This window comes from Streptomyces sp. NPDC093801, assembly GCF_040701585.1.
Lineage (GTDB): Bacteria > Actinomycetota > Actinomycetes > Streptomycetales > Streptomycetaceae > Streptomyces.
Window position 1 is genome coordinate 5,064 of the sequence record NZ_JBFBDP010000019.1, and the last position, 57,671, is coordinate 62,734.

The window sequence follows — 57,671 nt, forward strand, 5'->3', positions numbered from 1 at the left end:
GAAACCACCCGCGGTGTTGCCGAGCGAGGTGAAGAAGCCGATCGAGCCGTCGGCGTGGTGGTAGACCATGACCGCGTCGGAGCGGCCGTCACCATTGGCGTCACCGGCGTGGAGTTCGATGGCGTTCCAGTCCCAGCCCGCGGCGGCGGGGACGGCAGCGCTGGAGGTGAAGGGCTGGATGTGCCCGGCGGCGTCGGCCAGGCCGGTGAACATCTTGATGGAGCCGTCGCCGAAGCGGTACATCATGCCGATGTCCGTGCGGCGGTCCCCGTTGAAGTCACCGGAGATCAGCTTCATCGACGCCCGGTCCCAGCTGTTCGGAGGCACCGTATAGCCGGCCGTGAAGTCCCCGAAACCACCCGCGGTGTTGCCGAGCGAGGTGAAGAAGCCGATCGAGCCGTCGGCGTGGTGGTAGACCATGACCGCGTCGGAGCGGCCGTCACCATTGAGGTCTCGCCGTGTGGCCGGGCGCACGGTGTCCTGGATCCACTGTGCGAGGTCGTCGGTGCGGGTGGAGAGGGCCCCTGTACGGGTCTCCGTGGCGGGGGTTCCGAGGCAGCCGCCCTGCCAGGAGCGGGAGGTGACGCCGACCAGTTCACCGGCCGTGTTGAGGAGCGGGCCGCCGGTGTCGCCCTTGCACAGCACGTCCGCTCCCTTGCCGGTGACGGCGAGGGTGGTGGGCGTGCTGGAGTTCACGGTGAAGGTGCCGGTGTGGAGCTTGTCGGGCACCCATTCCGTCTTCGTACGGCCGAAGCCGGCTGCGGTGAGCTCGGCGTTCGCGGCCGGTGCGGCGCCCGCCGGTGTGACCGGCCTGACGGTGGTGACGGCGTTGGCCAGCCGGACGAGGGCGGCGTCACGGTCCTCACGCGGGGCGATCTCGGTGACCTCGACGCTGTTGCCGTCGCCGAACGTGGCGGTGGCCTTCAGGGCCGGCTTGCCCGCCGGGACCGATGTGCCGGGGGTGGCGGCGAAGCAGCTCGCGGCGGTCAGGACCCAGAGGGGGTCGACCAGCGTGCCGGTGCAGGCACGCGAGTGCTCCTCGTCGCCGAGGTTGAGCCTGACCACGGCCGGGAACTGTCCGGTGGCGGCCTCGGGACCGGCCAGCGCCACGGCGGGGGTGTTGGTCGTCAGAGCCGCCGTCGCGCCGATGGCGGCGGCGAGCAGGCCGGAGATCCGCGCGGGGCGCGGACGGGAAAGAGACATGGGGGTTCCTTCGGTTGCACTGCGCGCCCACGGGCCGCCCCCCGTGACAGCGTCACGGAAGGCGGCCCGGGTGTCAGAGGGTGCCGGCGAGGGAGATGGAGCCGAGGGTTCCGGTGATGCCCGCGGTGGTGACCTGTGCGGTAGTACCCCAGGTGCGATCGGTGTGGCGCAGGGTGTGCACGATCCGGTTGTCGGTGGTCGTCACCGCCAGCTGGAGCTCGCCGTCCACCGCTCCGGCTGCGAGGGACTTGACGGTCAGGGTGCCGAGGTAGTCCTTGAGGTCGCCGAAGGACGCCCACGTGCCGTTGCCGTAGCGGATGGTGTGGTACTGGCGCGTGCCGTTGTCGGTGGCGATGACGAGGTGTGCGTCGTTGTCCGCTCCGGCCATGGCCACGGAGCTGATGGGGCCGGTGGCGCCGGCGGCGCCGGCCACGTCTCCCCAGCCGGTCCAATGCCCGGTGGTGGCGCGGATCGTGTGGAACGCCTTGCCACCGGTGACGGCCACGAGCTGCAGCTGGCCGCCGGCGCTGGCGGTGGCGACGGAGGTGACGGCGCCGATGGGGCCGACTGCGCCTGCCACGTCACCGAAGGGCGTCCAGTATCCGTCGGCGTTGCGCACGGTGTGGAACACCTTGCCGCCCGCGACGGCCACCACGTGGAGGTCGGTGCCGATGGACACGGTGGAGATTTGGGTGATGCCTGTCAGGTTGCTGGCCGCGGTGTTGACGTCGCCGAAGGTGCCCCAGGTGCCGTCCGCCTTGCGGACGGTGTGGTAGAGACGGCCGTTTCCGCCGAGCGCCACCACGTGGGTGTCGCCGTTGATGCCGGCGGCTGCGGCCGTGCGGACGCCGCCGATGTTCCCGGCCTTGGCCTGGACGTCGGTGAAGCCCGTCCAGGAGCCGTCGTTCAGCCGGATGCCCTGGTACAGGGTGGAGCCGGCCTGGACGAGGGCCTCGGCCTTCCAGCCGGGCGTGAGCGCGCGCACGCCCTGCACCCAGTCGTTGAGGTCGTCGATGCGCGCGGTGACGGCGCCGGTGCGGGTCTCGGTCGCCGGGGCGCCGAGGCAGCCGCCCTGCCAGGAGCGGGAGTTGATGCCGACCAGTTCACCGGCCGCGTTGAGGAGAGGGCCGCCGGTGTCACCCTTGCAGAGAACGTCCGTGCCCTTGCCGGTGATGGCGTACGTGGTGGCGTCGGCGGAGCCGAGCGTGAAGATGCCGGTGTGGAGCTTGTCGGGCACCCACTCGGTCCTCGTGCGGCCGAACCCGGCGGCGGTGAGCTCGCTCCCGGTGGCCGGGGCGGCGGTGGCGCGCTTGACACCGGTGACGCCGGCGGCGGGGGTCGCGAGGCGGGCCAGGACCAGGTCGCGGTCGGTACGGGGTATCAGGTCGACGATCCCGACGGGCGTGCCGCCGGCGAGGGTGGCGGTGCTTGCCAGGGCGGGCTTGCCGGCCGGGACCGGGGTGCCGGGGGTGGCAGCGAAGCAGCTGGCGGCCGTCGCGATCCACGACTGGTCGACCAGGATCCCCGTGCAGGCACGGGAGTGGGCCTCGTCGCCGATGTTCAGCCTCACCACGGAGGTGAGCTGTCCGGCGGCCGCTTCCGGGCCGGATACCGCGAGAGCAGGGGTCGAAGCGATCAGCCCGGACGACACCGCTGTGGCGGCAGCGAGCAGGCTGCTAATGCGGAGGGTGCGCGAACCTGAAAAGGACATGCGTGTTCCTTCGGTAGAGCAAGTGCAGGAAAATCCGACCGATATTCCGGGACCGGCTTTCGCCGGGGTTTACTTGCTCGTGCGGATTTCCAGGAGCATGAAGTCGCGACCCTGCTCGTCGGCACTCTCGCCGACCGGGGTCCAGGCATTCTTGTTCACGTCGAAACTCTTCTGCTCGGTGCCCGTGACCATGTCCACCTGAGCCGAGTAGCTGTTGCCCTTGACCGCGAAGACCGCGGGAATCTCCAGGGTCAGGTAGCCGGTGGAGCCGCTCACGCGGAAGCAGATTTTCTCGTTCGCGCGGGACCAGACCTCCATGAGGTCCGAGGCGCTGCTGCAATCGGCCAGCATGATGTGGCCGTCGCCTCGCTTGAGCGTGATGCCCCGCTCCGCGAGGATCTTGTCGGCGTTCGGGTAGCCGAAGTCCTCAATAGCGTATCCAGGGCCTTCGTCCGCGATGGCCTTCATCGTGGAGGCGTCCGCCGGGCTGTGGTCGGCGGCCCCCGCGGCGATGGCGATCCACGCCATGGCGCCCGCCGCCAAGGCGGCGCCGGCGGAACGGAGCATCGTCTTTCGTATCTTCATCGCTGTCCTAGTCGTCGGCTCGGGAGACCCGGAGCAATGGATCGACGCGAAGAAAGAAGGCCGCCGTACGGCACAGAAAAACGCCAGTCGCGTGAAATGGTGTGCGCACATCCCCCTGGCACTTCCCCCGCCCCCTTTCCATGTGGGCGGAAAGCAGCATTCCGCCCACAACCCCCCGTGCACCGCAGGGGCTATCCGCCTTCCGGCGAGAACTGTCCCGCCGGGCGGCCCTCCACATGTAAACACCTTGGTCGAATTCCCGTCCAATGGCGCTCGAGTGACGTGCGCCACACCGGGTAATTCAGTGGAGTCGGAGCCCATAATTCCGAACCGGTCGTTCCGCAATATCGGAACACACTATTCCGATGGCGGAGCATGGATACTTCCGGAGGGTTTACTTCCAGATTTCTCCCGCGCCGGATCGGTAGGCATGACCGACACCCTGCCGATCGAGATCACGAAACGCAAGGCAATACGTCAAGTCACCCACCACAGCCGCCTCCGTGGGAGCGCCGACGCTTGTCAATCTCAGCGGCCGCCCTCAGGTCGGCGTGTCCCGCTGCCGTCCAGGCGAACCAGGCGGCCCGCCCGCCCCTTCGGTGGCGGCCGCCGGTGGGTCGGCAGCGGGTATCCGGGACGGCGTCGGCCGCGGTTGAGCCGCCACCGAGCTGGTGAGGCCGCCCCCTCGCACGCCGGGTCGGGGTATGCTCCCGGGCCCACAACGCTCGGCGCATTCCACGTCGGATGCGGAGTCGAAGAGGGGTGCGCCGCGCCCTGGGACACTCCGTCAGCCGTCGCCGGCGGCGTTGTGGCGCGGTTCCCGGCAGCGCTGACGGCGTAGAGCGCCCGGCGGGCTGCCTCCGCTCCGTCGACGAATCACCCGCCGGGCGTGCCGGCATTTGCGTGTCCAGGCGCCGAGTTCTCCGAGTGCCCCCAGCAGTGCGGCGCTCGCGGCGCAGGCCAGGAGCGGAGCGGGCTGGTCGCGCGCCTGTCCGGTGCACCACAGGATGAGGGCGAGGCCGGCCCACCACCCGGTGAGGGAGGCGGCCGGGGCCCGGGTCCGACGTGTCATGGCACGGGAGGCTCCTTGGGGTATGTGCGGCCTCGTCAGGCGAAGGCGAAGTAGCGCAGCCACAGGTCGTGCGCGTGTTGCGGTGCGGCGACGGTCCCGAGCCCGGGGAACGGGCCCCGGCCGGGCTCCTCCGCGTCCTCGTCCGGCCTGGGACGGCGGAGGTGGCGGTACGCGGGTTCCGTGCCCCGCTGGGCGCACGTACCGCGGGGGTCGTCAGCTCTCGTTCGTGAGGCCGCGGTCGGGGGCGCTCATATCGCCCGTGGCCGGTGTTCCGCCGGCCAGGCCGTAGCGGAGGTAGACGGTGCCGTTCGGGCTGGCCACCGGGGGTGCGAGGAGCGTGACGTTGGTGGGGACCGCGCCCCCGTCGAAGACCTTCTTCCCGACACCGAGCACGATCGGGTGCACCCAGAGGTCGAGGCGGTCGAAGAGCTTCTCGCGCAGCAGGCTCTGTACGAGGTCCAGGCTTCCCACGACCTTCACGTGCTCGTGGCGATCACGGATCTCACGGACGGCGTCCGCCAGGTCCGGCCCCAGCTGGGTGGATGCGGCCCAGGGGAGGTCCGGCTTCCCCCGGGAGGCGACGTACTTCGGGACGCGGTTGAACAGGTCGGCGATCTCGTTGTCCGGGCCGCCCTTCTGGTGCGGCCAGTAGCCGGCGAAGATGTCGTAGGTCCGCCGGCCGAGCAGGAGGGCGTCCGTGCCCTCGTACGCGGCGGCGATCTGTGCCCCGGTGACCTCCTGGAGCAGGGGTGCCTGCCAGCCTCCGAACGGGAAACCCGCCGGGTCCTCGTCGGGGCCGCCGGGCGCCTGCCCGACCAGGTCGAGGGTCGCGAACAGTTCGATGTGGACAAGGCCCATGGTGTACTCCCCGGGAGTCTCGGAATCGGTTGTCCCCGTCGAAGGGATAGACCCTCGTGGGGCCGCGAACTCATCGCCACGCCGGAACCCGCTCGCGGCCCGGGTGGGCGGGCGGGTCCGCTCCCCTCGCGACTCGCGGCGGATGCGCTTCCTCCCATCCGCCCGATCGAGGAGCACGGGCACGATCGGTGCGCCGTGCCTTCCGGAGAGGGCACACCGGTGGGAGGGCGACTCGTCCTCGCCGCTCTCGCCGCGGCGCCGGCCGCCGTGCTGCCCGCCGCCACGCGCGACCCCACGGGCCCTCGCCCGGCCTGGAGCGGCCGCCCCGGAAGGGTCCAGGGGAACCGCCCATGAGCCGTTCGGGCCCGGTGTCCGTCGGATCACCGGCCGGTGAGGTCGTTGCCGAGGGCGTCGCGCAGGTCCTGCAGTTCGGTGACAAGGGCCTGGCCGGCCTGGTTGACGGGGGTGAGGCGGTCGATGACGGCGCGGCTGCGGACGGCGTCCTCCGCGTTGATGCGCTCCATGATCTGGGCCAGCGTCGACTTCAGGCGGGTCTGGTGTTGCGCGTGGTGGTGCTCGACCGCGTCGATCAGGAGCCGGCCCTGGCTCTGGGTGACCCTCTCGAAGGCGTTGCGGGCCTGCTTCACGTGTTCGTCGATCATGTCCTTGCGCTCCTGGCGCGCCCTTTGGACCTGGGACTCGCGGTCCTTGAGGAGGTCCGTGACCTTGGCGATGGCGATGGCCGTCAGGACGGCGGCGCCTGCGGGGACCGCGATGGTGGCGAGGCTGAGGCTGGTCGTGAGCCATACGGCCCCGGCCGCGAGCGGGCTGGCGACGCCCAGGGTGCTCGCCGCGGCCTGGACGACCCCGTAGGCCGTCAACGGCCGGCGGCCGTCCGTCTGCATCGGGAAGTAGCTCGTGTCCAGCGGTTCCGGCGCCACCAGCTGGGAGCCGGTGTCCACCCCCAGCTCCGCGCGCAGCAACTGCCGGCTGCTCACGTCGAACTCCCGCAGCTCGTGTTCCCAGGAGGTGGCCGGGCCGGCGGGCGAGGCCATCCACCGGCTGAACAGCTGGACCTGGAGGACATCGACCTCGTTGGCGTGCTCGGCGCTCAGGCTGCCGCGGTCGATCAGCGGGTCGAGCTGCTCGTGCAGTACGCCGGCCAGGCCGCTGAAGGGGCCGCGTGCCGTGCGGATCCTGCGCTGCAGCTCGCGTCCCAGTTCGGTGCGGATGCGCTCCAGAGAGCGCTCCCCGCCCGCGATCCGGCCTCGCAGATTCTTCTTTTGGGCCTCCAGGTCCTCCACGGCCAGTTGGTGGGTGTCGAGCATGTCGGCGAGCTGGCGCTGGCGGCGCCGGACGAGCCAGCGGGCCTCGTCGGCGACCTGGCCCAGGTGTGCGTGGCCCGCGCCGGACTCCATCAGGTTCCGGAGGTGGTCGCGCAGGGTCTCCATCCCGCTGAGCCGCCCCAGGGTGTCACCGTCCTCCCCCTGGGTCTTCTTGAACGTGCCCTCGGCCTCCCAGGCTGCGGAGACCGGCAGGAACCCTTCGCCGATGAACTGTCCGCCGGGCGAGCCGAAGTGCGTGCGCAGGTAGGCGTTGTTCGTGGCCAGCACGCTCTTCCAGGCCGCCTGGCCCTGTTCCCGCTGGGTCGCCAGGTCGATCCCGCTGAGGACCCAGAGCACCTTCTTGTTCGCGTTGCTCTGCATGTGGTGGGCGTAGAGGTCCCGGATGAGCTGGAGCTCGTTGGCGGTGAGGGCCGAGGTCGCATGGCTCACGTAGATGAAGCAGTCGGCCTTGGCCCACGCCTCCCGCATGATGATCTCGTGTTCCTCGATCGGGGACTCCGAGCCGGGCAGGTCGTAGAGTTTGACCGGCAGGCGGGCGTCGGCGAGGAGCACCTCGATCGATTCAACCCGCAGGTTGATGTGTTCGCGGCGCCTGTTGGTGATGTCGCCGTCCACCGCCCCGTAGGCGGAGACCACGGCGGGCGGCAGATCCGTGCCGATGTCCTCCACCCTGCCGCCGGTGAACCTCGCGCGCAGAAGTGCCCGGCCGGCGGCGGTCCCGGGGGGCTCGTCCCCGACGGGGACGACCGTGCACGGGCATGCGGTGGTCGGGCGCGCCGACGACGGAAGGACCCCGAGGAACTCCGCCGACGGCATCCCGTCCTCGTCGGTGATGGGGATGTACTCCAGGCCGCCCTGGAGGCCGCTGATCAGGAAGCTCTTGCCGGACGACTGCCGTCCGAGCAGGGCCACGTTGAGCATGGAGGACAGGGCGCGGGTGCGCAGGGCCTCCATACGGGCGGCGTCGTCGGCCAGACCTGCCTCGTCGGTGAGGAGGCCGCGCGGGCCGTCCTCGTCGCATAACCAGCGTTCGCAACGGCTCAGCAGGTGCTTGAGTTCGTCCCGGGCTTCCTCTACAGGCATCATGCGGTACTTCTACCGCAGGGCGCTGCCGCACATCATGGAAACGGGTCGATCCCGGGGCGGCTCGTCGGGCGGGGTGGGGCTGGGCGGGACTACTGCGGCTGCGTGGCCAGTTGGATGAGGTTGCCGCACGTGTCGTCGAGGACGGCGGTGGTGACCGGGCCCATCTCGACGGGCTCCTGGGTGAAGCGGACGCCGAGGGCGCGCAGGCGTTCGTACTCGGCGTGCACGTCGTCGACCGCGAATTGGGCGAGGGGGATGCCGTCCTGGACGAGGGCGTCGCGGTAGGGCTTGACGGCCGGGTGGCCGGCCGGCTCCAGCAGGAGTTCGGTGCCGGCGGGATCGTCGCGGGAGACGACGGTCAGCCACCTGTGGTTCTCCCCCAGCGGAACGTCGTGCTTCTTCACGAAGCCGAGGATCTCGGTGTAGAAGTGCAGGGCCTTGGCCTGGTCATCGACGAAGATGCTGGTCAGGTGGATCCTCATGGGGTTCCCTCGGGGATTCGTGCCGTTTGTCTGTTCGGTGGCGGCCATCGATCCGGGATCCGGCGCATGGCGCGGTGTTCAGGTCGTGGAACCCGCCGCGGCCGGCCCGCACAGGGGCTGTCCGGACTTGTGCGCGAGCTCGTCGAGGACGATGCGGCGCGTGGGGTCGCCCAGGGCTTCGAAGAGTTCGCCTGCCACCATCCCGCCATTGTCTCCGGTGCGGGACCGTCCCTTCGTGTGCCACGACGCGGTGGACACGAGCGTGTCGCAGAGCCGTCGTTCACTCAGAAGGCCTCGACCCAAGGTCGTACCGGCGGCAGCCCCCACAGGTCCAGTGCCCCGCTGACCAGGTCGGCGAGGAACTGGACCGCGCCTCCGGTGTAGTGCCACCAGCCGCCGCTGCGTGAGGCCACGGTGACGGTCCACTCGTCGGGACCAGACGCTGTGGTGTTCCAGAGGAAGTAGTCGCCCTCGTTCGACGTGGCCCAGGGCAGCAGGCCCCCGGGGGCGGGAAAGGGGTACAGGGGAGTGGACGTCTCTGCGTCCGCACACCACTCGGCGAGGACCTCAAGGTCTTCAGAGTCCTCTGCCCAGGCCCGCTCCTGCCCGGGGTTCGGGAAGCCGACGCAGAGGAAGTCCCCGAAGGCCAGGGACGGGTAGCTGTCGGCCAGCAGCTTGTAGTCGGAGGGCAGCACGGTGGACAGGCACGCCTCGACCGACGCCCAGTCGATGCCGGCCGGAGCCGTGCGCCGAAGGAGGGTGAGGCCGGCGACAGCCTGCTCCAGCCGAGGTTGGTGATCGGACTGCCTGCGGCTCTCCAGCCCTGCGGCGACAAGCCCGCCACCCGCTGCGTTCGTTCGGCGTCGGCCGCGCCCTTCCGGGCGGTGTCCCGCCGTCGCCGGCGTTCCCGGGCGCGCCGCTCGGCCGCCGCGTCGCGCGCCGGGGCCGGCCGTGGGCCCGACGGCTCTCATAACGTAGGGGCGGCTGTGGCCGAGGAGGGCAGCACGGCTTGCGGTCCGGCGGCTTCACCCTCGGATCCGACCGGTGGTTCCGGAGCGGTCGTCAGCCGGCCCGTGGTCACTGGCGGCCTGCGTCCTCGTCGGCCAGGAGAGCGTGGTGGATCTGTTCGATCTCCCGCACCATGCTCTCGCTGCTCCGCTCCCCCGCTGCCCCGGCGAGCCGTGTGGTCTCGCGGGCCGGGACGCAGATCACCCGGTGCTGCTCGTGCGAGAGCGCGCGCAGCTGCGCTGCGTCCAGTTCCCGGTGCGCGGTCCGCAGCTGCCCGCCCAGTCGCAGGAGCGCCTGGGCGTCCGCGGGCCGAACGCAGGCGCCGTAAGTCGCGTGCCGGTCCGGCATCGGTGTAGCGCGTCGTCCCCCCGTGGGCTGCGCACCGCCGCCGTACGGCCTCGACCGCCCGAGACGCGGGCCCGTACGGGGTGAGTCAGGACTTCGGGATGGCGGTGGGAAGGCCAGGGGGGAGCTTGCCCGGCTCGCTCTTCTGGTAGGTCTCGGTGCCGACTTCCTGCCAGGTGACCTTCAGTTCGGCCGCGCCCACGGAGGCGACCTGGCCCTTCGCGTGCAGTGCGCCCGCCGGGCACTTGAGATCGAAGGACTTGCCGTCGGTGGTGCCCTGGCAGGTCAGGCCGGAGGCGCCCTCGACGACCACTGCGGTCTTGCCCTTGATGGTCAGGACGACGGGCTTCGACGGGTTCGCCATCGAGATCCATCCACCCTCCACACTGCCGCCCTTGGCGTCGGTACCGGCACTGGCACTGGCACTGGCACTGGCACCGGAGCTGGAGGAGGCCGACGGAACGCTGGGCGTGGCGGCTGGCTTCGGGTCCTTCGAGGTGGCGGCCTTGTCGCTGCCGGAGTCGCTGCCGCAGGCCGTGAGGGCCAGGGCGGCCGCGATGCCGGCGATTGCGATGAAGCTGTGCCGCAGGTCCTTGTGCACGAGAAGTCCCCCAGTGGAGCATGAATTGATCGAAAGCGTGTGCCAAATTACCAAGAAGGGGGACACGGACGACGACTTCGGCGTCACCGATTCGTCACAGATACCGGGCGCCGTCGTTCAGGGTGCGCGGGCCTCGGTCGTACGGGCCTCCGCCAGGGTGGCGGACGAGGTGTCACCCGTAAGGCAAGCCCACACCGCCGGGGCCACGCTCATAGCGGTAAGGCTCGCGGCGCCGCATCGGTGGGCCCCGGAGTGCAGCCGTCACCAGCGCCGGCACGGCCGACAGTCACGAGTCGGCCCACTACCCGCCGGGCGGGCTGAACCAACCCGGCCACGTGCACCTCGCGCCCGCTGATCCCGGGCCCCCTGGCAATCGAGTGGCGCACCACGCGTGGGACGGCGCGCTGACCGGATAGTCGGCCACAGCCAGTTCGACCTCCTACCGGGCGCCTTCGATCACGACGTAACGACCTTGGGAGCGATATCAGCTCCCGGGTCTGCCTGGTGGTCTGGGCCACTGCGCGATCAGGGCGCCACTGAGGAGGAGTGATGCCAGTCAGGCGGATCGCGGTCGCCGCTGTCTTGATCGGCGCGTCTTGGTCGGGGAGTGGACCGCAGCGGCGGTGCCTGCCACGTCATCCCCGGCGGCTGGAGTAGGGGCGAGGGCTCGGGGCCGGGGTCATCGCTGTCGACGACTCCGGCGGCCGTGTGGTCGAAGTCGACGGGCCAGCGGGTGTGCTCGCTGGCCAGGGCGCCGGTCAGACGTGCTTCGACAAGGTTGGCGGTGCTCAAGTCGGTGCCGCGCAGGTCGGCCATGCGGAGGTCGGCGCGGTGGAAGACCGCGCCGTGGGCGTCGGCCTTGCGCAGGTTTGCCTCGCGCAGGTCGGTCTCGGTGAAGTCGGCGTCACGCAAGTCGGTTTCGACTAGCTTCGCGGCCCGCAGGTCGGCCAGAATGCAGCGAGCCCGGCGGAGAATCGCAGTCGTGAGGTCGGCGTGCCGCAGGTTGACCGAGACCAGGGACGCCTGGGTCAGATTGGCCTGGTACAGGCCCGCCGCTTCCATGCAGGCGCGGTCGAAGTTGACCTCGGGGAACCAGAGTCCGTCGCAGTCGGCCCGGCGCAAGTCGGTGATGCTGAGATTGACCCAGGACTGCTCCCGGTGCTGGCACAGCACGCCGAGCGCGGTCAGCGCCACCTGGGCGTCGGCGGCGCGAGTCTCCAAGGGGGCGATGTCGTTGATGGGCACGTCTGCCGCCGGTGATTCCGGCCCGGCGGGTGGCCAGGGCAGGTGTGTCCGCAGATACGCGGCCTGGATGGAGATGATGGCCTCCCGGTCGCGGGCGGACTGCTCCGCGATCCGCCACAGCGCGTGCAATCCACCGATGCGCACATCCAGCTTGTCGCTGCCGAGCTGGTCGACGGCCCGGCTGAATCGGTCGGTGACATAGCCCTCCTGGGTGGCGCGCAAACCGTCCTGGCTCACTCGCAGTTGCCGCCAGGTGGCGTACGCGCCGAAGAGCACGACCAGGCCGCCGACTACCTGTAGAAGCGTCGTACGGACATCGTTCACCGCCTTCAGCCGATCCTGCGCGGCGACGCTCGCCCCGGCGAGATCGTGGTCGACCACCACCCCCGGCAGTACTACGAACACCGTACCCAGAATGACCAACCCCGCCCCGGCCAGCAGACCTGCGGCTACACGACGCCTGAGCAGTCCGTCGTGCCACGCGCGCCGCCCGCGGTCCGGTTCCCCCATCTCCATGGGCATGGGAGCCTAGGCGCCGCTCAGAGGACGATCAAGAGTGCTGTGCCACCGCCCCGTGACATGAGAACGGCCTTACGGGTTGGATGAATTGTGAGGCTTGCCTGGGCCCGTGCGGCCTGTTCCCAACCTGCCCTGTCCGGCATCTCGCGCGCACACTTCGGCGAGTTGCTCCAAGAACTCGCGCCCCGGTGGCAGGCCGCGCGGGAGTCGGCGCTACACGAGCGGCGTGGCGGAGACCGAAGGCGGGCGGCCGGCGCCGGGCCCAGGCAGCGCCTGGTCTTCGGCGACCGGCTCTTGGTCACGCTGGTCCACCTGCGGCTCGGGATCCCGCACGCCGCGCTGGCCGAGTTGTACGCAGTGGACCGCTCCACCGTCTCCGGAGCGATCCGCGAGGTCCGGCCACTACTGACGACCCGCGGCTTCGCCATCCCGGACCGGCCGGGGGTGCGGCTGCGGACGCTGGAGGACCTGTTCGCCTACGCTGGCGCGGAGGGCGTTGACCTGCGCATCGACGGCACCGAAGTGCAGGTCCGCCGCCCCCGCGCCCACCGCCCCGGCCGCAAGGCGTTCGTCTCCGGCAAGAGGAAACAGAACACCATCAAGACCACCACCTTCAGTGACCCACAGGGTCGCACCCTGTTCAGCGGCGTAAGCCGGCCGGGCCGCATGCACGACCAGACCGCCGTGCGCACCGAGGGTATCGCCGAGCAGTTCCACCGGCACCCCAAGGTCAAGGCCGCGGTCGACGAGGGCTACCGGGGCTTGGCCAACGAGTTCCCAGCCAGGTCAGCGCCCCGCCGAAGAAGCCGAAGGACGACACACCGCTGGGCGAGCACCACGCCTGGCCCGAGCAGCGACGCCGCCAGTCCTCCGCGCGGATCTGCGTGGAGCACACCAACGCCGAGTACAAGCAGTGGCGGCCGCTGCAGCGGTTCACCGGCCGCCGCGAGACCTACGCCGAGACCCACCTCGCGATCGCCACCCTGGTCTCTGACCGCTCCGCTCGGCGGACAACCCGCCGCAAGGCGAGCACGGAACTGGTGCTCGCCCGTCAGGCCGCCTGCTGATCACCCACCAGCCAACCCGCCAGGGCAGCACGCCCCGAACTCAATCGCTCCCAAGGTTGCAAGGGTGGAGGCCGGCGGATCCGGCAGAGGCACGTCCCCGTCAGCGACGGGGGGCCTCATCTCCGGTTGGGATCCGCGGCTGTCCGGCGCTGTCTCACACCCAGGGCTTCCCACCCGACTGACCCTCGTGAACCGGACACCATCCGACTACGCCGAAGCCCTGGGCTTCAGGTGGCGGCGCGCGGCAAGCACGAAGTCTCCCAGCGACCTACGGTCTTCGCCGGAGTCATCCGTGCGCGACCAGCATGCGCCTCCCGGACATCACGCACACCAGACTCGTGACCTGCAACTCCACCGTGCACAGCACTCGATGACCCGAACGACGGTCCCCGGGCTACTTGCCGTGCAAGTGTGCGGTCAGGCGTGACAGCAGAGGCAGCGCCGCCTCGAGCGTCTTTCGTTCATCGGAACTGAGGACATCGTCGATCGCGGTGCCGAGCCGGTCCGCACGCCTTCGGCGCTCCTGCGCCAGACGGCCACTTCCCGTCGGCGTGAGGTGGAGCAACACCTTGCGCCCGTCGCTGGGGTGCGCCTCGGCATGCACAAGGCCTTGAGCCAGGAGTTCCTTGACCGTCTTGGCAGCCGACTGATGACTGACTCCCCGTTGTTGTGCGATATCGGCGGTGGTCAGCGGGCCGCCACGGTCCAGGTAGCCCAGGACGGCGGCCTCGCCGGGCGGCATCTCGTCAACCGTGCGCACCGTGCGTACGAACCGTCCGATGGTCAGGCGAAGTTCTTCAGCCAGTTGGTTCTCGTCCACGATGCCAGCTTACCCACACTCATCAACCGAACTGTACACCTTAGCTCCATTGTTCGCTTTGGCGCCACAGGAGCGACCGCCGCCCCTCGCCGCAGCGAGGGGCGGGGGCGCCAGAGCCAAGTGGCAGCCGACACCCCGCCCACAGCGTGATATTTACAATCATGCTGTACAGTTTAGTTGTAGATATTCGGTGGCTCGGAAAGGACCCGCTGTGAAGCTCACCAAGCACGCCCACGCCTGCGTCACGCTGGAGAAGGACGGCACCCGCCTGGTCATCGACCCCGGCACCCTCACCCCGGACGCGGCAGAGGCCGTCAGCCGGGCTCACGCCGTCCTGATCACCCACGAACACTTCGACCACTTCGACGAAGAGCTCGTCGCCGCCGCTCTCGAAGCCCAGCCCGGGCTGCAGGTCTACGGCACAGCCGCGGTCGCAGCCACTCTCGGCAGCCGCGACGGCCGCGTCCACGCCGTCGCCGCGGGCGACACCTTCAGCGTCGGTTCCCTCACCGCCACCGTCCACGGCCACCGCCACGCGCCGATCCACGCCGACATCCCGTGCCCCGACAACGTCGGCTACCTCCTCGACGACGGAGCCGTCTACCATCCCGGCGACGCCTACTTCGCGCCCGACGCTCCCGTACGCACCCTGCTGCTGCCGACCAGCGGTCCATGGACAAAGCTCGGCGAAGCCGCCGACTACGTCCGCACCGTCAAGCCCGAGCGCATCATCCAGATCCACGAACTCATGCTCAGCGACCTCGGCCAGCACTCCACCGCCCATCTCCTCGGCGAGAACGGCCTGACCGGCACTCCGATCGACCGCCTCGAGCCCGGCGCCACCGTCCAGCTGTGAAGCAGCGTCCGTACGGCAACGGGAGCGGCCGCAAGGTGGCGACCGCACAGCGGCGGCGGGACGGCGCCGGCAGGACCGGGTCCCGGCCTGGGGCGGTGATGGCGGGTCGGAGCAGGGCGGAGGCCCGGGCAACGAGCACCCGTCGTCCGCCGGAGTCTCCGTCCGGTTGTTCACGCCTTCCGTGCCGCCGTTGTGGTGCGGCAGGGTGAGGGCGGCGTCGGCTGCGGCGCGGTCCTTCTCGGCCCCGGATGCCTACGCCCACCCTGAGCTGCGTACGTGGCCGCCTGTGGTGTCCCGCGTACGGCATCTGGTCAGTCACCCGGCGTCACATCTATCGTGAGGCGATGACGGCACACAGCCCAGGGGCGCCTGGCAGCGTGGAGCGGGGCCGGTCGGGGACGACCGACGTGGTGCTGCGAGCGGGCGCCCCGTCCTGGCTCACCGTGCCGCACTTGCTGGGGAGCGCCGCGCTGACCGCGCTCGGTACGGGCCTGCTCGGCCTCGCCCTCGTCCTACCAGTGGCGGTGGTCTTGCTCTTCTCCGGCGCCGGCTGGGCCACGGTGGGCGTGGTGGCCCTCTGGATGGTGTCCGCGGCCGTCGCGGCGGGCTTCGCGGGCGCACTGGCCGTGGCCTGCTTCCAGGTGTACCGGCTCAGGTTCTCCGCTGCCGGCGATCCCCCCGCGGTACGCCTGGTGCGCGGCCTGGGGAGCGGCCGGTGGCGGCTGGTCGAGGAGCCGGACCGCCTTCGCCTGGAGCAGGAGATCGAGGAGCCCTACGCCGGGGATCCCCTCCCCGCCACCCACGTCCTCACGCTGCGCCTGATCCGCGACGACTCTGAGGTCTGCCGGGCCGTCCTCCCGCCGGACACCGACGCCCGACGACTCCTCGCGGCCTTGGAGCAGGCCCTGGGGCGGACCGTCCTGCTCGAACTCCATGTCAAGCGCACCACCCGCCCCGCGCCCCGGCACGGTCCTGGCCCTCGGAATCGCGGCCGGGTCGGGTCCTCCGGCATCGGCATCAGCGGCGCCGGGGGCTACAGCTGCGGTGGCAGCAGTGGATGCGGTGGGGGCGGGGGCGGCTAGGAACTGTCGGATGGCTCCTGCCGCAGTGCGCCAACCCGTTTCCGGTCCGCGCGGAGGAATGACAGCGGCCAGGCCGGCCAGTCGGCCCAGCGGGGGAAGGGGTGATGGTGCGATGTCGGGCGGTGGGGCCGAAGTTCATCGAGACCTGGCCTTGATCGTGACGGCCCGGGAACGGCTGCGGGCGGGGGCATCGTCGGCTGCGGTCTGCGGCGAACTCGCCGCGCAGACCCGGTGTCGCTGAGACGCGGCACTCGCCGCCAGGGCCGCTCGGCTCCAGCGACGGCGGCCCGCGGTCGCACATGGCCGCCACCGTCACCGCGGAACCCGTCATGGGCCGGGTGGAGCGCCAGGGCCCGTTGCGGAAGGCGCTTGGATTTTGCGGCGAACCCGGACGGCTACGCGGTCAGGGGGCCGGCGGTGGCCGTCCGTAAAGATGCCGAGTACACGGCGGCGATCCGGCAGCTGCCGGACACCCGGCGTTCAAGACGCTCCAGGCCTACCGCGACGGCAAGGCCGACCGCCGGATCGAGCCGGGCGGCGCCGGCAGCCCGGCCCCGTGCTCGAGCCGACGGCCCCGGCACCCGGCGCTGCACCGCCGGCACCGTCCCCCAGTGTCGCGGCCGCCCCTGTCACCGGGCACGGCGGGCGCGGACGGAGGAGAAGGACTCCGGGGGCGGGCTGCGGACCGGCACCCGGGTCGGGATCGTGGCCGCGGTGCTGGTGGTCGCGGCCGGGATCGCCCGTCGCGGTCCGGCGCAGGGGCACGGCAGCCCGGAAGACGGCTGGACGCGCAAGGGTGAGCGGGGTGTGCCGCACGGGGCGTCCCCGCCCGTGGCGTCCCGGGGTCAGTCGTGCAGGGTCTCGCCGGTGACGCGGTGGTCGGCGTGGCTGAGGGCCTCGATGACCAGGGCCCGCAGATGCCCGTCACCGAGCCGGTAGACGATGCGTCGCCCCTCGCGTCGGGTTGCCACCAGCCCGGCCAGGCGGAGCTTGGCCAGGTGCTGGCTGACGGCGGTACGGGAGGCGGTGCACTGCTCGGCGAGCGAGGTGACGTCCGACTCGCCCTGGGCCAGGAGCCACAGCAGGTGCAGCCGCGTGGCGTCCGCGAGCAGCGCGAACACCGATGCCGCCTCGGCCAGCCGGGCATCGTCAGGGGCACGCAGATGCGCAGAGCGGGCAGATGGGAAGGGTTCGCTCACGGGCATGCGCTCAGCCTATGCGCTCGGACCCCATCCGCCATCATGTGCACAGATGCGCACATGACGCTATGGTGGTGGAGTCCAGTCCTGTCCCTTCGTGAAGGGCTTCCGCATGCTGTCCGTGCTGCGCAACCGCACCTACCGGCACCTGTTCGCCGCCCAGGTGATCGCCCTGGTCGGTACCGGCCTGGCCACCGTGGCCCTGGGTCTGCTCGCATACGACATCGCCGGGCCCCGAGCCGGCTCGGTCCTCGGGACCGCTCTGGCGATCAAGATGGTGGCCTACGTGGCGATCGCACCGGCGATCGGGGCGGTCGCGCACCGGATCCCGCGGCGGGCCCTGATGGTGGGCTCCGACCTGGCCCGGGCCGCCGTGGCGCTGACACTGCCGTTCGTCGACCAGGTCTGGCAGGTCTACGTCCTGATCTTCGCCCTCCAGGCCGCCTCCGCCTCGTTCACCCCCACCTTCCAAGCACTCATTCCCGACGTGCTGCCCGGCGAGCGGGACTACACGCAGGCACTGTCGATGTCGCGGCTGGCCTACGACCTGGAGAGCCTGTTCAGCCCGGCGCTGGCCGCGGCCCTGCTGACGTTCACGACCTACAACTGGCTGTTCCTGGGCACCGTCGGCGGGTTCCTCGCCTCGGCGACCCTGGTGGTCTCCGCGGTGCTGCCCAAGACGGCCGCGGTGCCCGGGCCCGGCGGGGGCGTGTATGCGAAGGCGAGCGCGGGCGGCCGCCTGTTCTTCCGGATCCCGCGCCTGCGCGCCCTCCTGTGCCTGAACCTGGCGGTGGCCGCGGCGAGCGCGCTGGTCACCGTGCACACCGTGGTCTACGTCCGCGACCACCTCTCCCGCCCCACCGGGGACGTGGCCTTCGCCCTCGGCGCCTACGGCGCCGGGTCGATGCTGGTCGCCCTGCTGCTGCCGCGCGTCCTGGACCACGTCGCCGACCGCACCGTCATGCTCGCCGGGGCGTTGCTCCTGCCCGTGGTGTTCGCGGCCGCCGGCGTGATCACGGCCGCCACCACAGGTGGCTGGCGCTGGCCCGCACTGCTCGGGACGTGGGCGGCGTTCGGCGCCGCGTGCTCGACGGTCCTGACCCCCACCGGCCGGCTCATCCGGCGCTCGGCCCCGCCCGAGGAGCGGGCACCGGCCTTCGCCGCCCAGTTCTCCCTCTCCCACGCCGCCTGGCTGATCACCTACCCCCTCGCGGGATGGGCGGGCGCGTCGGCCGGACTGCTGTCCGCCGTCATCGCCCTCGGCGCGATCACCTTGCTCGCCACCATCAGTGCCGTCCGGCTGTGGCCGGCCAGGGACACCACCGATACCCCTCACGTCCACACCGGCCTGGACGCCGGGCACCCCCACCTGACCGGAGCGCACGAGGTGCCCGGCGGCTGGCGCCACAGCCACGCCCCGGGCGGTGACGGACTCCACCTCACCGGAGCCGGAGCCGGCGCCGGCGCCGGAGCCGCCCGCTGACACCGGTGCAGGCCCGGGGGCTCCCCCGGGCCGCCCGTCGGCAGCGCTTCCGGTCGGTGCGCCCTTCTGCACGGGCGAGCGACAACGGTACTGGACAGGGCCTGGCGGGGAAGGCGGTACGGGTTCCCGGTGGCGTCACCGGGAGCTGCATCGAAAGAGAGCAGCGCCTCGTGGACCCGGACGTCATCGGGCAGGCAGGCAGCCGGGCGCGGGCTGCACAGCCGGCCGGCCGCCCCCGTGCACAGCGGCCGGTGCCGGGACACCCGTACCCGCTTCCGTACCCGCTTCAAGCCGGCACGGCACAGCCGGCCCTCGGAGTGCCGGACCGACCGACACGGCCTACCCGAGCGGGCACACGTACGCTGAAAGGGCGGCCGGGACGGTGAGCGGCCCCCGGCCGCCGGGCCCGGCCGCGGGTGTCTCCTCCCCCTCCGCAGACGCCCGCGCCGGGCCTCGGCCTCCCCCCTTCGCGGCTGCTCCAGTGCTGCGAGAACGTCCACAGGATCGAGGCAGTCGCCGACGCGGAACTTGTCGGCGCCTGAGGCCGCAGGGCGCGGCGATCACGCCAATGTCGATCTTGCGGTGTAGCGGGCACCAGGTCTCGGCAGACTCCCGGCAGGGCTGACGAGCGGCGTCGGCCCCGAACTCTCCCCGACCGTCGGCGTCGACGCCTCCTGGACGAGGCGACCGCGCCGGTGCCACAGGGTGGCGCCGCATGCCTGCTCCGAGGCTGCGAACCCAGCTGGAGCACTGCGGGCTGCTGCGGGAGCGGGAGCCCCATCCCGGCCGATGCTCCGGAGTCCGGCCGGACGCCGGGCGGCACCGGCCCACGCGCCGGTACCGGGCTGACGGGCACCGCTGACGGTCGCCCCCTGCACGCGTCGGGCGTTCGGGCCCCCGACCCACCGCTCGATCGCCGTGTCAGGCGCTCGTGACGGTGCGCTCCAGGAAGGCGAGCGCGTCGGCGGGCTCGTCGGCGACGAACACCAACTCGCTCAGGGGGATCGGGAGGAAGCCCTCGTCCTCCATGCGGCGCAGTTGCTCGCGGAGGCCGTCGTAGAAGCCGGCCGTGTTCAGCAGGACGACCGGTTCGGCAGTCCTGCCGTGCTTCTTCAGCTCCAGGATCTCGGTGGCCTCGTCGAGGGTTCCCATGCCGCCCACCATGATCACGAACGCGTCGGCCCGCTTCATGAGCGTCGCCTTGCGTTCGGCGAGGCTGCGGGCGACGACCATCTCGTCGGGGGCGGAAACCGGTCGTGCCTTGGCCGCCAGGAAGTCGACCGAGACTCCCGAGAGCCTTCCGCCCGCGCCGCTGACGCCGTCCGCGACGACCTTCATCAGACCGGTGTCGGAGCCACCCCAGACGAGGGTGTGGCCGGCCTTGCCGAGTAGCTCGGCGAACCGGCGGGCAGGCTCGGTATAGCGCGCATCGAGGTCGGCGGCGGAGAGAAAGACACAAATGTTCACAAGGGCCACGGTAGTGGTGCCTGCACGCGCCGGGGCACCCGGCTCTGATCACCTGTGGCCGTCCGCCTCCCCGCACGTACGGCCTCCGGAGCCCACGTGGCGGCCCACGATCCGGTGGACACACAGCCGGCGCGGGCGTTGAGGCTCAGTGTCTGCCCGGTGACGTCCACCGCTTGTCCCGGTCCCACCTCCCCACTCCCCGATGCGCCGGCTTCCTCCACGACGACGACAGCAAGGTGTTCCTGTCCGTGGAGACACGCGCAGCGAACGCTCCGAGGCCCTGTACGCCGTCGCCCACAAGCTCGGCGGCCTCATGCCGAGCAGGCCGCCCTCGACCCGGGCGTCCTGGTCGACGCCGCCCGCGAGGGCCTCGGAGCCCAGGCGGTCACCGGGGTGCTCGGCCGCCCCTTCCGAACGGATGAAGGGCCCCTGCGGGGTCCGGTAGGTTCCTGGGCATCGGATTCATTGATCTTCAGATCGGGCGGGGACGTGCGGATACGAAGTGCAGCGGCGACGGCGGTACTTGTGATGGGGGCTTCGTTGCCCGGGACGCCGGGGGCGACCGCCGCGGACGACACGGTCGCCCTCACCACCACCTTCAACGACCCGGCAGGGACCACGGCCCAGCAGGATGCGATCCGTAACCAGCTGATCTCCCTGGTCAACCGGACCCCGGCGGGGGCGGAGATCAACGGCTCGGTCTACCTGATCACCGATGGGGGCGTCAGCACCGCGCTGGTCGCGGCGAAGCAGCGCGGGGTGAAGGTCAGGCTCATCGTGGACGGGGACGCAGTCCCGGACGCGGATGCGAACGGGAAGGCCACCGGGTCGGAGTACTCGATGCTCGCTGCGGCGACCGGTCTCGGCACGGATCTCACCGCGGATTCGTGGGTGCTGGCCTGCCCGGTGGGCCGGGGATGCATCGGCAACCGCAGCCTCGGCGGAAGCAGCGACACCGGCGCGATCAACCACAACAAGTTCTTCCTGTTCTCCAAGGTCGGCAGCACCGACAACGTGGTGTTCCAGACCTCGGCGAACCTGACCACGAGCCAGCGGCGGAACCTGTTCAACAACTCCGTGACGATTCCGGACGCGGGCTCCGGTCTCTACGCCGGCTACCGCGCCTACTGGCAGGACCTGCAGACCAACGGCTCCACCGGGACCGGCCAGGCCACCTACTACAAGACCCAGGACGCCGGCCCTTACAAGACCTACTTCTTCCCCCGCCAGGAGAAGGCCGGCACCACGTACGACAACGATGCCGGCACCGACACCGTCGTGTCCCTGCTGAACAACGTCGACTGCGCGGGCGGCGCCACCCAGATCCGGATCGGCATGTACGCCTTCACCCGGGTCCAGGTCGCCGACAAGCTCGTGGCCCTGAAGAACGCCGGCTGCCGGGTCGAACTCCTCCACAACGGCGAGGACGGCAACCTCGGCACCGCCGTCCAGGCCTCGATCGCCGGACACCTCACCTACGCTGCCCGCTGCGCCGGCACGGCCGTGGACGGCACCGGTACCTCCCGCACCATCGGCATCCACTCCAAGTACATGCTGATCGAGGGCACCTACCTGGGCGGAGCCAACCGCAAGCTGGTCTTCACCGGAAGCCACAACTACACGTTCCCGAACCTCCGGGCCAACGACGAGACCCTCCTGAAGATCGACAATCCGGCCGTCTACGACGCCTTCAAGACGAACTTCGACACCATCAAGGCCAGCCCGCACTGCACCGCCTGGTAGACGACGCCACGGGCAAACCCGACAGGCCCGGGTTCCTGAACGCGAGCACGAGGGCGGGCACCGGTGCCGGACCGGACCGGCCGAGGCGACCGGTCCGGTCTCGCCGGTCCCGACCGGTTCAGTCGTCCTTCTTGCGCTTGCCTCGGACCTGGAGCGGCCGCATCATCTCGTTGTCCTCGTGCTCGACGATGTGGCAGTGCCAGACGAAGCGACCGGGGTGATCGAACCGTGCCTTCACCCGGGTGATTTCCCCCGGATAGGCGATCACGGTGTCCTTGAAGCCGCGCTCCCAGCTCTCCGGCGGAACGGGAGATCCGGTCAACGGCTGCCGGTTCACCACCTCGAACGCGACCTCGTGGATGTGGATCGGGTGGGCGTCCACGGTGAAGTTGTACAGCTCCCATGTTTCGGTCGCGTTCAGCCGCGGGTTCTCCGTGACCGGGTCGTCCCAGGCGAGCGTTACCGGATTGCCGGCGGAGTCGACCGTCCCGAGCAGGTTCTGGACCGGCGTTCCCGGTGGCACCAGGGGACTGCTGGAGGTCGCCTCGCTCAGGGACAGGCGGCGGGTGACGCTCGCCGAGCCGAGCGGTCTGATCCTGGGGAGCCTGAGCCGGTCCGGCGGGACGCTGGTGTCCTTGCTCGCCAGCGGGCCGACCACGAACTTCATCACCTGGCCGGTGGTGGCCGGATCCGCCACGGGGAAGGCCACGCCCGGTTCACCCCGGCCGAAGGGCTCGTCCGCGCCCTCGTTGATGAGGTACAGCTCGGTGCCTTCCGGGATCCCGGTGAAGTCGACGATGACGTCGGCCCGCTCCGCATTGGCCAGCAGCAGCCGCTCCAACCGCACCGGTGCGGGCAGGAACCCGCCTTCGTTGCCGATCTGCCAGAACGGCACGGCCGACCGGGCAGGCCGGACAGTCGGACTGTCCGCGATCTTCAGGATGAGGAACCGGGCATTGCATCCGTTGAGGAGGCGCAGCCTGTAGCGACGCGGCTCGACCTCGAGCTTCGGCCATGTCCGGCCGTTGACCACCATGGTGTCGGCGAAGAATTCGGGGTTCCAGATCGGCGGCACATCGGTGGTGGGAATGTACGGCCCTGCGAAACCATCGAAGAATTCCCGGCTCGTGGGGTAGAACAGCGAGCCGTCCGAATTGAACGAGCGGTCCTGGACGGCCAGGGGGATCTCGTGGTACCGGGTGCCCGGCCGATCTCCGAAGGCGGGCGCCGGGCCGGGCAGAACCCCCTTGGGCAAGTCCCCGTCGCCGCCGCGCAGCAGATAGAAGCCGGCGGGACCGGCGTAGACGTTGAGCCGGGTCAGGCCCAGAGTGTGGTCGTGGAACCAGAGGGTCGACGCACGTTGGTCGTTCGCATACTGGAAGGTCGCGGTGCCCGGGTCCCACTTCACGCCGTGTTCATCGGCGAACTTCTTCCGGAATTCTTCGTAGAACGAGCCCACGGTGGCGAATCCAGCGGGAATGTTGTTCGCACGTGGCAGGTACCACGCTTCGGTGTAGCCGTCGCTCTCCTCGGTGGAATGGCCGCCGTGCAGGTGAGTGACGATCGGTACGGGGCCGGTGTACGGACCCGGCGTCGAGGCGAACGTCGGCCGGGAGTCCCGCCCGGCCGTTCCGCCCGGCGGATTCGCCCAGTGCAGGGTCGGGTCGACCGTCAGCAGGTGCGGGAGGAAGCGGCCTCGGCCGTCGACGAGATCGTTCACCCAGGTGACCCGGACGGGCCGGTCGGTCTTGGCCTCGATGGTGAACGACGGGTAGTTGAAGGTGCCGTCGTCCCCGAGCGAGCCGTATCCCCACAGGGTCGTGGGCGGCAGTCCGGAGGGCAGCACCTGCTGGCTGAACTGCCGGACACCGATCACGTACGTATCCATGTCGTGCCGCTCGGAGTGGCGGGCCTTCGGCATCACCGGCGGGATCACCAGGTCGGTGACGTATTTCGGAATGGTCGTGGGGTCCAGGGTGGGGACCGGGAACGTACGGGCCGACCCGGCTCCCGGGGCTGCCGCATTCCCGTTCGGCAGTGCCACCGCCCCGGGAGTCCCGGGAAGAGCCAGGGCCGCCCCGCCGACGGCGCCGGCTACGAGCAGGTCTCTTCGTGCAATCATTTCTCTCGCCTTCTCCAGCCCGGGAGCGCCACCCTTTCGTCACGGAATGCTAAAGCAGGATTACGTTGAGTAATCTGAGGCCGGCCGGTGTGTCGTAGCCGCCACCCCAACTGACACCGGCGCACCCCGGTCGACGGCGGCATGCCGAGCCCGACCACGGCCGGCGCGATCCGGACCCAGTGCGGCGGGCCGAGCACGGCGAGCGAGAGCACAGCCTGTTCCCCTGCTCCGCCGGGTGGTTCAGCCGGGCGGGCCGTAGCCGCCTCCGCCGGGGGTTTCGATGACCAGCAGGTCACCGGGCAGGACCGCGAGGGAGTCGCATGCCGCCATCGGCGCGGTGCTGCCGTCGGCCCGCTCCACCCGGTTGGCGCCCAGCGCGCCGGGGGCGCCGCCGGCCATGCCGTACGGCGGGACCCGGCGGTGCCCGGACAGGGTGCTCACCGTCATGGATTCGCGGAAGCGGAGCTTGCGGACGGTGCCGTCGCCGCCCTGCCAGCGTCCCGCGCCGCCACTGCCCGCACGGACGGAGAACTCCTCCACCAGGACGGGAAGGCGCAGTTCGAGGATCTCGGGGTCGGTGAGGCGGGAGTTGGTCATGTGGGTCTGCACGGCTGATGTCCCGTCGAATCCGGGTCCGGCGCCGGAACCGGATGCCACGGTTTCGTAGTACTGGTGGCGTTCGTTGCCGAAGGTCACGTTGTTCATGGTCCCGCTGCCCTCGGCCTGTGAGCCCAGAGCGGCGTAGAGGGCCCCCGTGATCGCCTGGGACGTCTCGACGTTCCCGGCCACCACGGCGGCGGGATGGACGGGGGCGAGCATGGAACCGGACGGGACGATGATCCGCAGGGGCCTGAGGCAGCCGTCGTTGAGCGGGATGTCCTCGGCGAGCAAGGTGCGGAAGACGTACAGCACGGCCGCGTTCACCACGGACGTGGGCGCGTTGAAGTTGGTGCTCAACTGGGTTGAGGTGCCGGTGAAGTCGATGGCCGCCGAGCGTTCCTGCCGGTCCACCGTCAACCGGACGCAGATGACCGCCCCGGAGTCCATCTCGTAGCGGTATTCGCCGTCGGCCAGGGTCACGACCGCCCTGCGGACGGCCTCCTCCGCGTTGTCCTGGACGTGACGCATGTACGCCGCCACCACGTCCGGACCGAAGTGGTCGATCATCTTTCCGACTTCCTCGACGCCCTTGCGGTTGGCCGCGATCTGGGCCCGCAGGTCGGCCAGGTTGGTCGCGGGGTCGCGCGACGGGTAGGGCGCCCGGGTCAGGAGGTCCAGGGTCTCGGCCTCCCGTAGGCGGCCGTCCGCTACGAGCAGCCAGTTGTCGAAGAGGACGCCCTCCTCCTCGATCGCCCGGCTGGTCGCCGGCATGGACCCCGGAGTCAGTCCGCCGATCTCCGCATGATGGCCACGCGAGGCCACGAAGAACAGGATCTCGGTTCCGGGAGCCTGACCCCGCTCGTCGAAGACCGGGGTCACCACGGTGATGTCGGGCAGGTGGGTACCGCCGTGGTACGGGTCGTTGACCGCGTAGGCTTCGCCGGGCCGCATCGTCCCGGACCGGCGACGGACGACCTCCCTGACCGCGGTGCCCATGGAACCCAGGTGCACCGGGATGTGCGGCGCGTTGGCGACCAGGTTGCCGTCCGGGTCGAACAACGCGCAGGAGAAGTCCAGCCGTTCCTTGATGTTCACCGACTGGGCGGTCGAAGCCAGCCGTGCCCCCATCTGGTCGGCGATCGACACGAAGAGGTTGTTGAAGATCTCCAGCATGACGGGGTCCGCCGCCGTCCCCACACCGGCCCGGGCGGGCACGGCGGCCCGTTCGACGAGCAGGTGTCCGGCGCCGGTGGCGGTCGCCCGCCAGCCGCAGTCCACGACCGTGGTCGCGTTGGTTTCGGTGATCACGGCAGGGCCGGTCACGACGGTGCCCGGACGCAGGCGTCCACGCCGCCGCAAGGGCACGTCGCGCCACGTGCCGTCCGTGTAGAGGGGGACCGTTCCAGGGAGCGTTCCGTCGTCGGCCGGACCGGTCTCGGCGAGCCGGCTCAGGTCGGGCTGCGGGGTGAGACCCGTCGCTTCGACCGAGACGGCGTCGACCACGACGGGGCGGTCCAGAAGAAACGAGTACATCGTCCGGTGCCTCGCCTCGAACGCCGAGACCATCGCCGGAAGGCCGGCCAGTGCCACCGCGACGGCCGTGTCGGTGCCGTCGTACCGCAGCCGTGCGGTGTGCGTGACCCGGATGCGTTCGGCGGGGACGTCCTCGTCGTGCAGCACGGCGCGTGCCGCGGCCTCCAGCTCGTCGGCGACGAGGCGCAGGTGCCCCATGCTGTCCTCCACGAGGGGCAGTTCGACGGACCGCTCGCGCAAGGTGGTCGTGTCGGCGAGGCCGATGCCCAGCGCGGAGAGCACCCCGGCCATGGGGGGTACCAGGACGGTGCGGATCCCCAGGGCATCGGCCACGGCGCACGCGTGCTGGCCGCCCGCGCCTCCGAAGGACATCAGCGCGTACCCCGTCACATCGTGGCCGCGCTGCACGGAGATCCGCTTGACGGCGGCCGCCACGTTCGCCACCGCCACCTGGAGGAAGCCTTCGGCCACCCGCTCCGGTGATCGCCGGTCGCCGGTGCTCGAGCTGATCTGCGCGGCGAGTTCGGCGAACCCCCGCCGCACGGCTTCGTGGTCGACGGGCTGGTTCCCGTCGGCTCCGAAGACGTGGGGGAAGCAGGCCGGCTGGATCCGGCCGAGCATCACGTTGGCGTCGGTCACCGTCAGCGGGCCCTGCTCGCGATAGCAGGCCGGGCCGGGGGACGCCCCGGCGGAATCGGGGCCGACGCGGTAGCGGCTGCCGTCGAAGTGCAGGACGGAGCCGCCTCCCGCCGCGACCGTGTGGATGTCGAGCATGGGGGCCTGGAGGCGGACTCCCGCCACATGGGAGGTGGACACCCGCTCGTAGGTTCCCGCGAAGTGGGAGACGTCGGTGGAGGTACCGCCCATGTCGAAGCCGATGACCTTCTCGAAACCGGCCAGCCGCGACAGGTGCGCCATCCCCACGATGCCGCCGGCCGGCCCGGACAGGACGGCGTCCTTGCCCCGGAAGTGCCCTGCCTGGGCCAGGCCGCCGTTGGACTGCATGAACATCAGCCGCACGCCTCCCATCCGGCCGGTGACCTGCCCGACGTGGCGGCCCAGGACGGGGGAAAGGTAGGCGTCGACGACCGAGGTGTCTCCGCGGGGGACCAGCTTCACCAGGGGACTCACCTCGCTGGACAGCGAGATCTGGGGAAAGCCGATGCGGCGGGCCAGTTCGCCGATCGCCCGCTCGTGCCCCGGATGCAGTGCGCTGTGCAGGCACACCACGGCGACGGCGCGGATGCCGTCGTCGTACGCGTGGCCCAGCTCGACGGCGAGGCTGTCCAGATCGGGCGGCTTCAGCACCGTGCCCTCGGCGGTGATGCGTTCACCGACCTCGATGACCCGCTCGTACAGGGCCTCGGGTAGGATGATCTGCCGGTCGAAGAGGCGCGGGCGGTCCTGGTATCCGATGCGCAGGGCATCGCGGAACCCACGCGTGATGACCAGGGCGGTGCGTTCGCCCGTGCGTTCCAGCAAGGCGTTGGTGGCCACGGTGGTGCCCATCCGCACCCCGTCGATCGCGGTGCGGGGAATCGCTTCGCCGTGCCGGAGCCCCAGCAGCATGCGGATCCCCGCGACGGCCGCGTCGCCGTAGCGGGCCGGGTTCTCGGACAGGAGCTTGCGGGAGACCAGGCGGCCGTCCGGGGTGCGGGCGACGATGTCGGTGAAGGTGCCACCGCGGTCGATCCAGAACTGCCAGCCGGGACCGGTACTGGGGGCCATGTGCCGTCCTTTCCTGCCTGAGCCGGACCGCGGTCGCGCATTCAGCATGAGCCTCCGGCCGCGTCCGGTGCCGGCGCGACTCGCTCGGGCCGAGACCCATACTGGGAGTGGTACGCCCGTGGGCGGAGGTGGGCCGGTTGAGTTCCCTGACGGTGGGCGTCTGCCGCGAGACGGCGCCGGGTGAGAACCGGGTCGGGCTGGTGCCCGACCTCGTCGGCCCGGCACGGGCACTCGGGCCGCACGTGCTCGTCGAGGCCGGGGCCGGGGCGTCCGCCTCGATGCCCGACGGCCTCTTCCGGGCAGCGGGCGCCCAGATCGCGACGCGCGAGGCCGTCATCGCCCGGGCCGACATCCTCGTCGGTGTACGGCCGCCGGTCCTCCCGACGGGCTGCCGGTTCCGGCAGGGGCAGGTACTGATCGCGCTCCTGGACCCGCTGAGCATTCCCTTCCAGGTCCGGCGGTGGGCGGACGAGGGGCTCACAGCCATCGGCCTGGATCTCGTCCCGGACACGCCGGAGGCCCACCCGATGGACGCTGCCGCCTCCCAGGGCCGGCTCATCGGCCATCAGGCGGCGCTCTTCGCGGCCGACCGCTTCGGGCGCCCCCTGTCGGGCACCCCGGGACGGGGTTCGCCCGGCGCGGCGAGGGCCTGCGTGATCGGGTCCGGTGGCGCCGCCCGGCAGGCCGCGGAGACCCTCCGCGGCCTGGGGGCCCGGGTCCGCGCCGTGGACGGCCCGGAGGGCGGGCAGGTTCCGCCCTTCCTGCTCGAGGGCGTCGACATCGTCGTCGCGACCGTCCGGCCCGGCCGGGAGCGGCGGCCGCCGGTCCGGGTGACCGCGCGGGCGATGGCGGGCATGCGTCCGGGGGCCGTCGCCGTCGACACCGCCGCAGGGCCGGAGGGCGGCCTTGTCGAAGGCGTTCGGGCCGAGGGCGTGACGACCACGGCTTCCGGCGTCACCGTCATGGGCGTGGGCCGCCTCCTCGAGCACATCCCCGCAGCGGCTTCCACGGCGTACGCGCGGAACGTCACGGCGCTGCTCGGGCGCATCGTGCGGGACGGCACCCTGCGGATCGACCCGGCCGACCCGGCCCTGGCTGCCATGATCGTCACCCGCGGCAGCCTCGTCCTCCACAGGGCCGTGTGGCAGCGGATCCTCGACCAGACCGCCCTGGCGGGCCTGCCCTGACGCTTCACCCGCCCGGGTCACTTCCCGGGCACGGTCTCCCGGAGCACGGCCGCCTGTCGGGCCACGGCGACTGCCCGGTACGCGCATTCCTCGTAACACCGGCCGATCACCGCAGCATCGACGGCATCAGCCGCCCGGACCGTCCCCTCCCCTTCCATCAGCAGACGGCTCAACGCCTCCTGCCGACGGCTGATGCCCGCCAGCTCCCTGCCGACGACGCCGTGGGGCGCGGAGAGCGCGACGACGTCACTCGTCCGGCCGATCAGCCCGAGGCATGCCTCGCCCATGTCCCGCACGGGTCGCCGCACCGCTTCGGGAAGCGGATGCGCCGATCGCCGCTCCCAGGCGATGTCGCCCACCTGGCCGGTCAGCAGGACGATGCGCCCCACGTCCTGACCGACGTACAGACCGGCGAGGAGCGAGCGCAGATCCCCGGCCCCGCTCGCCTCGCCAAGATCGTCGGCGCTGTTCCGCAGGTCGACGAGCGCCCTTGCGAGCTCGGCCATCTCCCGCTCCGCACCGGGTCCGCTCCCCACGAGGACGGCCGTGGCCAGGCGCAACGCGTCGTGGGCCAGCCGCAGCACGTGCGCCACGTCCTCGACGGTCCGGTCCGTCCCGCCCCGGGGCCTGTCACCCACATCCCGCTCCTGCTCCACGGCCGAACGCCGCCCCGCGTCCCGTCTGTGGCGTTCAGGAGGTCCCACCAGCCGTCTACGCCACCGCAGAAGCATGTCAGAGGACCGCGCGGCTGCGAGAGCGGCGCGCCCCGTGCCGAAGCACGCCGGTTCCGGTCCCGTGATGCGAGCGGGTCCGCGGTTGGGAAGACTGGGAGCATGGCGACCAAGGCAGTGCTCGAGGGCGGCCCGGACGATCTGCCCGAGCGGATCGTTCCGGTCTCCGACCCCGAAGCGGACTTGAAGATTCCACATCGCGGCGGATACGAGCATTTCAAGATCACGTCGCGGCATCAGGACAGCCCGGAAGGGCGGCTGGCCGTCTTCGAGTGGTGGGAACGGACGGAGATCGCCGAATGACACGGACGGTCGACGCCGCTCGGGGCCTACCGTGGAGGAGTGGGAGCGAGCGGCAGCCCTGAGACGGACCGCGAGGTCACCGTCTGCCTCGCCGGCGACGTGATGCTCGGCCGAGGCGTGGACCAGGTGCTGCCCCACCCGGGCGACCCGCAGCTCGCCGAGCCGTGGGTGACGGACGCACGTGCGTACGTCGAGATGGCCGAGGCCGCGAACGGGCCGATATCCAGGCCCGCCGGCTACGACGCGCCGTGGGGCGACCTGCTGGAGGAACTCCGGGCCACCGGGCCGGACGCCTGGGTGCTGAACCTGGAGACCAGCGTGACCCGGGCGGGCGGCTTCGCCCCAGGGAAGAGCGTCCACTACCGGATGAGCCCGGCGAACGTGCCGTGCCTGGCCTCTGCCCGGCCCGACGTGTGCGTACTGGCCAACAACCACGTCCTCGACTTCGGCCGGGACGGACTGGCCGAGACCCTCCACAGCCTCACCCGCGCCGGGCTGCGCACCGCCGGCGCCGGCGGCGATGCCGCCGAGGCGTGGCGGCCGGCACGGGTGGTCCTGCGGCCTCCTCGTTCCGGCACGGGAGCCGCGCCCCGTCCCGGGCGGCGCCTCCTCGTGTTCGCGGTCGGACTCCCTTCCAGCGGCATCCCCCTCGACTGGGCGGCCACCCCGGACCGCAGCGGCATCGCCCTGGCCTCCGCACCCTCGCCGACCGCCGCGGCCGGCCTGGTCGCCCGTATGCGGGCCGCCCGTCGGCCCGGCGACCTGGTGGCCGTCTCGATCCACTGGGGGTCCAACTGGGGCTACCGGGTCCCGCCCGAGCACATCCGGTTCGCCCACGACCTCGTCGACGGCGGCGCCGACTTCGTCCACGGCCACTCCTCGCACCACCCCCGCCCCTTGGAGGTCTATCGCGGCCGGCTGATCCTCTACGGCTGCGGAGACCTGATCGACGACTACGAGGGGATCGGCGGTCACGAGCAGTACCGCGACGACCTCCGCCTCCTCTACACGGCCCGCCTCGACGAAACCACGGGGGCGCTGCGCGGACTGCGCCTGATCCCGTTCCAGGCCCGCCGCCTGACACTGCGCCGGGCCCGGCCCCGGGACGCCCAGTGGCTGCGCGCTGCCCTCACCCGCCACGGCGCCCCCTTCTCCGCGGCCCTCACCGTCGGCGGCGACGGGGCGCTGGTCCTCGCCTCGTGGTGACACGGGATACGGGGTCAGGCGCCGTCCGCCGGACCGACCCCGTCCGGACCCGACGTGACCAGGGGGAAGGGGCCGGCCACAACCCGCAGGACGCCGATGCCCCCGGTCGGCGTAGCCGAACGGGACCTGTGGGTCGTGGTCCGCATACGCTTCCTGTGCGACCGCCGGCCCCATGGAGGTAGGGGGCCGGCGAGCTTCCGCCGGCACACGAAACCCTCGTGTGCCTGCGTCTTCACACCGGACCGCGGGACCCGACCGGGTCGTCACCCGCGTCGGTCTGTGCGACGGACGGTGATCTGCCCACTCGGGGACGTCGAGGTTCCCTCCGGGCTGCCGTGTGTGCCGTCGGCATCGGCCGCCCGGGCGGCGGTCCGCCAGGAGATGGAGGAAAGGTGCAGGCAGGCATACGTCACACCCGTCTGGCCGCCGCGCTGGCCGTACTCACGCTCGCTGCTGCCGGTTGCTCGCCCACGGCCGGCAACCTGCCCGGGACGCCGGGCGGGCCGCCCGATCCGTCGGCCGCCGCAACTGCGGCAGCGGAGGCCGGGAACCTGCTCGGTGACGCGGCCATCGCCCGGCAGGAAGCCGCGTGCGCCGCACAGCAGCCGAACAGCCCGTGGTACAAAACGCTCCTGCCCTTCGAGCACTACGACATCGGGCGCACCAGCCTCTCCCCGTGTGCCCGCTTCCCCGGCTCGTTGACGGGGAAGAACGTGGTCGAGGCCCATCGCGTCACGGGCAGCCTCTACTACACGCCGTTCGACATCGCCACGCGTGGAGAGAGGGACCTGTACGTCTACGGCGGCGGCAACGGTGACGCCAATCCGCCCGCCCTGCAGACCTTCATCGCCAAGGTCGAGCCCGGCACCATGAAGGAGATCTGGCGCACCCACCTCTCCGACGCCCGGAAGAACAACGAACTGCACGTGTCGGGAGCGGTCGACGTCATGGCCGACGGCAGCCTCGTCGCCATTTCCGACCACACCCTGTACAAGCTCGACGGCACCACGGGCAAGATCCTCCTCAAGAAGGACATGCCCACCGGTGAGAGCCCCCCGAACGACAGCGCGTTCAACGGGATCGACGCCTTCCCCGACGGCACGATCGTCGTCCGGTCGCTGAACCGGCCGGTGGGCTGCACGCTCAACGGGTACAGCGCCGCCGGCTTCAAGTGCCCGGGCGCGCCGAACTCGGCCAAGCCCTCGATCATCGGCACGGTCGATCCCAAGACCTTCAAGGTGCTCAGCTGGACCCAGTTGAAGGGCAACGTCCTCGGCCGGGTCACCACCAGCCGCTACCAGGGCCGCGACTACGCCTACGTGACCACTCCCACCCAGCTCTTCCGCTACGTCTGGGACGGCCGCACCATCAAGCAGGACCCCGCCTGGGGTCCGATCACCTACGCCACGTCCGGCCAGACCCAGGCCGGCGCGCCCGTGATCATGGGTGACTGGGTGGTCATGTCCACCAACGGCACCGCCGCCAAGGTGCCGCTGAGCGTCGTCGCCGTCCACCAGGGGAACGCCGGGCGGGTGACGCGCATGGACCCCAATCCGGCGCTCGAACCCGGCCAGTACAGCTACTACTACGCCAAGGTCTCGGCAGACCCGGTCAACAACCGGATCTACGTGATGGACTTCGGCCTGGGCACCGCCTCGGCCATCGACTTCCGCAACGGCAGGATGTCCCTGGCCTGGAAGGTCAAGCAGCGCACCAACAGCTACATCACCCTCATCGGGCCGCCGGACAAACGGGTCTTCGTGACCGCGAACGCGCGGTCGAAGGAGACCGACCCCACCAAGTTCAACCCCGGCCCGATCGGCGTCAACTACATGGACCAGATCCAATGGCGAGACGCCCGCACCGGCAAGCTCCTGGCCGCCTCCGACTTCTACGCGCCGGCCACCTCCGCCGGGACGGTGCCGCCCGGCTACGGCGGCCTGATCTACAACATCCTCTACGACGGTCACGCCGTCGTCCTGGAAGTCCGCCCAGCCGACAAGGCCCGCAAGGCACGCCGGTAGCCGTCGAGCCGGACACACGCGGAGGGCCTGAAGACCACCGAGGTCGCCGGGCCCCCGCCACCGCCCCGCGCCCTCCGTGGCGGCGGCCAGGCGTCGACGTCCTTGCAGGCGTCGGGCGCTCCCTCGGAAGGCGTGGTCCGACCCGACGCGGAGGTCGAGGGGCTCCCCCAGGAGTAGAGCCGAGCACACGGGTACTTCCCCGCACTGCCGGTCCGGCCCGTCAGTGGACCGTTTGGGCCCTCCGGGGGACCGACAGGCCCGCGCGGTTCCGCATGCGCCGGCGTCACGATGGGCAGCGTCTGCGGAGGTGGTCGGAATGTCCAGTCTCGGAGTGGCCGTCGTGCGCCAGTACGAGCGCGGTGTCGTCTTCCGGTTCGGCAGGCTGCACAACGTACGGAACCCCGGCATCCGTTTCATGATCCCGCTGGTGGACCGCATGTGGAAGGTGAGCCTGCGTACGGTGACCATGCCGATCGCCTCCCAGCAGGTCATCACCCGGGACAACGTCTCCATCGGTGTCGCCGCCGTCGCCTACTTCCGGCGCGTCGATCCGGTGAAGTCCATCGTCGAGATCGAGGACGTGTCGTCGGCGATCAACCACATCGCCCAGACCACCGTGCGCAACGTGGTGGGCCGCTCGTTGCTCGACCAGGTCCTCACGGACACGGAGACCCTCAACATCCAGATCAAGGACATCCTCGACAGCCTCACCGAGCAGTGGGGCGTACTCGTCCTCCTCGTCGAGCTCAAGGACATCGAGCTGCCCACCACGATGCAGCGCGCCATGGCCCGGCAGGCGGAGGCCGAGCGCGAGAAGCGGGCAAAGATCATCGCTGCCGAGGGGGAGGCCCTCAGCGTGGACCGCCTGGCCGAGGCAGCCGACGTCATCAGCCGCCACCCCATCGCCCTGCAGCTGCGCAACCTCCAGATCCTCGCCGAGATCGCCGCGGAGAAGAACTCCACCATCGTCTTCCCCGCCCAGTTCCTCGAGAGCGCCCGGGCACTCACCCGGTTCGTCGAGAACGAATCCGCGAACGCCTCCTCCCCCCTCGCGGCGCTCGGCCTGACACCCGCGACCGGGCAGGACCGCCGCATGGAGTGACGCCCACCCGGGCCCTGGCTCGCCGTCCCGGTGGACGCCGGGGAAAGGACCGACCAGCCTGGTGTGTGGCAGCCGATCCGAGTGCTGAGAGGTGGTGGAGACGATGGGACCCCTGGCCCCCCTCACCGTCGGAGTCGACGGTTCGGATTCCAGCCTGACCGCAGTGGACTGGGCCGCGGACGAGGCAGCACGACTCGCCCTTCCCCTGCGTGTCGTGTACGCCTCGCTGTGGGAGCGGTACGAGGGAGCGGTACCGGCCCGGAGCCTGAACCGTCCTTCCGGACAGATTCTCGCCGAGAACATCGTGGCCGCCGGAGCCGACCGTGTCCGAAAGCGCAGCCCCGGTGTGCAGGTCACGACGGACATCGCGGCCGAGGACGCGACGAGCGCCCTGTTACGCGAGGGACACACGGCAGACGCTGTCGTCGTCGGCGCGCACGGACGCGGAGAGCTGGCCGGCCTCCTGCTCGGATCCGTGGCCCTCGTCGTCGCCGCCAGGTCCTCGGGCCCGGTCATCGTCGTGCGCGGGGACCGGCACGCCCTGGAGGGACGCCACGGACGCGTACTGCTCGGAATAGGCCCCCACGACGTGGACTCCCCGGCCGTGCGGTTCGCCTTCCGCGAGGCCGCGGCACGCGACGCGGAACTCGACGTCGTCTGCGCCTGGCGACGCCCCCTGCACGAACGGGTCGACCACATGGTCCTGCCCGGGGCCGTGCCCCGCGGCCATGAGGAACAGGCAGCGGCGTTGATGGACGAGGCCGTGGAAGCCGTGGCCCGCGAGCACCCGCAGGTGCGGCTCCGCCGCACCACCCTCGAAGGCACCGCACGCAAGGTACTCACGGAGCGGTCCGCCGCAGCGGACGTCCTCGTCGTCGGCGCACGCCGCCCGGGCCGCATGATCGGCATGGAGCTCGGGAGGGTCGCCCACCGAGCCCTGCATCATGCCCGCTGCCCTGTCGCAGTCGTCCCGCAGCACCACGACGCACCGGTTCCGGATGAACCGTGACCCCCGGCCCGACCACAACAGGGGCGAGAGTGCCCCTTCGAGATGAAGCGTGCGCCTTCAGCGCGGCGCGCACGCCGCAAGCCGTTCGAGCGGCAGGCTGACCGCGTGGTCGCGGCCGGGCCGGATCCGGCCTCTGCCACAGCACTCAGGGCGGAGCTCAGCCAGTGAGGGTCTCACCGAAGGCGACGTTCGCCGCGCTGGCCGTGCCGAACTTCCGTCTCTTCTTCGCGGGCCAGTCGGTCAGCCTGATCGGCACGTGGATGCAGGCAGTGGCCCAGTCGTGGCTCGTGCTGCAGCTGACCGGGTCGGGCACGATCCTCGGGCTGGTGGTGGCCGCCCAGTTCCTGCCCGTCCTGCTGGGCGGCCCCTACGGCGGGCTGCTGGCCGACCGGGCCGACAAGCACCGGCTGCTGATGGCCACACAGTCCGCCCAGGCGGCCCTCGCCCTGGCGCTGGGACTCCTGACCGTCACCCATGCGGTCCGGCTGTGGACGGTCGTGGTCCTGGCGGTCGGGTTGGGCGCAGTGAACGCGGTGGACATCCCCACCCGCCAGACGTTCGTCCCCGAACTGGTCGGCCCTGAGCTGCTGCGCAACGCGGTCGGCTTGAACAGCATCCTGATCAGCGCCACCCGCGCGATCGGCCCCGCGGTGGCAGGGATCCTGATCGCCACGGCGGGAGTCGGCGCCTGCTTCCTGGCCAACGCGGCCAGCTTCCTCGCCGTCCTCCTCGCGCTCCGCCTGATGCACACCGGCCGGCTGCAACCCTCGGGCGCCCTCGAACGGGCGCCCGGCCAGCTGACCGAGGGCCTGCGCTACGTGCGCCGCACGGCCGGCCTGTGGGCACCCCTGGCCATGATGGCCCTGATCGGCACCCTCGCCTACGAATTCCAGGTCGTCCTGCCACTGCTGGTACGAACCGTCCTCCACGGCGGACCACAGACCTACGGCTTCCTCACCGCCGCCATGGGGCTGGGCTCCGTGGCCGGCGGACTCGCCGTCGCAGCCGTGGGCCGTGCCGGCGTCGTCCCCCTGATCGGCGCCGCCGCAGGCTTCGCCGCCACGCTCGCCGCCGCCGCGGCAGTGCCGACAGTGCCTGCCGAAGTGACGGTCCTGGCCTTCGTCGGGGTGGCGAGCACCGTCTTCCTCGCCCTCGGCAACACGACACTGCAACTGATCAGCGATCCGGCGTTCCGGGGCCGGGTCATGGCCCTGTGGTCCGTCACCTTCCTGGGCAGCACACCCGTGGGCGGACCCGTCGTCGGCGTCGTCTCCCAGCACCTGGGCCCCCGTGCCGGACTCGCCCTCGGCGCGGGCGCCTGCCTCACCGCCGCCGTCCTGGGCCTGCTCGCCCTCCCCCGGATCCCGCAAGCGGCCCGCTTCGTCGAACGCACGAAGGCCCGCCAACCCCCTCCACCCGACACCGGGACCGACCGCACCTGACCGCCGTCGCACCGCCGTGGGGCAGCTCGCGCCGTCGGCGGTCAGGAGGCGGCGCAGACGGCCTCGACGAAATGGCCCACCTGCTCTTCCGTGAGGTGCCGGGCCAGGTCGGCTTCGCTGATCATGCCGACCAGCCGGTGGTCTTCGATGACGGGGAGTCGTCGGATGCGGTGTTCCTGCATGACCTGCAGGACCTGTCCGGTGTCCGCATCCGCCGCCACGGTGTACGGCTTGCCCTGGGCGAGCATGCCTGCCGTCATGTGATGGGGATCCTTGCCCTTCGCCAGGCACTTCACGACGATGTCGCGGTCGGTGATGATCCCGTGGAGCCTGTCGTCCGGTCCACAGATCGGCAGGGATCCCACCCCCAGTTCGCCCATGCGGCGCGCCGCGTCCATCAGTGTCTCGTCTTCCTGCACGCAGGAAGCGCCCCGGTGCATGATCTCTCGCGCGGTCGCCATGGCCTCCTCCTTGCGCTCGGGGGCACCGGCCGGGTTTCCGCAGGCGTCGGGCTCGCAGCTCGCGGCCCGCGTTCGCGAACCCGGCTCGCTGCATCCGCGAACGGCGTCATCACGTTCGCGGCCCTGTCGGTCCGTGCCTCCCATTCTCCGTCCCGGTGTTCGGCGACGCGAGCGCGGGCCGGTTCCGGGGGGCGGTGCTGCGATGTCGTCACGCTCACCGCGTGTCGCTCCGACTCCTGCCGGTGGGGGCGGTCATCAGCCAGGAGACGGTGCGGCTGACGTCAGAGGAAGCGAGGATACCGACCAGGCAGCCACCGTCGTCGACGACCACGGCCCGTCCGGTCCCACCCGAGATCATCTGCGGCAGCACGTCGACGAGCTGGTCGTCAGGGCGGGTCACGACCACCTGCGATGTGGGGGCCATGACTTCCCGCACCCGTGTCACCCCGCGCCGCGTCTCGGCGACCCGGCCCGCCGCGGCGAGCGTGAGGAGGCCCGCCGGCGAGCAGCCGTCCTCGCCGATGACGGGGAAGGCCGAGTGGCGGTAGCGGTATCGCGGATCCGCCAGGAGGTCCGCGACGGTCAGGTCGGCGGGCACCGTGACCGGGGAAGGTGTCATGGCCTGCCGCACGGTCACACCCGTGAGTACGGCCCGCAGCTGCGCCTGCCGGCCTTCCGCGGTCGCGGTGGCGATCAGGAACCAGGCGATCATGACGAGCCACAGTCCGCCGACCACGTCGCCGCGTGCGAACAACAGCAGCCCCGCCAGGAGGAGGAGCCAGCCGAAGCCGCGCCCCGCCGCGGCCGCACCGGCCGTGGCTCGTGCGCGGTCTCCGGTCCTCCACCAGAGGAAGGCCCGCAGCAGCCGGCCGCCGTCCAGCGGAGCGGCCGGCACGGAGTTGAACAGCGCCAGCAAGAGGTTGATCACCGCGAGCCACACCAGCGCTTCACTCGGCAACCCCCGCCCCGCTGTACTGTCGGCGACCCACGCGCCCAGTGCGAAGAGTGCGCCCAACCCCAGGCTGACCAGCGGTCCGACTCCCGCGATGCGCAGCTCGGCGGCGGGCGTGGACGCCTCCGTCCTGAGCCTGGCGACCCCGCCGAGAAGCCACAGAACGATGTCGTCCACCGCCACCCCTTCGCGACGGGCCACCACGGCATGGGCCAGTTCGTGAGCGAGCAGTGACACGAAGAAGAGGGCCGCCGCCAGCAACCCCACGAGCCAGTAGGCCCACCAGGCGCGCCCCGGGGACACCGCGGGCAGCCGCCCCTGCGCCAGCCCCAGTGCGATGAGCGTGAAGACGGCCAGGATGCTCCAGTGCACACCCACCCGGACTCCCGCGATCCGGCCCAGTACGAATGTCGGCGTCACAGTCCCTCCAGCGTCAACCCCTGCACCTTCCGGCTGCCGGCGCAAACACGGCGACCGGCGCTCTGGAAGGCCTGCCGGGGCGGCTCCCATGCTCGCCCCGCAGACATCTACCAGCGTAGGCACCGGCCGGTGTCCCCATAGGGCCGACCGGTCCCCCTCCCCGCCCTGGCGGCCCCCCACGCGCCGATCACGCCCGATGCGGGCGCGCCGAACTCTGCGCGCCGGCCGACGCACGCAGGACGGGGCTCCTGCGGGTGCAGGCCGCGCTTCCCCGCACGACGCTGGAAGCAGGGGTGCTCTTCCTCACCCGACCGGCATCCGCCGGGAAGGCGGTCCGGGCTTCCCGCTCGTCCGCGGGGGCGCCGCGGCCGTCCGACGGTGGAAGGCCGGCCGGCACATCCCGGCCGCGATGGGAGGCCAGGCATGTTGTTCTCCGATCGGACCGCTGCCGGCAGGCTGCTGGCTGACGAGGTCGCCCGGCTCGCGCTGCACCGGCCGGTGGTCCTCGGTCTGCCCCGCGGCGGGGTGCCCGTGGCCGCGGAGGTGGCACGGAAACTGGGGGCGCCACTGGACGTGATCGTGGTCCGCAAACTCGGTGTGCCCTTCCAGCCCGAGGTGGCCTTCGGTGCCATCGGGGAGGGCGGCGTACGGCTCGTCGACGATGCGACGGCCAGGACGGCCCGCCTCGGGGAGCGGGACTGCTCTCGGGTCGAGGAGGCGGAGCGGGAGGAGCTGCTGCGGCGGCTGGCCCGCTACCGCCGGGGCCGGAAACGGACGGCGCTCACCGGACGCGCCGTGGTCATCGTGGACGACGGGATCGCCACCGGATCGACCGCGTCCGTCGCCTGCGAGGTGGCACGCCGGCAAGGGGCCGCGCACGTGGTCCTGGCCGTCCCGGTTGCGGCACCGCAGGCACTGCGGCGCCTCCGGCACGAGGCCGACGCCGTCGTGTGCCTGTCGGCTCCCCCGCACTTCTCCGCCGTGGGCCAGTGGTACGAGGACTTCTCGCAGGTCGGCGACGAGGAGGTCTCGGCACTGCTGGCCGCCGCGACGAGGGCCAGCACGCATCCGGCGAATCCGGCAGGGGGCGCGAACCCGGTGGAGATGGACGACGTGGTGGTGGACGCAGGTGGAACGGCCCTGCCCGGGCTGTTGGCCGTGCCCCGTGACGCGGCGGGCGTCGTCGTGTTCGCACACGGCAGCGGAAGCAGCCGTCTGAGCCCCCGCAACCGGCGGGTGGCCGAGGTGCTCAACGACGCGGGTCTCGCGACGCTGCTCTTCGACCTCCTCACCCCGACCGAGGCACAGGACCGGACGAAGGTCTTCGACGTTCCCCTCCTCGCCCTCCGCCTGACGCAGGCCAACCGATGGCTCCGGCCGAGGCTTCCCCTGCACGTCTGCTACTTCGGTGCGAGCACGGGCGCCGCGGCGGCACTCGCGGCCGCGGCCGAACCGCGGTCGGACATCGCGGCGATCGTCTCCCGGGGCGGCCGTCCGGACCTGGCACTGACCCGGCTCGAGGCCGTGCGCGCTCCGACCCTGCTGATCGTCGGCGGAGCGGACCTGCAGGTCCTGGACCTGAACCGCCAGGCCGCCGCGCACCTCCAGTGCGAGCACCAGGTCACCGTGGTCGCCGGGGCCACGCACCTCTTCGAGGAGCCCGGAGCGCTGGACGCAGTGGCGGACGCGGCATTGGGCTGGTTCACCCGTCACCTCGCCCCTCTGCGCGCCACGTCACGGGGGTCGGACGACCGGCGCAAGGCATGACGGCGGACCGAGGTGGAACTGCCGCCCCCGATTCCATGGGCCGACCACGGTCCACCTGGACCGGGAACACCGCTGAGGCACCGTCTCGGAACACGTCTCCAGGCACGTGGACCGAGCGGCCCCCGCCCGGGACCGTTCGGCCCTCCCCCACCGCGCCGCCTCCGGCGGATGGTGGTTTCGCACCACCTTCAGGCCTCGTGGTGGACGAGGAGCCGGCATGACCTACCCGATCATCACCAAACAGCGCCGTCCTCGCGGCACCTGGCGGCTCTCGGACTACGCCCAGGCCCGCGCGACCTTCACCTGGAGCGAGGCCCGGTCCTGGCTGAGCGGCCTGCCGGACGGCAGCGGCCTGAACATGGGATTCGAGGCGGTCGACCGGCACGTCGCGGCCGGTCACGGCGGGTGGGAGGCCTTGCGGTGCGTCGCGGCCGACGATTCCGTCACCCGCGTGAGCTATGCGGACCTCGCCGCCGACACCTCCCGGTTCGCCAACGTCCTCGCGGGCTCGGGGGTGGCCCCGCAGGAGCGGGTCTTCACTCTGCTGGGCCGGCGCCGGGAGCTGTACACCGCTGTTCTGGGCACGCTGCGCGCCCGGCGGGTGCTGTGCCCGCTGTTCTCCGCCTTCGGCCCGGAGCCGGTGCGGCAGCGGCTCGCATTGGGCAATGCCCGGGTCCTGGTGACCACGGAGGCCCTCTACCGGCGCAAGGTCGAGGCGAACCGGCACCTGCTTCCCGGTCTGGCTCACGTACTGCTGGTCGGTCCCGTCACCGACCCGCCCGCGGGCACCCGCGGACTGGAAGACCTCATGGCGCAGGCCTCCCCCGTGTTCACGGTGCCGCCGACCGACCCCGAGGACGCCGCCCTGCTCCACTTCACGAGCGGAACGACCGGCACGCCCAAGGGCGCGGTGCACGTCCACGACGCGGTCGTGGCTCACCACGCCACGGCGTCCTTCGCCCTGGATCTCGGGCCTCGGGACGTCTACTGGTGCACGGCGGACCCCGGCTGGGTGACGGGCACCTCGTACGGGATCATCGCCCCTCTCACGCACGGTGCCACCCTGGTGGTGGACGAGGGCGAGTTCGACGTGCACCGCTGGTACCGGATCCTCGACACGCAGGACGTCGCGGTCTGGTACACCGCTCCCACGGCGATCCGGATGCTGATGCGGGCCACGCCGCGGGGTGGCGGACGCCGTCTTCCCGGCCCGTACGACCTCTCCGCCCTCCGCTTCATCGCCAGCGTCGGCGAGCCCCTCAACCCCGAAGCCGTCCTGTGGGGGCAGGAGGTCCTGGGCCTCCCCGTGCACGACAACTGGTGGCAGACGGAAACCGGCGCCATCATGATCGCCAACTATGCCTCCAGCGACATCCGCCCCGGCTCCATGGGGCGTCCCCTGCCGGGCGTGGTCGCGGCGGTGCTGGAACGCGGGCAGGACGGACGGGCGGCCGTCACCGACGGGCACGTACGGGAGGTCACCCGTCCCGGCGTGGAGGGTGAACTGGCCCTTCGGCCCGGCTGGCCTTCGATGTTCCGGGGCTACCTGAACGAACGGGCACGCTACGAGGCCTGCTTCGCCGACGGCTGGTACCTCACTGGCGACGTGGTGAAGCGGGACGAAGAGGGATGGTTCTGGTTCGTCGGGCGCGCCGACGACGTCATCAAATCCGCAGGCCACCTCGTCGGCCCGTTCGAGGTCGAAAGTGCCCTGATGGAGCATCCGGCCGTGGCGGAGGCGGGGGTGATCGGCCGCCCGGACCCGGTCGTGGGGGCCGTGGTCAAGGCTTTCGTCTCGCTGCGGCCCGGCTATGAGGCGGCGGATTCGCTGAAGCGCGAACTGCTGGCGTTCTCCCGGCGGCGGCTCGGGCCGGCGGTGGCCCCGCGCGAGATCGATTTCGAGCAGGACCTCCCCAAGACCCGCAGCGGCAAGGTGATGCGCCGCGTGCTGCGGGCCCGTGAACTCGGCCTGCCCGAGGGCGATCTGTCGGCCCTGGAACGTCCTGCCTGAGCAGCCCGTGAGGAAAGGCCCGGCCATGAACGCCACCCCCAGGAGAGGTTCCGGCCCCAAGCGTCCCGGCAGTCGCCGTCAGCCGCACGCGGCCCAGGACGGCCAGTCCCCCGGACGCGACCATCGGCTGGTGCTGCTGAGGCAGATGCTCCTGATCCGCCGCTTCGAGGAGCGCTGTGTCGAGCTCTACAGCGCGGCGAAGATCCGCGGGTTCGTCCACCTGTACATCGGTGAGGAGGCGGTCGCCGTCGGTGTCGGCCAGTCCCTCCGCGAGGAGGACGCCGTCGTGTCCACGTACCGCGAGCACGGCCACGCGCTCGCACGGGGCGTGCCGGCCGAGGCCGTGATGGCGGAGATGTTCGGCAAGGCCACGGGGTGCAGCCGCGGCCGAGGCGGGTCCATGCACCTGTTCGACGCCGGACGGCGGTTCTACGGCGGCAACGCCATCGTCGCCGGCGGGCTGCCGCTGGCCGCCGGCCTGGCGCTCGCGGACCGGATGCGTGGAACCGAACGGGTGACCTGCTGCTTCTTCGGCGACGGGGCCTATGCGGAGGGCGAGTTCCACGAGACGGCCAACCTCGCCGCCCTGTGGCAGCTGCCCCTCCTGCTGGTCTGCGAGAACAACCTGTACGCCATGGGGACCAGTCTGGCGCGGGAACACGCCCAAACGAACCTGGCGATGCGCGCCGCGTCGTACGGTATGCCCGCCTGGACCGTCGACGGCATGGACGTGCTGGCCGTCGAGGCCGCCGCACGGCGGGCGGCGGAGTCCGTCCGGTCGGGCGGCGGCCCGCACTTCCTGGAGGCACGGACGTACCGCTTCCGCGCCCACTCCATGTACGACCCGGACCGGTACCGGGACAAGGAGGAGATCGCGCGGTGGAAGACGCGTGACCCGCTGGACGGCCTGGAGGGGACGATGCGCACCGCCGGAGCCCTGGACGACGGGGCGATGAAGCAGCTGGAGGAGGACGTGGCCATCGAGATCGACGCATCCGTACGCGCCGCGGAGGCGGCTCCGTACGAACCGGTCACGGACCTGCTGCGGTTCGTGACGAGCACTTCCGGGCGGACGACGTGAGCGCGCGCCGGTCCGCCGAGGTCGTCGAACCCGCACGCACGACGTACCGCGAAGCCCTGCGGGAGGGGCTGCGCGAGGCACTGCGCGGCGACGACCGGGTCTTCCTCATGGGAGAGGACGTCGGCCGGTACGGCGGCTGCTTCGGGGTGAGCCTGGGGTTGCTCGAGGAGTTCGGGCCCGACCGGATCCGCGACACCCCGCTGTCGGAGTCCGCTTTCGTGGGGGCCGGGATCGGTGCCGCGCTGGGCGGACTGCGTCCTGTCGTCGAGATCATGACCGTGAACTTCAGCCTGCTCGCCCTCGACCAGATCATGAACAACGCGGCCACCCTGCTGCACATGTCCGGCGGGCAGCTGAACGTACCCGTCGTGATCCGCATGACGACGGGGGCGGGCCGGCAGCTCGCCGCCCAGCATTCCCACAGCCTGGAGAGCTGGTACGCCCATATCCCGGGCATCCGGGTGCTCACCCCCGCCACCGTGGACGACGCCCGCCACATGCTGGCCGCGGCCCTCGACGACCCCGACCCCGTCGTGCTCTTCGAGCACGGGAGCCTCTACAACGAGGAGGGCGTGCTGGACGGCACGATCGATTCCGTCGGCCTCGACTCGGCGGCGGTGCGCCGGCCCGGGGCGGACGTCTCCGTGATCACCTACGGCGGCTCACTGCCCAAGGCCCTGGCCGCGGCGGAGGAGCTCGCCGGGGAGGGCATCGGCGCGGAGGTGGTGGACCTGCGGTCCCTGCGGCCCCTGGACGACGCCACGGTGATGGAGTCCGTCGCGCGCACCCACCGGGCCGTGATCGTCGACGAGGGCTGGCGCAGCGGCAGCATCTCCGGGGAGATCTCGGCCCGCATCACGGAGCAGTCCTTCTTCGACCTGGACGCGCCCGTCCGGCGGGTGTGCAGTCAGGAGGTGCCGATGCCCTACGCGCGGCAGCTGGAGGAGGCCGCCCTGCCCCAGCCTGCTTCCATCGTGGCGGCGGTCCGCCAGGCGGTGGCCTGACATGGGCGAATTCACCATGCCGTCCCTGGGAGCGGACATGGACGAGGGCACCCTCGTCGAGTGGCTGGTCGCCGAGGGGTCCGAGGTCGCGCGGGGTGACGTCGTCGCCGTCGTGGAGACGGCCAAGTCGACCATCGAGGTCGAGTGCTTCGAATCCGGCACCGTCACCGGACTTCTCGTCGAACCGGGCACGACGGTGCCCGTGGGAACTCCCCTCGCGGTCATCGGCCCCACGGCCTCCGGGACCCCTGCCGTGGCGCCCACGCGGCGGCCCTTCGTCGGCCCCGCCCTGGCGACCCCCCTCGTACGGAACCAGGCGGCTGCGGAAGGAGTGGACCTCCAAGCGGTTCACGGCAGCGGCAGGGGCGGCCGGATCACCCGGGCGGACGTGTCGCGGGCCGCTCGCCCGACCCCGGCCCGGATCGCGGCGTCACCGCTCGCCCGGCGCCTCGCCGAATCCCTGGGAGTCGATCTCGCGGCCGTCAAGGGCACGGGCAGCCGCGGCACGATCAAGGCCGACGACGTCCGCTCCGCCGTCCAGGCCGTAGGCACGGAGCCCGCTCACGCCGTCCCGGCCGAGAGGGCCGCGCCGGCCGGACCTCCTCCCACGTCCGCCGGGAGCCGCGCAGCTCCGTCAGGCGGTGACCGTCTCGCCATCGCCCGGCTGATGACCCGCGCCAAGCGGGAGATCCCGCACTACTACCTGTCCACGGTCATCGACCTCGCCGCAGCGCTGGAATGGATGCGCACCGAGAACGGCACGCGTCCGGTCACCGACCGCCTCGTCCCGGCCGCACTCCTGCTCAAAGCCGTCGCTCTGGCCGCTCGGGAGGTGCCCGAGCTGAACGGCCGCTGGTGTGACGACCGTTTCGTGCCCGCCACCGGCGTCCGCCTCGGTACGGCCGTCTCGCTGCGCGGGGGCGGCCTGGTGGCCCCCGCACTGGCGGACGCCGACCGCTTGCCCCTGCAGGAACTGATGGCCACCCTGAAAGACCTCGTCACCCGGGCGAGGCACGGCAGGCTCCGTGCCTCGGAGACCGCGGACCCGACGCTCACCGTGACCAACCTGGGTGATCAGGGTGTCGAGGAGGTGTTCGGCGTCATCTACCCGCCCCAGGTGGCGATGGTCGGCCTCGGACGCGTGACCGACCGGCCCGTCGCGATCGGCGGGATGCTCGCCGTCCACCCGACCGTCACCGCCACCCTCTCCGCCGACCACCGGGCCAGCGACGGCGCGACCGGCTCCCGCTTCCTCACCACGCTCGACCGCCTGCTCCAGCACCCGGAGGACCTGTGACCCGCGACGAAGCCCTCGAGACGATCAAGGCCGTGCTCGAGGAGGTCGTGCCGGGCGCCGACCTCTCCTCGGTGTCCCCCCACGAGAACTTCCGCACGCTCCTGGAGATGGACTCGCTGGACTTCCTCAACTTCATCGAGGTGCTCAGCAGCCGGACGGGCCTCTCCCTGCCGGAACAGGACTACCCCTCGCTCACGACCCTGGCGGGCAGCGCGGACTACGTCGCCGCGCACACCCGGGACACGGAGGAGGACCCGTCGTAACGGTGTGGGAGCCGGACCGCTCAGCCCCCCGGCCGGTGTCCGGACCTACGGTGGGCATCACGGATCCGGCACGACGGCAACGGACGAGATCGGCCCGCGTGCACAAGGGGGCGGAAAGAGTCCACCCGCTTCTCGCGGATCCTGATCGTGCGGTGCGCGGCCCCCGACCGCTTCCCCGCATCCTCACGGGAACTCTTTCCGTCACCTTCATCACATCACCGCACGCCGGGGAACGACAGGGCCGAACGGTCCCCTTCCAGCCCCCGGACGGCCCGCGCTCCCACAACGAGGAGGCGTGAGCCACGGGCAGACGCTGACGCCGGCCGGAACAGTGCAGGGCCTTCCCGCTCCGGCGGCCGGCGCGGACCGTGAGGATGCCGTCCTCGTACGAGGCGTCGACTCCTTCGGCGGGGATCGGTCCGGGCAGCCGGACCCTGCGGAGGAAGGATCCGCAGCGGAACTCCGAGTGGGCCTCGGCCTCCGTGCTCTCGGTGTGCTCGGCAATCCGCTTGGGCCTGTCGGGGCAGCTACGGGGCCATTGGGCCCGGGCCGTGGGGCCGCCGCGCGGTGCACGCTGGAACCATGTCCGAGGTGACCACAACGGATCTGTACGAGGTCACGATGGCGATGTCGTACCTCCGGGAAGGCATGCGTGCCGACGCGACCTTCAGCCTCTTCGTCCGGGATCTGCCGCCGGGGCGGGGCTTCCTGGTCGCGGCCGGCCTGGAGCCGGCCCTCGAGTACCTGACTCGGTTCGAGGTGACGGCGGACGACGTCCGAGTGTTCGCCGAAGCGCTTCACCGACCGACGGCGGACCTGGCCCGGCTGGCCGGCCTGCGGTTCGAGGGCGAGGTCCGCGCCGTCCCGGAGGGACGCCTGGTCTTCGCCGGTGAGCCGCTGCTGGAGGTGACCGCCCCGCTCCCCCAGGCCCAGCTGGTCGAGACGTACCTGCTCGGTCAGCTCTGCCACCAGACGGCCGTCGCCTCCAAGGCGGCGCGCTGCGTCCTGGCCGCGCGCGGCCGACCGGTGGTCGACTTCTCGCTGCGCCGCAGCCACGGTCCCCAGGCCGGCTTCCAGACCGCTCGTCTCGGTGGGATCGTCGGGTTCGCGGGAACCAGCAACGTCGACGCGGCGGTACGGCTGGGCCTGGACGCCTCCGGCACCATGGCGCACTCGTACATCGAGTCCTTCCCCTCCGAAGCGGACGCGTTCCGGGCCTTCGCACGCGCCCATCCCGGGCCGGTCACCCTGCTCGTGGACACCTACGACACCGACCGGGGCGTGTCGACCGCCGCCCGCGTCCTGGCCGACCTGCGGCGCGGCCCGGGCTGCGCCGTCCGTCTCGACAGCGGCGACCTCGGAGAACTGGCCCGACGCTCCCGCACGCAGTTGGATGCCGCGGGCCTGAGCAGCGTACGGATCATCGCCAGCGGTGGCCTGGACGAGTACGCGATCGACGAGCTCGTACGCTCCGGAGCCCCGATCGACGTCTTCGCCGTCGGGACCCGCGTGGGCGTCGCCGCGGACGCCCCGTATCTGGACGCCGCGTACAAGATGGTGGCCTACGACGGGCGTCCGGTGATGAAGCTGTCCCCGGCGAAGGTCACCGCCCCGGCGGCCAAGCAGGTGTACCGCCGACCCGGCAGGCCGGACGTGATCGCCCTGCGTGACGAAACGCCTCCACCACGCTCGGAACCACTGCTGGGCACGGTGATGCTGAACGGTCGCCGGACCGGTCCGTCCGACTCTCTCACCGCCGCGCGCCGCCGCTTCGAGGCCGACCTCGAAGCCCTGCCACCAGGAGCCCGGCGCATCCGTGGCCCGCGGCCTCCCGCCCCGACCGTTTCGGAGAGGCTGTCACGACTCACGGGGGAGGTACGAGGACACCTCCTCAGGGACCTCGGGGGCCCGAGCACCGTCCGTGTCACGGACGGTATTCCACCCGGCGACCCGTGAGCCGCCGCGGAGCGAGCTTCATCCAGTGGGTGCGCTCTCCACCCGCCCAGGGCGCGGCATGGGCGGCGTCGGCCAGGCGCTCCAGCGCGTCCGGATGGGAAACTGCCTCGAGCACCCCCACGGCGAGTACGCTCCATCCCCTCGCCGCCACCTCGTCGATCCGCTCCACCTCGACTGCGGCCTCGGTACTCGCGGCCCGTGCCAGCACGGTACCGGCCCCGGTGCGGAAGACGATTTCCCCGTCGGCCATGAGGTAGTTCACGGGATGGACGGCGGGGCCGTCCATGGTGAAGACGGCGACGCGGCCGATGCCCCGGACCCCGAGAAGCCGTCGGCACTCCTCCTCGTCCAGCACCGCCGGCTGAGTGTCGGTGTGGAGCGGCCTGGCCGGTCGTACGGGACCGCGAGAGGCGGGCGTGTCGACCAGGGCGTCGACGGTCGTGCCGAGAGCTTCCGCGAGGCGGACGAGTACTCCGACCGTCGGGAGGGCAACGTCGTCTTCCAAGGAGGCGATGTAGTGCGCGTCGGCCCCGCAGCGTTCCCCCAGCTCGTCGCGGCTCATACCGGCCGCGGTTCGACGGGCGGCGAGCCGCCGCCCCAGCTCGGTGGTCATGGTGTCAGCCCTCCTCGAGCGGCCGGGCCGCCACATTGCGCGTTCCGGCAGGACGCAGCCGTTCCATTTCCCGCTACAGCCAGCCTGTGCCACGGCGACGCCGCTCCGCATGGGCCGGTTGGCCCCCTCTGCCCGACGGCTGCGGCAGGAGAAGCATCCGCCGTGTCGGCGCGCGTACGCAGGCGACCGGCTGGTGGGAGCCGCGGACGACAGTGACACGGACCCGGCCGGGAATCCCACGAACCCGCGGGGACCCGTGACCCCAGCACCATGAGGTCGGAGTCGTCCGCAGCCGCGCCCGGCAAAGGGTCGGCGCGGCTCCGCGTCTGTTCCGGTGTCACCTCCGGGCCCCGGTGATCCTCGCGGAATCGCTCTGCCGTGTCGCGGAGCAGTCCCGTCGACCGCTCGGCATCGCGGGCAGCGCTCGGGGCGGGGATCACGGGCGTGACGGGCCGCTCCTCCTCCCGGCCCCGGTCCGACGGGAGCAGGCGCGCTGGGGCGTCGCGCGACCCGTGCGGCCGCAGCGAAACCCCCGCGTGATCCGTCCGGACCCCCTACGCGGTCGGGGTTCGCTCTCCGGCTCCGGCGCCGCGAGGGGCCGACTGGGCCGGACAGCTGCCCGAAGGGCCCATGTCCGGGGTCGACGGATCGCCCACAGTGGCAGCACACGCCGGAACCGGAGGTACGGTCATGACCGACACTGCACCGGAAAGGTTCGGTACACGGCCGCCCGGGGACGCCCACCGGCTCGACGTCGCCCACGTCGATGGTGACGTCTACGCGGTCGACGTGCGCGGGCACTGCTTCCGCGTCGACCAGCCCGCGGACGCGGGCGGGACGGACAGCGCGCCCACGCCGACCGAACTGTTCGCAGCGTCCCTGGCCACGTGCGTCGCCTTCTACGCGGGGCGCTATCTGCTCCGCCACGGCCTGTCGTGCAGGGGCCTGGGCGTGCGGGCGGAATTCACCATGGCCGGGGATCGCCCCGCCCGGGTGGCCGCGGTGCGCCTGGTGATCGTGCCGCCCCCCGAGCTGCCAGAGGGGCGGCGCGCCGGCCTGCTCGCCGTCGCGTCGCACTGCACCGTCCACAACACGCTGCAGCAGCCACCGGACATCGGCATCGACCTCGCGCCGTAGGCGCGTCCTCCCCGAAGAAGGCGGGTAGCGAGGTCGGCGACGGAGAGGCAGGCGCAGCGGTACCTCGCACCGCGCCGTGCCGACGGTCGACGCGGCCCTCGGCGCCGGAATCGCGCACCGGATTCCCCGGAGCAGAAGCACGGCCGGTCGACGGCGTACCGGGTCGGGTGCGCCCACCGTGCCCACCCGGCCGACTGACCGCCGACGAAGTCCGCGGAAGCGCGGCCCGGCACTCTACGCACAAGCGGCCCATCGCCGGAATGCGCATGCGGGGTGAGGCCAGTGAGGGAGCAGCATCGATCGGGGCCGCGACGGCCCGCAGGGGTGAACGGGCGGGGGCGTCGGGCCCTGAGCGGGCTCGCCCGCGAGAGCGCACCGCCTTTCGTAAACCGCCATTCGACTGGACTCTGACCGCGTTCGGACGTGTGCGCGCATCATCGGGCCGGCGTTCTGTGAGGCTCGAGGGGTCTGGCGGCCGTGGGGAGCCGGAGTGGTTCCAAGCCGCCGCTGTCCCGCAACGGAAGGTCAGCCGCGACCATGCTCATCAACCAGCTCGCCCTCGTGTCCGAGACCAAGATCAACAAGATCAACCCCTCGCAGATCAACCGGGTCGCCGCCGCGCTCCAGAAACAGGCGACTCGCGACTTCGCACCGCTGTGGCAGGTGAACGCGACGGTGGACGCCTTCGACAGGCTGGAGGACGTGCCCGTCGGGTACTGGCCGCTGATCGTGGTCGACGACGTACCCGACGCGGCGGGGTACCACACGGACGAGAACGGCCAGCCCTTCTCCCTGATCGAGTTCAGCGACAGCTGGTCGATGACCGCGAGCCACGAGATGCTGGAGATGCTGGCCGACCCGTTCGGGAACCGCCTGGTGTCCGGCAAGTCCCCCCACCCCGAGCAGGGACAGGCCCGGTTCCTCGTCGAGGTCGCCGACCCCTCGGAGGCAGAGGAGTTCGGCTACACCGTCAACGGGCTGCTCGTCTCCGACTTCTTCACCCCGCACTTCTACGATCCGGTCACCGTCCCGGGCACGCGCTACAGCTTCGGCGGTCACATCACGGCGCCCCGGACGATCCTGCGCGGCGGATACATCAGCTTCGAGGACTCGGCCACGGGCGAGTGGTGGCAGCAGACCTGGTTCGAGGGCAAGGAGCCGACGTTCCGCGGACTCGGCAGACTGTCGGGCAGCGGCAGCATCCGCGAGGCCATCGACGCCCAGACCAAGACCGTCAGCCGCCTGGCCGCCAGCGGTCCCTCCTCCAAGCCCTACCTGGCCGCGCGGACCCTCACGGCCCGCGTCAAGGAGTCCACCGGCGCCCGGGCCGACGTATGGCGCGCCCAGATCGAGCGGCTGAAGGGGGCGAACCCGGCGGCGAACGCCTTCACGGCCAAGCCCAAGGCCAAGCCCAAAGGGAAGAAGGCGAAGTGAGGAGGACGATCCTTCCCGGACGACCCCCGGCCCGCGGGCCGGGGACGGGGAGGCCGGCGTGAGCGAGGACGCCCGGCGACGCAAGGAGCGCGCGGATCGCCTGCGCGAGATGATCCGGCGGCCCGAGACCAAGGCCGAGTCTCCGGAGCAGGAGAGCCTGAAGGAAGGCGTCGAGCGCCGCATGCGAGAGCTCGACGAGGCCGACCGCGAGAACCGCCGGAACCGCCGGGACGATCAAGGCAGCCCGGAATCCGGGGGTGATCACGGCGAGCCCTGAGGGCCCCGGGCCGCGCCCGACCGGGCGCACGGGCACGCCCTCGAAGCCGGGTTCGGCCTGCACCGCGGACCGTACGGTCAGGCCGCGCGGAGTCGCTCGAGGGGCAGTCGGTACGCATGTGCGCGGCAGCTGCGGGCTGCCGGCTGCCGGTTGCGGTGAGGCGGATCGCCGGGGCGGCATGTCCCCGACGGAGGACCCGATCTCCCCGGTGGACACACCGTCACGTGGTGTCGCCTCCGGTGGTCGCCGCGTGCTAAGTGGCCGGGGTGTCGGGGCGGAGGTGCCTGGCCTTGCTGCCGAGGTGGTGGCCGAGGGCGCGGTAGGCGTCGAACTGGGCGTGGTCGAACCACTGGTCGAAGGTGGCCTGGCGGGGGAAGGCCGGCTCTCGCAGGGCGTAGCTCAGCAGGTCCTCCGGCATGTCGGGGGTCAGGCTGGCCTTCACGAAGACGATCGTCCCCTTCGTGTCCTTCGGCGTGCCCGGAGAGAACTCGACCGGCTCCGGGTACTCGATCGTGCCGCGGACCACGCAGGTGGCGGAGAACCTGGCGTTCAGGGCGGCCATCGGCGTCTCGGGCGAGAGGGGTTTCCCACTGCCGGGTACCAGGTCCAGGAGGTTGCGGCCCTCCTCCCTGTTGAACGTGATCTTCACCCCGAGGTCCTCGTAGGCGAGCGTGACCGCCTGCGCGAGGGTGGTGGACAGGGGTGGGGTGTCCCCGGAGGCGTCGATGACGTAGACGGTCCGGCAGCGGAGCCGCAGCATCTCGACCAGGCCGAGGTTGTCGATGTGCCCGCCGTCGGTGCACAGCAGCAGGGGCGTGGTGTCCGAGAACCAGCCCACCAGCTCCTGGAGCTGGTAGCGCAGCCGGCGTACCCGGGGCAGCCGCGGCATGATCCGGTCGGGCCCGTACTTCGCCAGTTCCGCGATGTAGAGGGGGTTCGGAACCCAGGTCCCCAACCGTACGTTGGACAGCGCGAGCAGCCGCTCCAGGAACGTGGTCTGGGAGCCCATCGCCGAGGCGAAGGCCGCTCCTGACACGGCGACGGCGGACTGTACGGTCAGGTCGCGTGCGATCAGCTCGGGTGCCGAGGACTGCAGGGTGTCGGTGCGGACCCAGCCGGTGTCGGGGCCGCCGCAGTAGTCGGAGGCGAAGGTGAAGGGCACGGCCGGGCGGCCGGGGGCGGTCCGGTTGCGCAGCGAGACGGCCGCCGAGGCGGCGAAGACGACCTGGGGGAAGCCGTCCACCCGCAGGGCGTAGGGGTGCAGTGGGGTCGGCTCGTGGTGGTAGTCGTACGGCAGGGCGCCCACCGATCCGCCCTTCAGCACCGCGCGGCGGACGGCGAAGGCTCCCGCCAGCCGTTGGCGGTAGAAGGGGTGCAGGCTGAACGTGGTCTGGTCGATCACGAGCGACAGCACGATCAGGGCGATCGGGACCCCGGCCTTCCACCAGATGTTCCATTCGCCCGCGTAGACGGCGGCCCAGGTCATGAGGGCGAGGTAGAAGAACGCGACCAGGAGCAGCACGAGCCAGCACACGACGGCCCTTACCCAGCCGCCGCCGGACTGGACGACGAGGGAGCGGCCTCCCTTGCGGAAGGGGCCGGCCCGCTCGCCCTCCGGTGTCAGCTGCTTGACCGTCTTGTGCACGACGGTGAACCAGGTGCCGACCGCGGTCGCCGCCGCGGTGAGGGCGGCGAGCACCGTCAGCCCCCTGCCGTCGCTGTACACCACGCCCTGTTCGTGTGCCAGCCAGGCGAAGAACCAGATCAGCCCGGGGAGGACGATGGAGAGCAGGGCGACCGCCAGGGCCATCGCCACGATCGCCTTCACGATGCTGCGCAGCCAGGCGGGGCGGGACTCCTTGGTCCACGCTCCGGCGAAGGCGAAGGCCACCGACACCAGACCGGCCAGGCCGAGCAGGGCGAGAACGGGCTGCCAGGCGTCCGGGTACAGCTGGAAGGGCGGCAGGACCATCTCCGGCGGCCCGGGGCATGCCGGCGCCACCGGGTTCTGGCAGGTCGGGACGAACCCCTTCGCCCGCGGGACGAAGCGGTGGAGGTCGGTCAGGGGAAGGCGTGAGTAGAACGCGTTCAGGAACTGGCCCGCGGCGGCGAAGACCAGCGCCAGCATGCCGAAGGAGACGGCCATCCCCCGCAGCACCGCCCCGGCGGCGTGCAGCTTCTCTCTGGGCGTGTCCGCCAGGTACTTCGCGTGGCGGCGGATGTGGTCCTCCTCCGGGCTGCCCGGCGCGAACGCGTCCGCGGGCTGCGCGAGGCCGGGCCGGCCGACCGAGGGGTTTCCCTGCGCGTCCACGAACCGGGCGTCGGTCAGGGCCAGTTGGAGGGCTCCTGCGGTGTAGCCTCCGCCGGACACCGACACCAGGTAGTCCGCCTCGAGGAGTTCCTCCCGCAGTGCCTGCAGCGCACCGAGGGCGACCGACGCCGAGCGGATGCCGCCGCCGGAGACGCAGAAGCCGAGCTCGCCGGGCTTCCGGCCGGGCAGCTGGTAGCCGCGGTTGCGCCAGCGGGCCGACGCGCTGCCCTTCGGGTCCGCGGCCAGGCGTGGCCTCGCCGGGTCGGGAGCGGTCCAGTCGGACAGGGGTTCCCAGTCGTGGGGCGCGGCGGGCGGGAGGATCAGGTCCGGCAGGTCCTGCCCCGCTGCGGCGGGCTGATCCACGTACGCCACGACGGGACGGGGGCGGTCCTCGCTCGTGCTCCTCACCGTGGAGGGGGCCAGCACCCGGCGGGAGCAGAGGGTGACGACGGTGAGGGCGGCCGCCGCCACCAGCGGAATGACGAGCGCCCATTTCAGCTGGGCGAAGTGGCCGGCCCACTGCAGGTTCCGCTCCAGATCGTGCTCCGGGCCGCCGCGCAGAACGTCGGCCAAGGGCAGGACGGGGCCGTTCGGGTCGGCCTTGATCCCGTCCAGGGCCTTCCAGAGGAAGACGTTCTCCATGCAGTCCGCCGCCACCGCCACGGGGACGAGGAGGAGGGCCCGCAGGGCCCACAGCCGGACCGCCTTGCGGTACAGGAGCAGGTGGCCGAGTCCGAACGCTCCGGCGAGGGCCGCCGCGTACCCGGGGATGAACCAGCGCCAGTCCAGCACGAGCCCGTCCTGGAAGAGCTCGGGTCCGCCTCCGGCCTTCACGAGGGCGCGGGCCCCCTGCGCGGTCGCCGCGAACTGCAGCAGCAGCTCCCCGTCCCCCGAGGGCCTGGCCCCGTACGGCGGAGCCGCCCCGTACCAGAGGACCATCAGGAGCCCTGCGGCGAGCCCGAACAGGCACAGCCCCACCGCCCAGCCCGGAACCTCCCGCAGCTTCAGCTGCGCCTGAGCATTCGGCATGCACGCAGAGTAGCGATCCGGACGCGTGTGGTGCCGTGACGGGCGGGGCGCGCGACGGAACAGGACCCGCTCGGCCCCACCCGGCGGGGAGCGCGCCGGACCGGGCGGCCCGCCGGCGGGTCAGTGCGCGTCGGCCCCGTGCCAGTCCTGGTCGTGCGTCCGGTGGGTATCGGTCAGCCCGTGGCGGAAGTAGCGCTCGTAGTAGCCGTTCTCGACGTGATGGGCCTGGAGCCAGACGCCCGGCACGTGGATCGTGTCGCAGTGTGCGGGGAAGCGTCCGTGCGTCTCGTGGATGTACGTGCAGATGTCCCGGGTGCAGGCGATGACGTCGGCGGAGTAGTCGCTGGCCTGGTGCAGGTACCGGCTGCCGAAGTCCCCGCGATAGATGCGGGCGAACAGCCCCTCGTCGGCGTAGATGCCCTTCGGCCCGAACTTGCCCGCCACGACGGCGTCGACCGCGTCGCCCATGCTGGGGTAGTTGGGCGGGCACATCGCCTTGATGAGGTGCTCGCCGTCGTGGCGCAGGCCGACGGGGGCCGCCCGCAGGTTCGCGTAGGCGGGGAGCGGCACGTGCCACCGCAGGACGTCGGCCGGCCTCCATCGCGGGACGGTCCAGTCGAAGCCGAGCATGGGGCCGTAGACGGGGCGGAACTTCGGGTCGCCCAGCATGATCGGCGGGGCGAGCGACGCGTGGATCCAGGCTCCGAGACCCATGGCGTCGGCGGTGAGCATGAGGTTCTGGAGCAGCAGGTCGGCCTCGATCTGGGTGCGCATGGCCCAGATGGCGCCCAGCGGCAGCTTGATGTCCTCGTTCAGGAATCCGGACTTCACCCACTTCCGCACGCCGGCCGGACGGTAGAGGTTCCGGTCGTCGACGATCAGCGGCCGTGCGCCCTCGGGCTGGGTCAGCAGGTACATCAGCCCGTTGATGTACTGCCGTGACAGGTCCACCACGGGAAGGAGGATCGTCGTACCGGGCAGGTTCGACAGGAAGCGGTTGGAGTCGAGGTAGGCGGGGAAGTCCCGCTTCCCTTCCGGTACGTCGAGACGGTGGTCGAGCAGGCGCACCTTCGCCTCGGCCGCGCGGGCGCACAGGGTCTCGGCGTCGAACCCCGCCGTCGGGCCGTCGGCCGGCGGAGGGGGCTTGCGCAGGAAGTAGGTGCCGGTGTCGTTGATCAGGAAGAAGTGCGTGCCCTGGGCGTTGTCGGGGCTGCCCGCGGTCCTGCCCGGCATGTTGAGGTTCGGTTTGGCCATGATGGGTTTGCCGTCGCGCGGATCGGCGAAGGGACGGTCCGGCATCGTGAGGCCGGTGCACCCCGTCATGGCGATCAGGACGGCCTCTTCGAGTTCCGTGAGCGGGGTTCGCGGTGCGCTGGAGGCCCAGCTCATGGAGCCGGCCTCGACGGAGCTTCCCCGGCTGACGCGATGGGTGCGGCGACGCCAGATCGACGTGAGCAGGGGGCGGTTCATCAGGGCCTCGAACCCGGCACGGCTGCGGATGTTCAGCGGGTCGTTCATACCTCGGTCCCTTCAGGGCGCGCCGCCCGGGGCCCCTCTCGGTCCCGGCTCCGGCCCCGACGGCCGCACCGCGCCACGCCGTGCCCCTGGCGGGCGTCAGTCGCGGAGGCGGGCTTCGAGCGTTTCCACGAGTCCGGCGACGACGCCGTCGGGGGACGGGCTGTAGTGGGGGACGGCCCAGCGCGTGATCCTGGCGTCGATCAGGGTGGGCCGACCGGAGGCCAGCGCCGCGCCGAAGGCCTGCTCGAAGGCATCGAGCGTCTCGACCCGGTAGCCGTCGGCGCCGCACGCCCGCGCGTACGCGGCGAAGTCGGGGTTCCGGAACTCGACGAGGCCCGTCTCTCCGTAGGTGGTGAGCTGGAAGAGTTTGATCAGCTTGAATTCCTCGTCGTCGAAGATGACCCAGATGACGGGGATCTCGTGTTCGACGGCCGTCATCAGCTCGAAGCCGGACAGCGCGTAGCATCCGTCCCCGCAGCCGACGACGACGGTTCGTTCCGGGTGCGCGAGCTTGAGGCCGATGGCGCCGTTGACGTGGCCCGCCATCGGGCCGAACGAACCGGCCTTGCGGAAGTTCTGCCCCTCCTCCAGTTCCACGTAGTAGCCGAGCCAGGCCAGGTGGGCTCCCGCGTCGGCGAGCAGGACGCCCTGCGGGGGCAGCATCCGCCCGATCGTCTGGGCCAGCTCCCCCGGATGGATCCGCCCGGTCAGGTGGACGATGTGACGGGCCTCGTAGTCACGGCCCGCCACGTCGGCCGCGGGTACCTCGCCGACCTTCTCCTCGAGCGCCTCGTTGAGGGCCGCCACCGCCAGGCGCGCGTCCGAGTGCAGCGGGTAGTCCGGCCTGTAGGCCTTCCGGAACTCGGCCTCGGAGATGTTCACGTGGACGAGCACCTTGTCCGCGAAGAGGTCCTGGCGGTAGTTGAACGTGGCGTGCTGGTTCAGGGAGTTGCCGATGCACAGCACGACATCGGCCTCGCGGAAGGCCTTCCACGCGCTGGGGTGACCGCTGTCCGCGAAGACGCCCATGGAGAGCGGGTGTCCCTCCGAGACGATGCCCTTGCCGTCCAGCGTGGTGAGCAGCGGGATCCGGAAGCGTTCGACCAGTCGCCGGACCTCCGCTCCCGCCCCGCTGCGGACGGCGCCGAAGCCGGCGAGGGCCACGACCCGTTTCCGCTGGTCGAGGGCCTCGGCCAGCATCGATGCGATGTCCTCCACCCGGTCCGGGTCCGGGACGACCGGCCGGACCTCCAGCCGGATGTCGCGGTAGTTCGTGACCTCGACACCGCGGTGGGTGAGGTCCTCGGGGACATGGATGTGGACCGGTCCGGGCCTGCCTTCGAACGCGGTGTTGACCGCTTCCTCCAGCACGTCG

At 71.6% G+C, this 57,671-nt stretch carries 47 protein-coding genes and 1 pseudogene (1 of these 48 only partly in view); 23 read left to right on the plus strand and 25 right to left on the minus strand.

The annotated features are described in order from the left end of the window. From AB0469_RS22340 to AB0469_RS22395, 12 genes are all read right to left on the minus strand, one after another. Nucleotides 1–1,203 (minus strand): trypsin-like serine protease (locus AB0469_RS22340; protein WP_366453163.1); only part of this gene is annotated, 1,203 nt, incomplete at its 3' end. Nucleotides 1,204–1,276: 73 nt separating this feature from the next. Continuing rightward, on the minus strand, nucleotides 1,277–2,914 hold the full coding sequence (locus AB0469_RS22345) for a trypsin-like serine protease (protein WP_366453164.1): 1,638 nt from the start codon (nucleotides 2,912–2,914) through the stop codon (nucleotides 1,277–1,279). A gap of 69 nt (nucleotides 2,915–2,983) precedes the next feature. After that, entirely contained in the window at nucleotides 2,984–3,499 is a 516-nt protein-coding gene (locus tag AB0469_RS22350) for a hypothetical protein (protein WP_366453165.1), read from the minus strand. 787 nt (nucleotides 3,500–4,286) lie between these two features. Continuing rightward, nucleotides 4,287–4,571: a hypothetical protein gene (locus tag AB0469_RS22355; protein WP_366453166.1), complete on the minus strand. Its 285-nt coding sequence runs from the start codon at nucleotides 4,569–4,571 to the stop codon at nucleotides 4,287–4,289. Nucleotides 4,572–4,784: 213 nt separating this feature from the next. After that, on the minus strand, nucleotides 4,785–5,429 hold the full coding sequence (locus AB0469_RS22360) for a dihydrofolate reductase family protein (RefSeq protein ID WP_366453167.1): 645 nt from the start codon (nucleotides 5,427–5,429) through the stop codon (nucleotides 4,785–4,787). Nucleotides 5,430–5,809: 380 nt separating this feature from the next. Continuing rightward, entirely contained in the window at nucleotides 5,810–7,861 is a 2,052-nt protein-coding gene (locus AB0469_RS22365) for a hypothetical protein (RefSeq protein ID WP_366453168.1), read from the minus strand. Nucleotides 7,862–7,950: 89 nt separating this feature from the next. Then, on the minus strand, nucleotides 7,951–8,343 hold the full coding sequence (locus AB0469_RS22370; protein WP_042820271.1) for a VOC family protein: 393 nt from the start codon (nucleotides 8,341–8,343) through the stop codon (nucleotides 7,951–7,953). 78 nt (nucleotides 8,344–8,421) lie between these two features. Beyond that, nucleotides 8,422–8,544: a helix-turn-helix transcriptional regulator gene (locus AB0469_RS22375; RefSeq protein WP_366453169.1), complete on the minus strand. Its 123-nt coding sequence runs from the start codon at nucleotides 8,542–8,544 to the stop codon at nucleotides 8,422–8,424. A gap of 83 nt (nucleotides 8,545–8,627) precedes the next feature. Beyond that, nucleotides 8,628–9,038 (minus strand): SMI1/KNR4 family protein, encoded by a 411-nt coding sequence (locus AB0469_RS22380; RefSeq protein ID WP_366453170.1) that lies wholly within the window; start codon nucleotides 9,036–9,038, stop codon nucleotides 8,628–8,630. A gap of 382 nt (nucleotides 9,039–9,420) precedes the next feature. Further along, on the minus strand, nucleotides 9,421–9,699 hold the full coding sequence (locus AB0469_RS22385) for a hypothetical protein (protein WP_366453171.1): 279 nt from the start codon (nucleotides 9,697–9,699) through the stop codon (nucleotides 9,421–9,423). An 85-nt stretch (nucleotides 9,700–9,784) separates the two neighbouring features. Further along, nucleotides 9,785–10,297, minus strand: a complete 513-nt coding sequence (locus AB0469_RS22390) for a hypothetical protein (protein WP_366453172.1) — start codon at nucleotides 10,295–10,297, stop codon at nucleotides 9,785–9,787. 525 nt (nucleotides 10,298–10,822) lie between these two features. After that, a complete protein-coding gene (locus tag AB0469_RS22395; protein ID WP_366453319.1) occupies nucleotides 10,823–12,052 on the minus strand; it encodes a pentapeptide repeat-containing protein in 1,230 nt (409 codons plus the stop codon). Between the two features lie 99 nt (nucleotides 12,053–12,151). Between AB0469_RS22395 and AB0469_RS22400 the strand changes: the two are divergent. Further along, a pseudogene (locus AB0469_RS22400) lies at nucleotides 12,152–12,769 on the plus strand (transposase family protein); the annotation flags it as partial. 176 nt (nucleotides 12,770–12,945) lie between these two features. Next, nucleotides 12,946–13,128, plus strand: coding sequence for a hypothetical protein (locus tag AB0469_RS22405; protein ID WP_366453324.1), 183 nt, complete (start codon nucleotides 12,946–12,948; stop codon nucleotides 13,126–13,128). Nucleotides 13,129–13,522: 394 nt separating this feature from the next. Here the strand turns inward: AB0469_RS22405 and AB0469_RS22410 are convergent, their stop codons facing one another. Further along, entirely contained in the window at nucleotides 13,523–13,948 is a 426-nt protein-coding gene (locus AB0469_RS22410; RefSeq protein ID WP_366453173.1) for a MarR family transcriptional regulator, read from the minus strand. Between the two features lie 211 nt (nucleotides 13,949–14,159). On the opposite strand from AB0469_RS22410, the gene AB0469_RS22415 reads away from it, so the two are divergent. Together AB0469_RS22415 and AB0469_RS22420 are read left to right on the plus strand one after the other, a co-directional pair. Then, entirely contained in the window at nucleotides 14,160–14,804 is a 645-nt protein-coding gene (locus AB0469_RS22415; RefSeq protein WP_366453174.1) for an MBL fold metallo-hydrolase, read from the plus strand. 344 nt (nucleotides 14,805–15,148) lie between these two features. Beyond that, nucleotides 15,149–15,886, plus strand: a complete 738-nt coding sequence (locus tag AB0469_RS22420; RefSeq protein WP_366453175.1) for a hypothetical protein — start codon at nucleotides 15,149–15,151, stop codon at nucleotides 15,884–15,886. 845 nt (nucleotides 15,887–16,731) lie between these two features. On the opposite strand, the gene AB0469_RS22425 is transcribed toward AB0469_RS22420, so the two are convergent. Next, nucleotides 16,732–17,091: a metalloregulator ArsR/SmtB family transcription factor gene (locus AB0469_RS22425; RefSeq protein ID WP_366453176.1), complete on the minus strand. Its 360-nt coding sequence runs from the start codon at nucleotides 17,089–17,091 to the stop codon at nucleotides 16,732–16,734. A gap of 106 nt (nucleotides 17,092–17,197) precedes the next feature. On the opposite strand from AB0469_RS22425, the gene AB0469_RS22430 reads away from it, so the two are divergent. After that, nucleotides 17,198–18,568 carry an MFS transporter gene (locus AB0469_RS22430; protein WP_366453320.1) on the plus strand — a complete coding sequence of 457 codons (1,371 nt, stop codon included), beginning with the start codon at nucleotides 17,198–17,200 and terminating at the stop codon, nucleotides 18,566–18,568. Nucleotides 18,569–19,489: 921 nt separating this feature from the next. On the opposite strand, the gene AB0469_RS22435 is transcribed toward AB0469_RS22430, so the two are convergent. Continuing rightward, nucleotides 19,490–20,035, minus strand: a complete 546-nt coding sequence (locus tag AB0469_RS22435) for a TIGR00730 family Rossman fold protein (protein WP_366453177.1) — start codon at nucleotides 20,033–20,035, stop codon at nucleotides 19,490–19,492. Between the two features lie 540 nt (nucleotides 20,036–20,575). On the opposite strand from AB0469_RS22435, the gene AB0469_RS22440 reads away from it, so the two are divergent. Continuing rightward, a complete protein-coding gene (locus tag AB0469_RS22440) occupies nucleotides 20,576–21,778 on the plus strand; it encodes a phospholipase D-like domain-containing protein (protein WP_366453178.1) in 1,203 nt (400 codons plus the stop codon). Between the two features lie 118 nt (nucleotides 21,779–21,896). Here the strand turns inward: AB0469_RS22440 and AB0469_RS22445 are convergent, their stop codons facing one another. Further along, nucleotides 21,897–23,822 carry a multicopper oxidase gene (locus tag AB0469_RS22445; RefSeq protein WP_366453179.1) on the minus strand — a complete coding sequence of 642 codons (1,926 nt, stop codon included), beginning with the start codon at nucleotides 23,820–23,822 and terminating at the stop codon, nucleotides 21,897–21,899. 318 nt (nucleotides 23,823–24,140) lie between these two features. Next, nucleotides 24,141–27,761, minus strand: a complete 3,621-nt coding sequence (locus AB0469_RS22450; RefSeq protein WP_366453180.1) for a hydantoinase B/oxoprolinase family protein — start codon at nucleotides 27,759–27,761, stop codon at nucleotides 24,141–24,143. Nucleotides 27,762–27,898: 137 nt separating this feature from the next. Here AB0469_RS22450 and AB0469_RS22455 point away from each other — a divergent pair, with 137 nt between their 5' ends. Next, nucleotides 27,899–28,948 carry a hypothetical protein gene (locus tag AB0469_RS22455; protein ID WP_366453181.1) on the plus strand — a complete coding sequence of 350 codons (1,050 nt, stop codon included), beginning with the start codon at nucleotides 27,899–27,901 and terminating at the stop codon, nucleotides 28,946–28,948. A 17-nt stretch (nucleotides 28,949–28,965) separates the two neighbouring features. Here the strand turns inward: AB0469_RS22455 and AB0469_RS22460 are convergent, their stop codons facing one another. After that, a complete protein-coding gene (locus tag AB0469_RS22460) occupies nucleotides 28,966–29,541 on the minus strand; it encodes a hypothetical protein (RefSeq protein ID WP_366453182.1) in 576 nt (191 codons plus the stop codon). Nucleotides 29,542–29,781: 240 nt separating this feature from the next. Here AB0469_RS22460 and AB0469_RS22465 point away from each other — a divergent pair, with 240 nt between their 5' ends. The 6 genes from AB0469_RS22465 (at nucleotide 29,782) to AB0469_RS22490 (ending at nucleotide 36,765) form a co-directional block, all read left to right on the plus strand. Further along, the gene (locus AB0469_RS22465; protein WP_366453183.1) at nucleotides 29,782–29,982 is read left to right on the plus strand and encodes a DUF5988 family protein; all 201 of its coding nucleotides are present in this window, start codon (nucleotides 29,782–29,784) and stop codon (nucleotides 29,980–29,982) included. A 39-nt stretch (nucleotides 29,983–30,021) separates the two neighbouring features. Continuing rightward, on the plus strand, nucleotides 30,022–31,188 hold the full coding sequence (locus tag AB0469_RS22470; RefSeq protein WP_366453184.1) for a CapA family protein: 1,167 nt from the start codon (nucleotides 30,022–30,024) through the stop codon (nucleotides 31,186–31,188). Nucleotides 31,189–31,580: 392 nt separating this feature from the next. After that, entirely contained in the window at nucleotides 31,581–33,212 is a 1,632-nt protein-coding gene (locus AB0469_RS22475; RefSeq protein ID WP_366453185.1) for a hypothetical protein, read from the plus strand. 316 nt (nucleotides 33,213–33,528) lie between these two features. Beyond that, nucleotides 33,529–34,314: a slipin family protein gene (locus tag AB0469_RS22480; RefSeq protein ID WP_366453186.1), complete on the plus strand. Its 786-nt coding sequence runs from the start codon at nucleotides 33,529–33,531 to the stop codon at nucleotides 34,312–34,314. 103 nt (nucleotides 34,315–34,417) lie between these two features. Next, entirely contained in the window at nucleotides 34,418–35,323 is a 906-nt protein-coding gene (locus tag AB0469_RS22485; RefSeq protein ID WP_366453187.1) for a universal stress protein, read from the plus strand. A 164-nt stretch (nucleotides 35,324–35,487) separates the two neighbouring features. Continuing rightward, nucleotides 35,488–36,765 (plus strand): MFS transporter, encoded by a 1,278-nt coding sequence (locus AB0469_RS22490; RefSeq protein ID WP_366453188.1) that lies wholly within the window; start codon nucleotides 35,488–35,490, stop codon nucleotides 36,763–36,765. Nucleotides 36,766–36,806: 41 nt separating this feature from the next. Here AB0469_RS22490 and AB0469_RS22495 read toward each other — a convergent pair whose 3' ends face one another. Further along, a complete protein-coding gene (locus AB0469_RS22495) occupies nucleotides 36,807–37,226 on the minus strand; it encodes a CBS domain-containing protein (RefSeq protein WP_366453189.1) in 420 nt (139 codons plus the stop codon). A gap of 214 nt (nucleotides 37,227–37,440) precedes the next feature. Then, complete coding sequence (locus AB0469_RS22500) at nucleotides 37,441–38,598, minus strand: site-2 protease family protein (protein ID WP_366453190.1); 1,158 nt, start codon at nucleotides 38,596–38,598, stop codon at nucleotides 37,441–37,443. A gap of 423 nt (nucleotides 38,599–39,021) precedes the next feature. Here AB0469_RS22500 and AB0469_RS22505 point away from each other — a divergent pair, with 423 nt between their 5' ends. From AB0469_RS22505 to AB0469_RS22530, 6 genes are all read left to right on the plus strand, one after another. Further along, nucleotides 39,022–40,365, plus strand: coding sequence for a phosphoribosyltransferase family protein (locus tag AB0469_RS22505; protein WP_366453191.1), 1,344 nt, complete (start codon nucleotides 39,022–39,024; stop codon nucleotides 40,363–40,365). A gap of 217 nt (nucleotides 40,366–40,582) precedes the next feature. Next, nucleotides 40,583–42,376, plus strand: a complete 1,794-nt coding sequence (gene acsA, locus AB0469_RS22510; RefSeq protein ID WP_366453192.1) for an acetate--CoA ligase — start codon at nucleotides 40,583–40,585, stop codon at nucleotides 42,374–42,376. Nucleotides 42,377–42,401: 25 nt separating this feature from the next. Continuing rightward, nucleotides 42,402–43,457 (plus strand): pyruvate dehydrogenase (acetyl-transferring) E1 component subunit alpha, encoded by a 1,056-nt coding sequence (pdhA, locus tag AB0469_RS22515; protein ID WP_366453193.1) that lies wholly within the window; start codon nucleotides 42,402–42,404, stop codon nucleotides 43,455–43,457. After that, nucleotides 43,454–44,461, plus strand: a complete 1,008-nt coding sequence (locus AB0469_RS22520; RefSeq protein WP_366453194.1) for a pyruvate dehydrogenase complex E1 component subunit beta — start codon at nucleotides 43,454–43,456, stop codon at nucleotides 44,459–44,461. The genes pdhA and AB0469_RS22520 overlap by 4 nt, the downstream gene beginning before the upstream one ends. A gap of 1 nt (nucleotide 44,462) precedes the next feature. After that, entirely contained in the window at nucleotides 44,463–45,758 is a 1,296-nt protein-coding gene (locus AB0469_RS22525) for a dihydrolipoamide acetyltransferase family protein (protein WP_366453195.1), read from the plus strand. Next, nucleotides 45,755–46,021 (plus strand): acyl carrier protein, encoded by a 267-nt coding sequence (locus AB0469_RS22530; protein WP_366453196.1) that lies wholly within the window; start codon nucleotides 45,755–45,757, stop codon nucleotides 46,019–46,021. The genes AB0469_RS22525 and AB0469_RS22530 overlap by 4 nt, the downstream gene beginning before the upstream one ends. On the opposite strand, the gene AB0469_RS22535 is transcribed toward AB0469_RS22530, so the two are convergent. Then, nucleotides 45,951–46,622 carry an Hsp20/alpha crystallin family protein gene (locus AB0469_RS22535; RefSeq protein WP_366453197.1) on the minus strand — a complete coding sequence of 224 codons (672 nt, stop codon included), beginning with the start codon at nucleotides 46,620–46,622 and terminating at the stop codon, nucleotides 45,951–45,953. The two genes, AB0469_RS22530 and AB0469_RS22535, sit on opposite strands and share 71 nt — an antisense overlap. Between AB0469_RS22535 and AB0469_RS22540 the strand changes: the two genes are divergently transcribed. Beyond that, nucleotides 46,604–47,977, plus strand: coding sequence for a nicotinate phosphoribosyltransferase (locus AB0469_RS22540; protein WP_366453198.1), 1,374 nt, complete (start codon nucleotides 46,604–46,606; stop codon nucleotides 47,975–47,977). The genes AB0469_RS22535 and AB0469_RS22540 overlap by 19 nt on opposite strands. On the opposite strand, the gene AB0469_RS22545 is transcribed toward AB0469_RS22540, so the two are convergent. Further along, nucleotides 47,946–48,590 (minus strand): pyridoxamine 5'-phosphate oxidase family protein, encoded by a 645-nt coding sequence (locus AB0469_RS22545; protein WP_366453199.1) that lies wholly within the window; start codon nucleotides 48,588–48,590, stop codon nucleotides 47,946–47,948. The genes AB0469_RS22540 and AB0469_RS22545 overlap by 32 nt on opposite strands. A 690-nt stretch (nucleotides 48,591–49,280) precedes the next feature. Between AB0469_RS22545 and AB0469_RS22550 the strand changes: the two genes are divergently transcribed. The 3 genes from AB0469_RS22550 to AB0469_RS22560 all read left to right on the plus strand — a co-directional run bounded on the left by AB0469_RS22550 (nucleotide 49,281) and on the right by AB0469_RS22560 (nucleotide 51,438). Continuing rightward, nucleotides 49,281–49,727, plus strand: a complete 447-nt coding sequence (locus AB0469_RS22550) for an OsmC family protein (protein WP_366453200.1) — start codon at nucleotides 49,281–49,283, stop codon at nucleotides 49,725–49,727. A gap of 537 nt (nucleotides 49,728–50,264) precedes the next feature. Beyond that, the gene (locus AB0469_RS22555) at nucleotides 50,265–51,161 is read left to right on the plus strand and encodes a hypothetical protein (protein WP_366453201.1); all 897 of its coding nucleotides are present in this window, start codon (nucleotides 50,265–50,267) and stop codon (nucleotides 51,159–51,161) included. 58 nt (nucleotides 51,162–51,219) lie between these two features. Then, on the plus strand, nucleotides 51,220–51,438 hold the full coding sequence (locus tag AB0469_RS22560) for a hypothetical protein (RefSeq protein WP_366453202.1): 219 nt from the start codon (nucleotides 51,220–51,222) through the stop codon (nucleotides 51,436–51,438). Nucleotides 51,439–51,691: 253 nt separating this feature from the next. Here AB0469_RS22560 and AB0469_RS22565 read toward each other — a convergent pair whose 3' ends face one another. The 3 genes from AB0469_RS22565 to AB0469_RS22575 form a co-directional block, all read right to left on the minus strand. Next, the gene (locus AB0469_RS22565) at nucleotides 51,692–54,778 is read right to left on the minus strand and encodes a patatin-like phospholipase family protein (protein ID WP_366453203.1); all 3,087 of its coding nucleotides are present in this window, start codon (nucleotides 54,776–54,778) and stop codon (nucleotides 51,692–51,694) included. Between the two features lie 120 nt (nucleotides 54,779–54,898). Continuing rightward, nucleotides 54,899–56,296 carry a hypothetical protein gene (locus AB0469_RS22570; RefSeq protein WP_366453204.1) on the minus strand — a complete coding sequence of 466 codons (1,398 nt, stop codon included), beginning with the start codon at nucleotides 56,294–56,296 and terminating at the stop codon, nucleotides 54,899–54,901. A gap of 96 nt (nucleotides 56,297–56,392) precedes the next feature. Beyond that, nucleotides 56,393–57,671, minus strand: the 3' portion of a protein-coding gene (locus AB0469_RS22575) for a thiamine pyrophosphate-binding protein (protein ID WP_366453205.1). It continues 428 nt past the right edge of the window; the window shows 1,279 of its 1,707 coding nt (coding positions 429–1,707); the start codon falls outside the window, past its right edge; the stop codon is at nucleotides 56,393–56,395.

Excerpts from the sequence above, each read along its gene's own strand:
- AB0469_RS22345 (WP_366453164.1), bottom strand. The coding sequence starts at position 2,914 with ATGTCCTTTTCAGGTTCGCGCACCCTCCGCATTAGCAGCCTGCTCGCT.
- AB0469_RS22350 (WP_366453165.1), bottom strand. The coding sequence starts at position 3,499 with ATGAAGATACGAAAGACGATGCTCCGTTCCGCCGGCGCCGCCTTGGCG.
- AB0469_RS22355 (WP_366453166.1), bottom strand. The coding sequence starts at position 4,571 with ATGACACGTCGGACCCGGGCCCCGGCCGCCTCCCTCACCGGGTGGTGG.
- AB0469_RS22360 (WP_366453167.1), bottom strand. The coding sequence starts at position 5,429 with ATGGGCCTTGTCCACATCGAACTGTTCGCGACCCTCGACCTGGTCGGG.
- AB0469_RS22365 (WP_366453168.1), bottom strand. The coding sequence starts at position 7,861 with ATGATGCCTGTAGAGGAAGCCCGGGACGAACTCAAGCACCTGCTGAGC.
- AB0469_RS22370 (WP_042820271.1), bottom strand. The coding sequence starts at position 8,343 with ATGAGGATCCACCTGACCAGCATCTTCGTCGATGACCAGGCCAAGGCC.
- AB0469_RS22375 (WP_366453169.1), bottom strand. The coding sequence starts at position 8,544 with ATGGTGGCAGGCGAACTCTTCGAAGCCCTGGGCGACCCCACGCGCCGC.
- AB0469_RS22385 (WP_366453171.1), bottom strand. The coding sequence starts at position 9,699 with ATGCCGGACCGGCACGCGACTTACGGCGCCTGCGTTCGGCCCGCGGAC.
- AB0469_RS22395 (WP_366453319.1), bottom strand. The coding sequence starts at position 12,052 with ATGGGGGAACCGGACCGCGGGCGGCGCGCGTGGCACGACGGACTGCTC.
- AB0469_RS22420 (WP_366453175.1), top strand. The coding sequence starts at position 15,149 with ATGACGGCACACAGCCCAGGGGCGCCTGGCAGCGTGGAGCGGGGCCGG.
- AB0469_RS22425 (WP_366453176.1), bottom strand. The coding sequence starts at position 17,091 with ATGCCCGTGAGCGAACCCTTCCCATCTGCCCGCTCTGCGCATCTGCGT.
- AB0469_RS22430 (WP_366453320.1), top strand. The coding sequence starts at position 17,198 with ATGCTGTCCGTGCTGCGCAACCGCACCTACCGGCACCTGTTCGCCGCC.
- AB0469_RS22450 (WP_366453180.1), bottom strand. The coding sequence starts at position 27,761 with ATGGCCCCCAGTACCGGTCCCGGCTGGCAGTTCTGGATCGACCGCGGT.
- AB0469_RS22465 (WP_366453183.1), top strand. The coding sequence starts at position 29,782 with ATGGCGACCAAGGCAGTGCTCGAGGGCGGCCCGGACGATCTGCCCGAG.
- AB0469_RS22480 (WP_366453186.1), top strand. The coding sequence starts at position 33,529 with ATGTCCAGTCTCGGAGTGGCCGTCGTGCGCCAGTACGAGCGCGGTGTC.
- AB0469_RS22485 (WP_366453187.1), top strand. The coding sequence starts at position 34,418 with ATGGGACCCCTGGCCCCCCTCACCGTCGGAGTCGACGGTTCGGATTCC.
- AB0469_RS22495 (WP_366453189.1), bottom strand. The coding sequence starts at position 37,226 with ATGGCGACCGCGCGAGAGATCATGCACCGGGGCGCTTCCTGCGTGCAG.
- AB0469_RS22505 (WP_366453191.1), top strand. The coding sequence starts at position 39,022 with ATGTTGTTCTCCGATCGGACCGCTGCCGGCAGGCTGCTGGCTGACGAG.
- acsA (WP_366453192.1), top strand. The coding sequence starts at position 40,583 with ATGACCTACCCGATCATCACCAAACAGCGCCGTCCTCGCGGCACCTGG.
- pdhA (WP_366453193.1), top strand. The coding sequence starts at position 42,402 with ATGAACGCCACCCCCAGGAGAGGTTCCGGCCCCAAGCGTCCCGGCAGT.
- AB0469_RS22525 (WP_366453195.1), top strand. The coding sequence starts at position 44,463 with ATGGGCGAATTCACCATGCCGTCCCTGGGAGCGGACATGGACGAGGGC.
- AB0469_RS22540 (WP_366453198.1), top strand. The coding sequence starts at position 46,604 with ATGTCCGAGGTGACCACAACGGATCTGTACGAGGTCACGATGGCGATG.
- AB0469_RS22545 (WP_366453199.1), bottom strand. The coding sequence starts at position 48,590 with ATGACCACCGAGCTGGGGCGGCGGCTCGCCGCCCGTCGAACCGCGGCC.
- AB0469_RS22550 (WP_366453200.1), top strand. The coding sequence starts at position 49,281 with ATGACCGACACTGCACCGGAAAGGTTCGGTACACGGCCGCCCGGGGAC.
- AB0469_RS22555 (WP_366453201.1), top strand. The coding sequence starts at position 50,265 with ATGCTCATCAACCAGCTCGCCCTCGTGTCCGAGACCAAGATCAACAAG.
- AB0469_RS22565 (WP_366453203.1), bottom strand. The coding sequence starts at position 54,778 with ATGCCGAATGCTCAGGCGCAGCTGAAGCTGCGGGAGGTTCCGGGCTGG.
- AB0469_RS22570 (WP_366453204.1), bottom strand. The coding sequence starts at position 56,296 with ATGAACGACCCGCTGAACATCCGCAGCCGTGCCGGGTTCGAGGCCCTG.